We start from the raw sequence: 55,118 nt of genomic DNA, 5'->3' as shown, positions 1-55,118 counted from the left end.
GACAATAAATGCTGAGAATACCCCAAGTAACACTGTACCAAAGCGTATAAGTGCATATTCAACGAAATTATCTCCTGGATTTTCCATGATTGCAATTACTGTCACAAGCGCAAGCCCAATTGTATTATTAATACGTAATTTTAAGTTGACTGCAATGACAACAACAGCGGTAAAACCAATAATGATGGGATGGGTACCAAAAATAAGTCCAAAACAAACTGCAGAAGCAGCTCCAATCACATTCGCCTGTATTTGCTCCAATATTGTTAAATAAGATCTGTAAATAGACGGTTGAATTGCAAAAACTGCCGCAATTGCCGCAAATATTGGAGATGGTAAACTTAGAAATTCACCTAATAACAATGAAAGTGTAATGGCAATTCCCGTTTTTAAGATGCGGGCACCAAGTTTCATGTGCGTTCGTAGTTCCTTTCTGTAAAAAAGTTTTTTCGTTATGAAGAATGTTCCCCAAAACAAATGATAAATTGCAAAAATCAATCCTTCTTTATTACATAACCTGTTGGAAATAATATAAACAATAACATACTATACAAGGTTTAAGAATGGATATCAAGAGAAAACAAGCAGAAAAATAAGGGTATTTCTCGGGATTTTTCGACAGGCTGACAAAAAGGAGATGACGCGTAAGAAATGGTTATGAAAGGTGGGAATGTTCTATAAGAAAACCCGAAGGTAAAACGAAAAAGAGGTCGAGACATAACGAAATAAATCCAATCTAAAGACGAACAAATGAGATACATGAGCTGAACCGCTTGTGACACAGCAGTTGATTTCCGCAGCAGTCTTCGACTTGCCCTTCAATCAACTGCTAGAAAGACCTATACACACGAAACCTGCGTTTACCCTAACAAAAAAAACGAACCACTAATCAAACATCTTGATCAATGGTTCGTTTTTCACTTCGTCTAAAATCCTTTTATCTCAGCCTCTTTAGAATAAGAATTAGCGTTCTTCACTTAATTGTTTAAATGCTTTTTCGACTGCTTCTAACGTGTCGGTAATATCTTGTTCTGTATGAGCTGTAGTAAGGAACCATGCTTCATATTTCGAAGGAGCTAAGTTGACACCTTGGTGGAGCATTAGTTTAAAGAAGCGTGCAAATAATTCGCCGTCTGTATTTTCTGCTTGTTCATAGTTTTTGACCGTTTCTGTTGTAAAGTAGAGAGTAAGAGCGCCTTTCAATCGATTGATAGTGATCGGCATGTTATATGTACGAGCATGTTTTAAAATACCTTCTTCGAGCATCGCCCCTAGCTTATCCAACTGTTCATAAACACCTTCTTGCTTTAGTACTTCTAGGCAAGCAATCCCAGAAAGAATAGAAGCTGGGTTTCCTGCCATTGTACCTGCTTGATAAGCGGGTCCAAGCGGCGCCACTTTTTCCATGATTTCTTTTTTACCGCCGTAAGCTCCGATTGGAAGGCCACCGCCGATGATTTTTCCAAATGCAGTGAGATCAGGTTTTACACCAAGTAAATCTTGAGCTCCACCGTACATAAAGCGAAACGCTGTAATAACTTCATCGTAAATAACAAGTGCTCCAGCTTCGTGAGTTAATTCATTAACTTGTTCTAAAAAGCCAGGTTCCGGCTCAACAATTCCGAAGTTTCCAACGATTGGTTCTACTAAAACAGCTGCAATCTGATCGCCCCATTTTTCTAATGCTTCCTTGTAAGGCTCAATGTCGTTAAAAGGAACTGTGATGACTTCGTTAGCGATACTTTTTGGTACACCAGCAGAGTCAGGAGTGCCGAGTGTAGAAGGACCAGATCCAGCTGCTACTAATACAAGGTCAGAATGGCCGTGGTAGCAACCTGCAAATTTAATAATTTTATCGCGTCCAGTATAAGCGCGTGCTACACGGATCGTTGTCATAACGGCTTCTGTCCCAGAGTTGACGAAGCGCACTTTATCTAATGCGGGCATCGCTTCTTTGAGCATTTTAGCAAATGTGACTTCATGAGCAGTTGGCGTACCGTAAAGAACACCCGTTTCAGCTGCTTTTGTAATAGCTTTCGTGATATGAGGATGAGCGTGTCCCGTAATAATAGGACCGTAAGCTGCTAAATAGTCAATATATTTATTTCCATCAACGTCCCAGAAACAAGCTCCGTTTGCCTTCTCCATTGCAATAGGTGCTCCGCCTCCTACGGCTTTATATGAACGTGAAGGGCTGTTAACGCCGCCTACAATATGCTCGAGCGCTTCAGCGTGTAATTGTTCTGATTTTGTAAATTGCATAGTATGCCTCCTAATGAAAAGTTCAACTTCTCTATTCTATCAAACTTATTTGTTTCTTGAAAAACATTCGAGAACGTGTATGATAGAAATTTGTGAGCTAACTGCTAGAAAATAGTTCCTCGTCTCTTGGAGGAGTTGCTAGCAAGGGCGCCGGAAACAATAAAAGAAACCACTAATACGTCGACGTAACGGAGGGAATACAATGAAAAATGCTATTGAGGTGAATCAACTTCGGAAAGAATTTAAAGCCTATTCTAGCCGCTCTGGCCTTAAAGGGGCATTCCGGGATCTATTTACCCGTAATTATAGAGTCATGAAAGCTGTGAACGATATATCGTTTACCGTAAAACAAGGGGAAATGGTAGGGTATATAGGAGAAAACGGAGCGGGGAAATCGACCACAATCAAAATGCTGACAGGAATCTTAACTCCTACTTCAGGCGACATTACCGTAAATGGAATGAATCCTCATAAGGAAAGAGAAAAGTTTGCCCAAACGATTGGTGTTGTTTTTGGTCAACGCTCTCAGCTATGGTGGGATATTGCCGTACAAGAATCTTTTCGCCTGTTAAAAAAAGTATACAAAGTGTCAGATGAAGATTATAACGCTCATATGGAGCACGTTATTCAAACGTTAGATATTGGACCGCTGCTAGATAAGCCGGTGCGAAAGCTTTCTCTAGGTCAAAGAATGCGCTGTGAGCTGGCTGCTGCTCTTATTCATAATCCGCCGCTTCTATTTTTAGATGAACCGACGATTGGTTTAGATGTACTAGTTAAATTAAAAATCCGCCAATTTTTAAAAGAAATTAATGAAAAATATAATACGACGATTTTGCTTACGACACATGATTTAGCAGATATTGAAGCTTTATGTGAACGCGTTGTAATGCTGGATGAAGGCAGTATTATTTATGACGGATCGCTGCAAAAGCTGCGTTCGAATTGGGGAGACCTTAAACAAGTTACGTTTGAATTTGGAACCGCGCCAAATAACGAGCAGTTGAAGCTATTGACGCAAGGGATGCCTGTTAACTGGATTGAAGGTGATCAAAAATATTTGTGGACAGCGCAGCTTCAAAATAAAGGGGACTTGATGTCACAGCTGATTGCTAAAGTGGTGGCAAAGCATGAAATCAGTGATATTAACATTGAAGAAATTTCAACGGAAGAAATTATCCGCAACATTTATGAAGAAGGTGTTGTGAATGGATAAATATATAGAGATGATACGCATTCGCTTTTTAATGATGCTGGCGTATCGGACGAATTATTACAGCGGAATATTGATTTATGCGATTAATATTGGTGCTTACTACTTTTTATGGTCCGCTATTTATGGAGGAAAAGAGAATATTCAAGGGTTATCCATTACCCAAATGACAACGTATGTAGCCGTTTCATGGATGGCAAGAGCCTTTTATTTTAATAACATTGACCGTGAAATGGCAATGGAAATTAAAGATGGCAAAGTGGCAGTAGAGTTAATTAAGCCTTATAGCTACCTTGGTATGAAAACAATGCAAGGACTGGGAGAAGGGATTTTTCGGCTGCTGTTTTTCTCAGTGCCCGGCATGATTATTGTCGCGTTTTTATTTCCAGTACAGTTCTCAGCAAATGCAGCAACATGGCTTTATTTTGGACTGTCTTTAATTTTTAGTTTCATTATTAATACACAAATTAATTTATTAACGGGTATTACGACTTTCTTTCTCTTTAACAATGATGGACTCATTCGAGCGAAGCGCGTTGTTATTGATTTGTTTTCAGGACTTCTTCTGCCCATCAGCTTCTATCCTTTCTGGGCGCAACATATTATGAGCTATTTCCCTTTTCAAGCCATTAGTTATATTCCGAGCATGATTTTCACAAATGGATTTAAAGGGCAGGAAGTAATAAATGCTCTTATTACACAAGCAGTTTGGTCAGGACTTCTATTTATCCCTATTGCATGTTTGTGGAACATAGCGAAGAAAAAAATGGTTATTCAAGGAGGGTAGTCTATGAAAATGTTTTATTTTTCGATTTTCTTTCAGTACATTAGTCAATATATGAAAACAAGGCTTCAGTACCGCACCGACATGGTAGTTGAAATCATTTCAGACTTATTGTTTCAAACAGTTAATTTGATTTTTATTTTAGTCGTATTTGGACATACTCAGTCGCTGCACGGATGGTCACGAGAGGAAATTATCTTTATTTATGGTTTCTTTTTGGTCCCTTTTGCTATTTTTTCGTCTTTCTTTAACATTTGGGATTTCAACGAGCGGTACATTGTTAAAGGAGAAATGGATCGAATTTTAACAAGGCCGATTCACAGTTTGTTTCAAGTTATTTTAGAGCGAATGGAACTAGAATCATTGTTTGGTGGTATCACAGGGATTGCAGTAATGGCTTACGCTGCTTCTTCTTTACATCTTCATTTCCAGTGGTATGATGTTTTTATTTTTCTATTATTTATTTTAGGAGGAGCGCTTGTATACGCAGGAATTTTCATCGCCTTAGCAAGCATAGGCTTCTGGTCGGATGCCAGAACCTCTATTATGCCTACTATTTATAATATTGGAAACTACGGAAGGTATCCTGTAGATATTTATAATAATGTCATCCGATATGTTTTAACGTGGATTCTTCCTTTTGCATTTGTAGGCGTATATCCAGCTGCTTATTTCTTAGGAAGATCAGAATGGTATGGATATGCATTTTTAACCCCAGTTATGGGAATCGTCTTTTTTGTAATCTCTATTTTCTTATGGAATACAGGGGTCAAAAAATACAGAGGAGCAGGCAATTAAATGCCTGCTCTTTTTCGTGGCTTCGGAGTAGTAATGAATGGACAAGAACGCGCGTATAGTGGTAGTAAGAGTATAAATTAAAGGAGTAGAATGATGGTTATTTTTCTAATCCTCGTTATCATTGTTTTTGTAATTGGTAGTATGAAGTTTCTCTTTGAAAAAGAACTTGGAGAATTTCATTTTTTCTCAATTGGTCATTTCTTTGTCTTGTTTTATTCATATATTACAGTTTTATTGGGATTTAGCCTTATTTATACAGTATGTGAGATGGGGAGTATTCCAGTATTAAGCGGAGGGTTTGAACATGAAGGTCATTATTTCTATACCCTGTTTAACAGTATGTATTTCAGCGCAGCGACGTTATTTTCAGTAGGCTACGGAGATATGTATCCGGTTGGAATTGGGAAATTATTTGCAACTTTTGAAGCGTTTATCGGCTATATTATGCCTGCAATCTTTGTGATGCGGACTGTTACCCGTACTTAAACTTGTCATCTTATCTAATATTGGGTACGCTATTCAAAGAAAATGAAAAGCGTAAAGGAGAAGATAAATATGACAGCTGTAGTTGGAGAAAAAGCACCCGATTTTGTATTGATGTCTACAAATGGAGAGCAAGTATCACTAGCGTCGATGAAAGGCAAAAACGTTGTGCTGTATTTTTATCCGAAAGATATGACGCCAGGCTGCACAACAGAAGCCTGTGATTTCAGAGATCAGCATGAAAATTTTGAAGAGCTAGATGCGGTGATTCTAGGAGTGAGCCCGGATCCAATCGACAAACACCATAAGTTTATTGATAAGCACGGCCTTCCATTCTTACTTTTAGCTGACGAAGATCACAGCGTAGCTGAAGAGTATGGAGTATGGACACTGAAAAAAAACTTTGGAAAAGAATATATGGGCATTGAACGCTCCACTTTTATCATTGATAAAGAAGGAATGCTCGTAAAAGAATATCGCAAGGTTCGAGTGAAAGGGCATGTGGAAGAAGCTTTATCATTTATTAAAGAAAAAATGGCATAAAAACAGGCAGATAACTAGAGCAGTTTTAGTCTTTGAACATACAATATCAGTGTAGGGCATACCTCCTCAGATGTTAATATATTTAAAAGTGTGGATTGAATTCCACACTTCTTTTTTTGAATAAAATATATGAAAAATTTCTACTTGTTACATAAAATAGGAATAGGCATCAAGTTGACAAAACGTGGGTAAAACATGTAGACTAATTATAAGAATTATAAAGTAATAATACTTACAGAAGAGGGGTGCATGACGTGTCAAATCATTTACAAGAAGCCCTTGAAACGTTAAAAGGTACTGGCGTTCGTATTACACCACAACGTCATGCTATTTTAGAGTATTTAATCAATTCAATGACACATCCAACAGCAGATGATATTTATAAAGCGCTGGAAGGTAAGTTTCCAAATATGAGTGTAGCGACCGTTTACAATAATTTAAGAGTATTTCGCGAAGTAGGTATTGTAAAGGAACTAACATACGGTGATGCATCAAGCCGGTTTGATTATGTTACAACAGAGCATTACCATGTGATTTGCGAAAGCTGCGGAAAAATTGTGGATTTTCATTATCCTGGTTTAGACGAAGTAGAAAAGCTGGCTGCTCATATTACTGACTTTGATATTAGTCACCACCGAATGGAAATTTACGGAACGTGTCCTGATTGTACGGCTAAAAAAGCGCATTAATAAGCTGATAGTAGTGATACTATCAGCTTTCTTTTTGTTTTTTTCTATTATACTTTTCGTCGAATTGTTTTCCTTCAAGAGACTGGTCAAGCGTAAGCGGCTCGTTGCAATACATACACATATCTACGCGCCCTAGCATTTTGGTTTGCTTTTGACATGTAGGGCAGGTTACTTGAACCGCTTTTGTAGAAAGCATGCCAATCCAGAAATAAACGCCGGTACTAGCTACGATGCACAGCAAACCCAAAAGCATAAAAATAGTCATTAGCCAGACTGAAGACCGAAAGAAAATTCCCCCATACATAACAATGAAACCAACAAAGATCAGACTGAGTGCAAACGTGCGAATCTTGTTAATTTTATTTGAATACTTTATCCCCATCAGTATCCCCCCTGTTACCAATATATCATAGAGTGAGACAATGAATGATGATAAAAATTGAATCTTCGGAAAATTATCGTTGGTTTTTGAGCTTTCTGAATGATTTCCATAATTCTGAGTGGGATATCCGTTATACATCGTATATAATAAAAAAAGAAATCTTAGTCCATAGCCTTTAAAATTTTGAAAAATATTTGTTTATTACAGTTAGGAGAGCTCAAAATGGAAGATGTTTTACGGCCAATATATCAAGAAAGAGCTAGCAATAAAGACACACTAGGTATTTTACTGATTGAAAAAAAGAAATCAGAATCTCCAGTGACGGATAATTTGGATGCTATCTTATTTATTGTGACCAAAACTACAGAAACTTCTCTTTTTATTAAACAATACGAATATGAAAATGAGCGTGCGGCACTTTATATGGCTTCTGAACAGCAAATGAGTGAATGGATTATGAATGGGACGAACCGCCGTATTATTGATTGGATCTTAAATGGTAAAGTGCTATTTGATCGAAACGAATATATGGAAAACTTAAAGAAACGCTTAATTGATTTTCCTAGAGAAGATCGGACAAAGAGAATAGGTGTCGAGTTTGCTAAGTTGATTCGCCGATTTAAAGAAGGAAAAGACTTTTATGCGTCTAATCATTATTTAGATGCATTCAATCATGTCATTCATGCTCTTCATCATTTAGCACGACTGTCTGTGTTGGAAAATGGATTTCATCCAGAAGTGACAGTGTGGAACCAAGTGAAAAAAATAGAACCTGAAATTCATCGTCTTTACGAAGAGCTAATTATTAGCCAAGAAGAGGTTAGCAAGCGTTTAGAGCTGCTTTTCTTAGCGAGTGAATTTCTAGTAAATAAAAAAACTGAATTAGGTGCCAAGCATCTTGTTCATATTATGAAAAGCGAAAAGCAGGAATGGACGTTTAATGAACTGGTTCATCATCCCGAAATACGCCCTTATGCTATTGATTTAGGAATACTTCTTGAGTTTTTAATTGAAAAAGATATCATTATGGTAAAAAAAGTAGAAACAAAAGGAAAGAGTTTGTACCATAGACACTATGTGGCGAAATGATAGAGAGGATAAAGGGTATCTGATACGGTGCGGTTATGACGTGTAGATACCCTGACATATGACTTTATAGCCTTGATAAAAGGTTTTTCTAAAAAAACACGATTTATTTTAAAAAATCTATTGACGCTTTAAAATATCCGTGGTAAATTTATATACGTCGCCAATGAGCGATACTAAATTTATCAAAAACTTGAAAAAACTTCTTAAAAAAGTTGTTGACAAGAAAGAGATAAACTGGTAAGATTAANGAAACAAAAAACACATGGTTTTTAAAAATGATGCTGCGTCAATTTTTATATACAAAAAATAAGCCGTCTGCTGATCAATTTGAAACATATTTAGAAGGAACGATCAAGCAGCGAAATTTAATTGATATCAATTACGCACTTATGAGATTTAATATTTCAAACGATTTTAATGGTGTTGTGGAAGGGACAGGAGAGGTGGAAAAAATTACGATCCCTACTATGGTTATTCAAGGCGATGAAGATAAGATGGTTTCCACAAGAGATGCATCTGACATCGCGAAAGGAATAGGGGAAAATGCGACGTTAAAAATTATGAAAGGCGTAGGCCACTGCCCGTTGCTGGATGATTTAAGCAGTTTAATGGACTTATACAATGCTAATTTAAGCAGGGCTTAGAAAAAGTGAGATTTTTGCTGCTAACAGAAGTTTTATTATTGCTAGATGCAGCATGTTCTAAATTAACAATGAGAAAAGCCCTCTATTTTTTGAGAAGGCAGACAACTAGTAAGAAAACAATCAAAAAAACGTAAGGTCTTTTGAAGATGCTTACGTTTTTTATTGATGACACTTATCAAATTTAATGCTGTTTTTCAAAATAAAGAAACAGATTGGTAATCCATTTTGATAGCAGTATCACACCCAGATAAAATACAAATAAATAACCGTAAGTAGCCCATTCATGCAGCTGAAAAAAGCCAATCCCTGTTAATAGCGGTTTGAAAATAAAAGCAAAAAACAAACAAAGAACAGTTGCATATACATAGTAATTTTTATGATGGTTAATTGTCCATTGATAAAGAAGCATAAAAGAGACAGGAATAAGCGAAGCATCTAGGCTAAAGCTTACGGGTATGATTGTGTTGATTTGGTAAGGATACGTCCACAGCCCGTTATAAACTCCAGCGGTGTCACTATAGTGAAACCAAACGTGCACGTTAAATCCATAAAACCCTAAGTGAAAGGCTTTTTTTCGATCAATTAAAAAATAGAGAATGACTAAAGGTAAAATGAAAGCCCCCAAGGTAACCCAAAACTGCCAAGAGCCTGGAGTGGAGTATTGCTGCCAGTATTCAGCCCACGTTTTGGCTAGATTTTCTTGTATGCTATGTATTTTTTTAAGGTATTCCTGTTGGTTTGGTGTCAATGTAATCCATCCTTTTTAAGTAAGCAAAATTTCGTTACTTTTAAAATGCCCTTTTCTTAAGTTTTGGATACCTTTCCCTGTTGAGTTGTTTGTATTTTTCTGCACGTAAAACGACGTACGTATTTGGAGTGATCTGCATGTTTACGTGGTTCTTGCTGCTCGGAGAGGCCATTTATCAGCTCATCATCTAAAAATAAAAAGCAGTTACAGCGACTGCTTTTTTCCATTTTTATGAAACTTTTAGCGCAGTTTTTACGTATAAAAGGTATCAATAAAATAGTAGAAAAAAGGAGAGGTTTTTTTGTCTGAAGAAAAGAAAAAGACAGATTATCTAGGACCGGGACTAGGTCTGGGCGTTGCGATGGGGGCTTCTCTTGGGATGCTAATGGATAACATTGGCTTCGGTATTGCGATCGGAACGTCCTTAGGTGTTGCTTTTGGAACGGCAATGAATCAAAAACATAAAAAGGAATAAAATTCTGAAAGAAGAAGTGCAGAATGAAGTATTTTGACGAAGCAAAAGAACTATGGTTAAACTATGTCCCGAGAAATGGGCAGTCGGATATCGTAGAAGGAGAAGTCATTCGAGCTATTGAAAAGCTTCGCTGTGAAGCTCAAGGCAACGGGAATGCCAATTGGGACGGCGGATTTGAGATGCTGGTGCTATATATACTAAACGTATTGAATGATCCGGACGTATTCAGCACAGCTATGTTAGCCGAAATAAAAGCCGATGTTCACACCTTGCTCACTTCGGCAGAAGATCCGTATTTAGAAGACGACGTATACGATCGTTTGACGGACTGCGTCATTGAGTGGCATATAGCCAAAGGCGGACCTATCAAACGAGAAAAAAATCCTCAATTGTATAGATAAACGTGAGAAAGGAGCTGTTTTAAACAAGCTCTTCTTTTTTTGAGTTTCTGAAGCTTTATTTAACAAACATGTATCTAATTGCATTATGTGCTAAATAAATACATATAAAAAAGCAGCGGTTTACATCGCAGCAGTGTAGCATAAGCTTCTTAAAAAATCCATTCATAGATGGTTAAATGTTTGCTGACCTCCATAAAAAGTTCATAACTGACGCTGTTGCAAACACGTATAGTATTATATCTTTTACTAAATAAGAGATAAAGGAGAAGCGCCGATGTATATTCCAAAGTATTTTAAAGTGAATGAGGAACAAATAATGTATGAATTTATTGAAGACAATGGATTTGCCACTTTGTTTTCGTATCATAATGAAAAGCCTTATGCTACCCATTTGCCCCTGATGCTAAACCGGAAAGAAAAAGCTTTATACGGACATTTTGCTCGTCCGAATCTGCAGTGGAAAGATACTGAAAATCAAGAAATTTTAGTTGTGTTTCAAGGGCCTCACTGTTATATTTCACCGTCTTGGTATGAAACGAATCAAGCTGTACCAACATGGAATTATGAAGCTGTTCACGTGTACGGCACCATGAAAATGATTGAAGAACCAACAGAACTGCTTGGACTGCTGAGGAAGATGGTGGAGAAATATGAAAGCCCGAGCAGTACATATACACTAAATGACGTTGATCCTGCTTATATGAATGGTTTAAGCAAAGGAATCATTGGGTTTAAAATCGACATCAGCAAAATGGAAGGCAAACAAAAGCTAAGTCAAAATCATTCAGTCGAAAGACAGCAGTTAGTCATAGAAAAATTAGAGCAGACGTCTCGTGAAAATGAAACAAAAATTGCGGAGCTGATGAAGCAAAATGTGCAGCGCATGCTTAAAAAGTAACCGCTGTTGGAAAAGATCAGCAGTTTGTTAAAGGGAAGATAAAGAGAAACTAACTATGTGTTTAGTTTCTTTTTTATGTTCACAACATTTTCTTGTTATTGACAAACAGGCTGTATATCCTTTAAAATTATCTTTAATTAAAGATAATTAAATTAAAGATAATTTTAGTAGAAGTTAAAAATTTATATATTATGAAAAGAGGCGGAGCAGATGGAATTGTTAGGGTTGCATCATGTATCTATTTTGACGGGGAAAGCTGAGAAAAACTATCAGTTTTTCACCAAAGTTTTAGGTATGCGATTAGTAAAAAAAACGGTGAATCAAGATAACACTCAGTCTTACCACTTGTTTTATGCAGATGGGGAAGGGACGCCAGGAACGGAAGTAACGTTTTTTGATATTCCGGGGCTTGCAAGAACGCATCAAGGTGCATCTGACATTTCGACTGTTTCGCTTCGCGTTAAAAGTACGGATTCTTTACACTTTTGGAAAAATCGCTTTGAGCAGTACGGAGTGGAATATGAAGAAATAGCTAAACGAGCTAATCGTGATACGTTAGCATTTAAAGATTATGAAGGTACACGTTTGCTTCTTGTTGCGGACAACGGTGAAAAAGGGGTAAGAGCAGGTGTGCCTTGGAAGTGCGAAGACATTCCATTAGAACATGCGATTATCGGCTTAGGACCGGTCACGCTAACGGTGGGTACGTCAGAACCAACTGTTGACGTACTGACAAATGTTATGGGATTTTGCTACGCGGGTTCTTATCCATCTCTTGCAGGAGATCATAGAGATATTTTGGTTTATGCAACAGGTGAAGGCGGAAGCGGAGCCGAAGTTCATATTGAAACGAGACCCGATTTGCCGAAAGTTCGCTTAGGGCGCGGTGGCGTTCATCACGTTGCATTCCGTGTTCCAAATGAAGAAGAATACAATAAGTGGGCAGCTCGATTAAATGAAAACAGCCTGCCGAATTCCGGTAAAGTAGAACGATACTATTTCAAAGCACTTTATTTCAGAGAACCAAACGGCATTTTATTTGAATTATCAACGGACACACCTGGATTTGCGACCGATGAACCGCTTGAAACGATGGGCCAAACATTAGCCCTGCCGCCATTTTTAGAGCCGAAGCGCAAAGAAATCGAAGAAAAGCTGAGACCCCTGGATTTGGATGAAACGCTATAGAATTCTGAAGGTGCCTGCCGCCTATTAAGACATGAAAAAACTCCAGTATTTATACTGGAGTTTTTTAGGTTAACACTCATTGTGCCAGAAACCGCAACCACATGCACCAATAATAATGAGTAAAATAAACAGTACGATGATAATGGCAAAACCATTACATCCGTGGTGAGGAACGCCATATCCACATTCAGGAACCATATATCCATAGTCCGGCATTGAATACCCGCAGTGTGGAATCATGTGCTCATAAGCAGGAGCTGTATAGGCGTGGTGAGCCATAGCAGGTGAGAATGGCATATTTTCATTAGAACTAAAAGGTGCGTTTACGTTATTATGCATTTTGATATCTTCCCTTCATTTATAAAACTTTTATAAAGCTTTGATAACTTATTCATATGTTCCAAGGTCCTTATATGAAGCTTATTCACAGCCCAATTATGGTTGATTAACTATATTTTATGGTGAATGGAAATGAAACAGTGAGTTTTACGATGCTTGTGGCCTTATAAGTTATGTCAGAAGGGAAGGGGTTTACCTGTTTTTGATTGTATACTGCTGTTTCTAGAACGGGTTATGAGGAACGTTTTGATTTTCTTAATTCTATATCGTATACGTACCCAAGCTTTCGATGGTTCATAACGTCTTCAGGGGTTGTATTCCAAGGGTACATCGGATCTCTAAAGTTTTGACCAAATGGCCCGTTTTTCATCGGCTGATAGTTTTGATTACGATGAACAATTTGCCATACAGCCCAAATACGATCCACATTTGCGTGGTGTAAAAAGAAGACAGGATCATTCGGAGCAGTAGGCACAACGCCCATCTGTCCGCCAACCCAACGGTGTACGCGATTGTGAAGCTGCGGCCCGTTAATAAATCCTTCAAGCTGATTACGAAAGCTGTTTTGGCTGGTCATATCCCAAGGCGGCGTATCATACTGAGTTATTTTTAAAGCATTGAGAACATCATCTCGAGTAGGGAGTGTAGGTGCCTCTTTCGTTGCTCCAAAATTACGTTTTAGCCCTCCAGAAGGATTTCCTTGTTCATCGATTGTCGTCCAGCGCCCAGCTGCAAATGGCCCGGTGTCGACGAGAAAATCTTTTTTAGGATTTCCGTTTCCTCCCATAAAATCTGCACTCCAAATTTGTGATTGTGAGGGATCCTGCATCTGTGCGTCCGTTTCCCATTCCCAATAAGGAAGGGTTACTTCTGGATTGATTGACTGAAGGTCACGTTCGAATCGTAAAAGGTATTCACGATGCCATGGCAAAAAAGCAGAACTCATATGTGCTGCATTTCGATCGCTGCCCGGAGGCGTATGAAATTTACCTGCTGCGCCATGCCAGGCTATATAGCGGTCGTATATTCCTTTTTCCTTTAGTATTAGCACGGTACGAACAAAATCTCTTTTTTCCGTGTCGGTAAGATGCAATACGTTTTTTCTAACTTTATACTTGTTACTCATTTTTTAACCTCTTTCTTAAAAAAGAAGCAAGCGATTGTTTCTTTTTATATTCAGAATATGTCCAAGAGGTAAAAGTGCTACTGTAAATTTACAGAGACTTTTTTAAAGGTGTAAATCATAAATAGAGGTAAAATAAAAAAAGCAGGCATGCGCCTGCTTTTTTTCACTGCATTATTATTAATGACCAATTGGATACATGGTCGTTACGCTGTAGTCGTAGTCTTTGCCTCTGTAGTCAGTATATACAACTCTAACTTCTTGGTTTAAAGAATTAATATACTTTTCTTTAACGTAGTTGCCAGATTTATTGTTGGTGCCGTCTTCACCTTCGTTGATGACTTCTTCAGCAACAGACATCGCTTGTTTTTCATTTAAATACTTGCTGAATTGGCTTTTACCTTGATAATTGTTAACGCCTGGTTTTTGCATATGCGCGACAATATGGCAATATCCATATTTATCATTTCCTTCTTGTAAGACAAGTTCTTTGCCGGTAAATAATCTGTCGCTTTGAGTCTCTGCAGAGCATTGGTTGCTTGATGTAGTGTCCGATGTGCTACTCGATGTACTGCTTGAATTTTCATGCTGCTGAATGAGGGAAATGGGCGAATTGTTGGTAAATACAGCGATGAGGGCAATAACAAGTGCCACAATAGTGTATAGTATTTTGCTGTTTTTAAAAAAATCCATTCCTTTATGCGTCTCCTTTTTGAATCAACGTTAAAATCAAATCGACTTTCTTTTCTAGCTGATCAATTAAGTTTTGTTTTACTTGTTCTGATTGTAATAAAGCGCTTCTTAGTTCGTCCATATCTTTTTGCATATACGCACGGTTTTCTTTTTCTTGCTGCAGTTCTTTTTGAAGAGCGTGTATCGTGGACAGCAATTCTTTATCTTGGTTCATTTATGCGTTCACCGCCTCTGTGTTGATAAAAAGCAACTTATGCCCACTATATAAAATACCACTATCTCCGCTGTAAATCGACTATTTGGATAGGAAATGAGTCCTCCCGGGTAGGGTTTTAGCAGGATATTGCTAGTTGAGAGGAGAATAGTATGGTTTACCGTAGATAGATAAGCTGCGCAGAAAAGAGGGAAGAAAATGTTTCCGGAATTAGAGACAAAACGTCTGATATTAAGAAAAATTGTAGAAGATGATGCCAGTGAGATTTTAGAATGCTTTTCTGATGAAGAGGTGCTGCGCTATTATGGGCAAAAACCTTTAGAATCGATCAACCAAGTGAAGGAGATCATTAAGAATTTTTCCAAAGGCTACGAAGAAAAACAATTAATTAAATGGGGGATTCAGCTAAAAGGAAAAGAGAAGCTGATTGGAACAATAGGGTTTCAAGAGTGGTCTCCTGGGCATAAGAAAGCAAACGTAAGCTATGCTCTTTTTCCGGAGTATTGGAACAAAGGATACGCAACAGAAGCTGTTCATGAAGCGATTTCTTATGGCTTCAACGAACTTCAATACAATCGTATAGGAGCAATTGTATTTACGCAAAATAGCGGATCTGTCGCCTTGTTGAGCAAATTAGGATTTAAAAAGGAAGGGACGCTAAGAGAGTACCTGTTCCAAAACGGAATCCCGTTTGATACATATGTTTATTCGCTGCTGCGCGAGGAAGCAAAGATATAATTGCAAGCATAAAAAAAGGAACACGGGGAGATGTTCCTTTTTTTGTGCTTATATTTGTTATTAGAACGTACGTGCAGCTTCTTTAGCGCGAGCAATGCCGTCTTCTTTAATTTCTTGTGCTTTATCTGGCATTGCAGCCTGTCCTTCTACAAATAGGCTTCCGATAGAAGGAACGCCGAAGAAATTCATCATAATGCGCATATAACGGTGACCCATTTCTAATTCACCAGCAGGGCCGCGAGAGTAGATACCGCCGTTTGCTTGAATATGATACGCTTTTTTATCTGTTAATAGACCTACAGAACCTTCTGCTGTATATTTAAATGATTTTCCAGCTACTGCTACAGCATCTAAGTATGCTTTCATCACTGGTGGGAATGAGAAGTTCCACATTGGTGTAACAAATACATATTTGTCCGCTTGAGCAAATTGGTCACTTAACTCGTTTAAACGAGCAACTTTGCGCTGTTCTTCAGGAGTAAGCGCGTCAAATTCTGCGCCGCTTCCAAGTTTGCCCCATCCGCTGAATACATCGCCGTCGATGTGAGGGATATGTTCTTGGTATAAATTAACGTGAACAATCTCATCCGTTGGGTTTACTTCTTTATACTCATTAATAAATGCATCTCCCGCAGCCATACTGAATGATTGCGTAGCATCGTTAGGGTTTGCTGTAATATATAATACTTTTGCCATAATTCTGTTCACCTTTCTGTCTTCAATATATAAATGTTGTTTCATGAATTAAAGATAATATGTTCGAAAACATCTACTACGTTATTAATAGTAACTTACGTAACAAATTTAGTCAAAGGTTTTTTATTGGATTTTATCATATTCACAAACGGTTTTAAGAGTATTACGCTTTTGGATTTTGTGGCTAAACCCTTTAAAAATAAAGGTTTATTTCTGTTTTAAAACATGATTTTAAACGTTATTCATTTAGAAGAACTATCTTTTTTGAAGGTAGATAATTAAAAAATAAAAAAGAAAAATCGTGTATTTTTGTTTCGTGCGTTATTAATAGTAACAAAAAATAACAGCGTTTCATCTTTCCTTTAAATCTATTTTCAGCGTGAAGTGAGCAGAAAGGTGATCATTATTTCAAGGGAAATATAAGGGAGGGAAGAGAAAAGAAAAAGACCTCGATCTGCTTCGAGGTCTTTTTCTTTTCTATTGAATTTAAAACGTTTTGGCCATTGAATGGGCTTTTTGGAGTGCGTTTTCTTTAATTTGCGGAATTTGATCCGGGAATTTTACTTGCCCTTCGATAATAATGCTTTCAAACGCTTCGATTCCAAAGAAGTCCATCATGATTTCTAAATAGCGGTGGCCCATTTCTCTCGCCATTTCAGGGCCTTCTGAATACACGTCTCCGCGGGATTGAATGTGAAGCGCTTTTTTTCCTTTAAGCAATCCCTGAGCGCCTTCTTTTGTATATGTAAAGGTTTTACCTGACACGGTAATCGCATCAATGTACGTTTTCATAATCGCAGGAACAGAGAAATTCCACATTGGCGTGACAAAAATATATTTGTCAGCGAGTACGAACTGTCCTCCTAGTTCGGCTAATCGTCCCACTTTTAATCGTTCATCCGTTGATAAATCCTGGATGGAAGAGTGAGAACGAAGCTTTTTCCAGCCGTTAAATACGTCTGCATCTAAGTATGGAATATCTGCTTGATATAAATCTAAATGAACCACATCATCTTCTGGATGTGTTTGCTTATATACGTCGATAAATTCTTTCCCCACAGCCATGCTAAGTGATTCGTCTTCAGCTAAAGGGTGTGCAGTAATATAGAGAACATTTGCCATGATGCTCATCCTTTCTATGGAGTAGTTTTATTAATCTTGGACCCAGCTTTCTGCCCACTGGCTAATCGGCCCTAATATTTTACCTAACTCCGTTCCTTTTTGAGTCAGCGAATATTCAGAACGAATAGGGCGGTCTGGAATGACATTTCGGACAACAATTCCGTGGTCTTCAAGCTCTTTAATTCGTTCTGTCAAAAGCCTTCTGCTTAAGGCTGGTATACTTTCATTTAATTCACTAAAGCGTTTAGGACCGCTCATAAGTACATAAATGATTAATCCTGTCCACTTCTTGCCAATCAGTTCGAAACTTTTTTCTACTTTAGGTTGAATATCTTTTGGTTCGTCCATATTACGTATCCTCCTTCAAACAATATGGATGAAAAATAACTTATGCATTTATTGTAACAGAAAAAGCATAAAAACATGTGGAAACTTTGGGTGAAGCAGGGTGAAATGAACAATTTCACTAGTATTTGTACCTTGCTTTTCACTTCTTGAAAACTTTTCACACATAGGCTTGTCACAGCATACGATGTACGAATTCATTTTAAGAAAAGGTGGTATGGTCATGGCAGGAGTTATTAACATCTGTAACACGAGAATTAATGGTATGGCGAGAAACGGATCGATGAATTTTGGAGAAGTTCTTCACAACGGACACACAGCGGATGTTAAATCTGTTGGAATCAACTCAACATATGGAGACATTTCAGCTGCTTGTGCGCGAATGAAAAATACAAATATGGATGCAGATATATTTGATCAAACGGCTGTTGCGAATATTGATGGAGTATATGGAAATCAGCTATAAAAGGGAGCTGCTTATGACGTATGAAGTTGTAAGCAGCTTTTTTATACTGAGAAGTAGAACACTTATTTATGATAAGAGAATGTGTTTCTACTTCAATAGAACGATCTACCAAAGTTCCCGAATCTATTATATACGCCTTTTCTAAAAAAAATTATATATTGTACAAGCACCCGATCATTTATTGAATAGTATATAGAGGAAAAACAAAGAAAGGATGATTAAAATAGAATTATATGATTCCTATTACAACCGTTCCGATGGAAAATACTATATTAAAAAGAAAGAAAAGAATCTTAAACCCTTAAAAGAGCCTAAAAACAAAAGGAGTAAAATAGACAATTCATTATATAAAATGAGCATAAAAAATAATCACAAACATCCTATTAAAGTTAGTATCATTATGCCTACGTATAATAAGTATCATCAAACCTCTCTTTCGCTTTATAGTTTATCAAAACAAACGTTTCCTCAAGCTGAGTATGAAGTCATTTTAGTGGATGACGCTTCTTCTGATAATACGCCCGACATTTTAAAAGAAGCGGATCTCCCGTTCAAATTTAAGTATATCCGTATGAAACAAAATAAAGGGCGTTCCTCAGTACGTAATATAGGAATTAATCATGCTGAAGGAGATCTTTTAATCTTTTTAGACGGAGAAATGCTGGCTCCTCCTCCTTTTATTGAAAATCACTATAAACATCATGTGCATGAATCCAATCTTGTGGTTACCGGAGCTATGCATTATGAAGGAGTCTACACGTTTATTATGCCAGACTATAATGAAGATCAAATGGCGCACTTAAAAGAACTGGTCGGCAGGGATCCTGAGTATAGAAGATTGTATGAAAACTATGAACAGACGAAGCAGCATTCAAATGTTCCTTGTCCTCTTGTAACAAAAGAAGATATTGATACAAACCGTTTTCAACGTTTATCATTTCCCAATCGTTATTTTCTTAACAGCGGGCTAAAACATTTCGGAGAGCGACTTGAAGGATTTACGCTACCGTATATCGCATTTTTAAGTGGAAATGTATCCGTAAGAAAAGCGCAATTAAAGAAATCCGGCTATTTTGATGAGACTTTTGTCGGCTACGGGGCAGAAGACTGGGAGCTTGGATATCGTTTATATAAGAATGGTGCACAATTTGTTTTAGATTCCTCTACGGTTGCTTATCACCAAGAACACGGTATGTCTAAGCGAAAAGTAAAAGAACAATGGGGAAATCACTATCGTTTCGTTAAAAAACATCCTAATATAGACGTTCTTATCCTCTCTCTTGAATGGAAAGAGCTTCCGTTTATGCATATGCATAAAACATTAGTTGAATATAAAGCGCTGGAGAAGCGTTTTCCTGATGAATATAAGGAATTTAAACATGCTTTTCGCGTCATGCTGTTTAGAATCATTGAATATTTAAATAGTGGACAGCCCGTGACGAAACTTTACGATCTCCCAGGAGGATCAGAGGAAAGAATAAAAATTATTCAGCAGTTCGAAACACTGCGCCCTCGTGGATTTGACTACTTGGCGAGTTCTTTTGAACAAATCTATTACCTATAGCGCTATTACATGCAGAAAAAGATATAACATCATCTCTTAAAAATTGTCTCGTCGTAAAAGCCCCTCAGCTTACACCCACAAATTGAGGGGTTTATTTCTTCTATTTTATATAAGGGGAGAAAACATGAATCAAAATTCACCAAAGTACGTTGCATTAACGTTTGATGATGGCCCCTCAGCTTACACGGCTTCTATTTTAAAAATTCTAAAGAGATATAATGTACGTGCGACCTTTTTTGTCGTTGGTTCGGAAGTAGAAAGATTTCCAAAGCTGATCCGACGTATTCATAGAGAAAAGCACGTAATTGGAAATCATACGTGGAGTCATCCTGATATTACAACTCTTTCTAAGCATGAATTGTGGAAAGAAATCACTTCTACAAATGCTCAAATAGAGAAAATCATCGGTTATTCTCCCAAGCTGTTTCGTCCACCTTACAGTTCGATAAATGATACAGCTCTTGCTGCTATTAAAGAATTGGGAATGACGTCTGTTCTATGGAATGTAGATAGCCAGGATTGGCGTGAAGAAGATCCATTGGCCATATGCAAACATACGATTAAAAATCTACAAAAAAAGAATCTTATTGTCATGCACGATGGGGATCGATACGGCAGCGGAGCGCGGGATCAAATTGTTGCTTCATTGCCAAAACTTATTAAGTATTTAATAAAAAACGACTATCAATTTGTAACGGTTCCTGAATTTCATCGAGTCGCATACAAAATTGAAGGATGGTCTTAAGCCAAAAAAGGAATAGCCAAGAGGTATTCCTTTTTTTCTATTATGAAACAAGATAAAATCGAGAAGGTTACATGTGCTAATTGATAGAAAGACTAGGTAGAGAACAGCATCTCACCTTATAGAGGGATTGATTGTTAGGAGATGTCTTACTTATACGTTCTATAAATAAAATTGGTAAAAAATGAATCTTTTTAGAGCGTGATTCGTACTAGTAAGTAGATACATAATTTTGATGAAGAAAAGAGGTAGTATATTGAAGAACAAAGGCTTGATCGCTACGCTCATTGGGATAGCGATTGTTGTGATTTTAGGGTTAGGAATTGTTGTGATTTACGGAGTGAGCTCTTACAATAGTCTCGTTAGCGCACAGGAAGATGTAGATAATAAATTTTCCCAAATAGATAATCAACTAAAAAGAAGATCTGATTTAATTCCGAACTTAGTGGAAACGGTTAAAGGCTATGCTAAGCATGAGCAGGAAGCAATTGATTCGGTCACTCAGGCAAGAGCGCAGCTAGCGGGAGCTAAAACTCCTGAAGACAAAGCTGATGCTAATCAACAGTTAAGCGGCGCATTAAACCGCCTGCTCGTAGTGGTTGAAAAATACCCGGATTTAAAAGCGAATGAAAACTTCAGAAGCTTAATGGACAGTTTAGAAGGAACGGAAAATCGACTCGCTGTAGCGCGTAAAGACTATAACGATGAAGTTGCAAAATACAATAAATCAGTTAAGAGATTTCCTAAAAGCATGTTAGCGGGTACGTTCGGCTTTGAAAAAAAGCCATATTTTGAAGTAACAAATGAAGAAAAAGAAGCGCCGAAAGTTGATTTTGGGAGCGATAAGTGATGAAATTTCTTGCTTCGTTTGCTTTATTATTGTCTCTTTTATGTAATACGGTAAGCGTTGCTTTTGCTGCACCTGATATTCCAAATCCGGTAGGCGATATTTACGCTCAAGATTTTGCTCATCTATTAAACGATCAGGAAAAAGCTGAAATAAATCAAATGGGCAGAAAATTGGATGATGAAACGAAAGCTCAAGTAGCGATTCTTACCGTGAATTCATTAGGTGATGCGGATGTAGAAGAGTACGCGAATGAAGCGTTTCGAAAGTACAAACTCGGTGATAAAAAGCTGAACAATGGCGTTCTTATTTTACTCGCTAAAAAAGAACGAAAAATTCGAATCGAAGTAGGATACGGGTTAGAAGGAGCTATCACCGATATCAAATCGGGAGAAATTTTAGATTCTTATGCTATTCCTAACTTAAAAAATGGCAAATACGATACGGCGCTAGAAAGCACATACAAAGCTGTTTATAACCAAGTCGTGAAAGAGTATGATTTAGGAACAGATTTTGAACAAAAAGTGCCAAAAGCATCTCCGCCTTCCGATAGCGGTGTTCATTTCTCAACCCTTCAAACGCTGCTGATTGCAGCTGTTATTGTGGGCTTTCTTATTCTCGACTTCGTCTTTTTTAAAGGAGCCATTACACAATTTCTGCTAAACTTCCTTGTGATGTTTGGAGGAAGAGGCGGTGGCGGTGGCAACGGCGGCAGCGGTCCTCGCGGAGGGGGAGGCGGCAGCTCTGGAGGCGGTGGAGCGAGCCGAGGCTGGTAAAACGATAAGAGTAAAAAGAGGCTGGGATAAAAGTAGGTTAGTTGAAGGAAGATCCGAACGAGATGGATTCTTAGTTGAGAATCCATCTCGTTCGGATTTTTTATTTGTATGGTGAACATAGCTTTTATATATTCATTCAACTCATGTATCCTATTTGTGCATCTTTAGATTAAATTAATGAGGTATGTGTCAATTTCATTTTTGCTTTGTGTACCTATATTTTAAAAAATAGATTTTTTTCCATTGTATAAGCATAACCAAAAAAAATTAGGGAACTAAGAAAAAAGTTAGAGATTTACAAATAAAAAGGAGAGTTTTGTATGAATACATTTAGATGGATAGCGGCAAGGAAACAGCTCTCTCCTCGTGCTTTTAAAGATGAGCTAAATAGCCAAATATGGTTTAGTCCCTTAATTTATGCTCTTTTTTCTGTCCTTTTAGCTGCATTGACGCTGTTTCTGGACTATTATTGCAAAGTAGGAGAGAAGGTTCCTTCATTTTTTTCAATCAACATGGATTTAACCAATACGTTAGTGAGTACGATTATGCCCGGAATTCTATCGATTACGACGTTTACCTTTAATTTAATGCTTGTTGTGTTTACATCATTTGCAGCTCAGTTTTCTCCTCGCGTGTTAAAAAACTTTGCTTCTTCGAAATCGACTCAGCGAATTCTCGGGATTTTTATGGGGAGTTTCTTATATACACTTTTTGTCTTTCTCTTTTTAAACAGTTCACAAGTAGATGGCTACTTTGCTATCCCATTTGCGACCACGGCGCTATCAGTTTTTAGTGCAGGCACGTTTGTCTACTTTATTAATCATTCCGTTAAATGGCTGCAAGTTAATCATATGACTCAATCGATGAAAACGGAATCTATAAAAGCTATTGAAACGACGATACGTGAAGAGCTAGAGGTTCATCGAACGCAATCTGCTCATAACGAACCATTTTCCTTTCCTGAAGGAGATAAAAACCCAGTATATATTCAAACATCCGGCTATATTCAGACCGTTAATTACAGCCGATTAATTCACTATGCCAAAGAGCATAACTTAGTGATCAAAATGGAGAGGGAAGTAGGGGACTACGTCCTCGACGGAACGATATTGTTTTATTATTGGAACCGAGATTTTACAGAGCAGGATGAAATTGATCAAACTATTTTTCATCGATATGTTCATATAGGAAAATCTCAAACCGATATTCAAGACACAACTCATATTATTACCAAGTTTGTCGAGATGGCGATTAAATCATTAGGAAGTGATGACTTCAAAACGGCCATTAACTCCATTCACCAAATTAGCGATATTCTTCGGAAAATTTGTGATGTTAGTCAGTTTTCTTCGTATTTAGTTGATGACAGCGGCGTTGTACGAATGGTCATTCCTGATAAAAAATTTGAAGACTTTTTGTATGATGGATTTGCTAATATCCGGCACTATGCTAGACGTAATATTATCATTACAATGGAGCTGCTTAAAACGCTTGGAAATCTCGCCGAGGCCATTGGGCCAGCTTATTACGACGACATTTGGGAGTTTGCCGTCTACACGTCTCAAGGCTTTGAAGAAGAATATTTATTTGTTCAAGATAAAAAATATTTTTTGCATATTCTTTATGATTTAGCTATTTCTACAGAAAAGGAAGAGCAATATGAACAGATAACTAAACAAATGAAGAAGTAAAAAAGCCGAAGTCAACGCGTGACTTCGGCTTTTCTTTTTAATTATTTATTTGAACGTTTTAAGATGCTTTTAGCGTGTGAAAATGTATCAAAGCTTGCTTTTCCATGATATGCACCCATTCCGCTGTCACCAACGCCGCCAAATGGAAGGTAGTGAGACGTCATATGATTAATCGTATCATTGATAGAACCGCCGCCGAATGACACGCTGTTTAAGATGTGATCTTGGACTGCTTCATCTTCAGAGAAAAGATAAAGTGCTAATGGTTTTGGACGTTTTACGATTGCTTCAATTACTTCTGAGATTTCATCGTATACGATGACTGGAAGAATTGGCCCAAAGATTTCATCTTGCATCACATTGTCTTCCCATGAGATGTTGTCAAGAACAGTTGGCTCAATAAACAGACGAGAACGATCCGTTTTGCCTCCAAAAACAATATCTCCGTTTGTTAAGAAGCTGCTAAGGCGATCAAAATGCTTTTCGCTCACTACGTGAGGGAAGTCTAGGTTTTGTGAAACATCTTCGCCGTACGTGTTTGTTACGACTTGTTTTAGGTTAGCTAGCAGCTCGTCTTTTACATTTCGCTGAACAAGAATGTAGTCTGGCGCTACGCAAGTTTGGCCAGCATTTGCAAATTTACCGCGCGCAATGCGTTTTGCTGCTTCTTCAATATTTGCATCTTCGTGTACAATTGTAGGACTTTTTCCGCCTAGCTCTAGCGTAACAGGTGTTAAATGTTTAGCAGCAGCTTCTGCCACAATTTTTCCGACCATTGTACTTCCTGTAAAGAAGATGTAATCAAAGTTTTCTTTTAGTAAAGCTGTGCTTGTTTCCACTTCACCTTCGACTACCGTCAAGTATTCTTCAGGGAAGTTTTCATTAAACATCTTAGCAAGAAGGCTTGACGTATGAGGTGTTAATTCAGAAGGCTTTAACACCACGCAGTTACCTGCAGCAATCGCGCCTACTACTGGTGATACAGCAAGTTGGAACGGATAGTTCCAAGGTGCAATCACTAGAGCTAAACCGTATGGATCTTGATAAATGTAGCTTTTTGCTCCAGCATGAGTAGATGGTGTTTCTACTTCTTTTGGCGCTGCCCATTCTGCAAGATTTTCAACTGCAAAGTCGATTTCGCTTAGCACAAGACCAACTTCTGCACGTTTTGCTTCAAATTCTGGTTTGTTAAGGTCAGCTTTTACTGCTTTTAAAATGTCGTCTTCATGACGTACAACAAGTTCTCTTAATTTCTTTAGCGTTTCGATACGGAACGCAACGTCTTTTGTTTTACCGCTATTAAAGAATGAAAGCTGTTTTTCTGTAAGTTCTTGATAGTTATTCATCAGAAAATCTCCTTTTACTTCACATTTTTAACTCTTTATTCAATGAACAGAAATAGCTGCTGCTTATTTCCAAGTTGTAACCGTATTGACCGGTAAACGGTAAGAAGCATGGCCTTCGCTCGCTGCTTTACCGATTGAGATAAGCATAATTGGAAGATAACGTTCTTTATCTAAACCGAATTCTTCTGCGATTAAGTGTTTTTCGTATCCGCCGATTGGATTTGTATCATATCCGTGAGCGCGAGCAACAAGCATAAGCTGCATAGATACAAGACCTGAATCAATTAGCACGATGTCTTTCATATCTGCTTTTGGCATGTTTTCGTAAATCGGCTTAAAGAAATTTAGCTGCTGTTCTTTAATGTCCTGAGGCATATAGCCAAGCTCTACTGCTTTTCCGAAAATTTCGTCTGCATATTCGACGTTGTTCATGTCACCAAACACGGCAATAACAGCTGAAGATGTATGAACTTGTTCACTGTTAAATTTCGCAAGTTTAGCTAATTTTTCTTTGCCTTCCGGCGTTTCAATTACAACAAAGCGCCACGGCTGCATATTAACAGAAGAAGGAGCACGCATAGCTTCTGTAAGAATTTCTTCCATTTCCTCACGGCTGATTTTTACTGAAGGATCATATTTTTTAATTGAACGGCGTTTTAAAGCAATTTCGTTAAAATCTTTTATAGTCATAGTCATTATTCCTTTCTTTCTAGGCGTTAAACTTATTTATTGTCATTCCCATATTTTTGATTGTGGACAATTGTTTGACATATCAATAATTGATACATCAACAATATAATACATTGATTTAAGAATTGCAAGGGAAAAAGTTTAAACTTTTGAAGTGGGGTTAGTTGGAAGTGTGAAGTTATATTCTACTGGGAACAAATATGAAGAAAGTGAGAGATAAAAATAAATTATAAAAGTGATCAAACAAAAAGTTTGACTACTTTATTTCTCTTAGTTACGATAAGTAACGAAAAGAGACAAAAGTGAATTTGTTACTTTTTAAATGAATGACAGTTTGAGAAAGAAGAGATAGAGAAATGTTTATTCTCTTTTTAAAACCTAAACTGTATTTGTAATTAGTACAGTATAACAAGACATATCACGCAGGAAAAGTAGGAGGACTTCAAGATGTATACAGATTTAAAAGATAAAGTAGTAGTTGTAACAGGCGGATCAAAAGGATTGGGGCGCGCAATGGCCGTTCGTTTTGGTCAAGAGCAGTCAAAAGTGGTTGTAAACTACCGCAGCAATGAAGATGAAGCGCTAGAAGTAAAAAAAGAAATTGAACAAGCTGGCGGTCAAGCAATTATTGTTCGAGGCGACGTAACAAAAGAAGAAGACGTTGTGAACCTTGTAGAGACAGCTGTTAAAGAGTTTGGCACATTAGACGTTATGGTTAATAATGCTGGTGTTGAAAACCCGGTTCCTTCACATGAATTATCATTAGAAAACTGGAATCAAGTAATCGATACAAACTTAACAGGCGCGTTTTTAGGAAGCCGCGAAGCGATTAAATATTTTGTTGAAAATGACATTAAAGGAAACGTTATTAACATGTCCAGCGTTCACGAAATGATTCCTTGGCCACTATTTGTTCACTATGCAGCAAGTAAAGGCGGTATGAAGCTAATGACGGAAACATTGGCTCTTGAATATGCGCCAAAAGGTATCCGCGTAAATAACATTGGACCAGGCGCGATCGATACGCCAATCAACGCTGAAAAATTCGCAGATCCGGAACAGCGTGCAGACGTAGAAAGCATGATTCCAATGGGCTACATCGGCAATCCGGAAGAAATTGCATCAGTTGCAGCATTCTTAGCATCGTCACAAGCAAGCTACGTAACAGGTATTACACTATTTGCTGATGGCGGTATGACAAAATATCCTTCTTTCCAAGCGGGAAGAGGTTAATAGGTAGAACTGAATGAAAAAGACCTCGGAATATTCCGGGGTCTTTTTCGTATTGTCATAAATGTACGGCGTATTTACCAAATATTGAAACTTTTATTGAAGTGTTACGTATATAAGCTAACGACGAATAAAGGACGTGTTGATATGCTACCGGAAACGATTCAACAAAAAGTAGATCAGTATAGAGGTTTTTATATCAGCTTAAAAAATGAACTCAAATGGAAAGTGGCAGATCCGAAGCAGTTTATGGCTATCGCTTCTATGTATGCAGTGAAAGGCAAATCGCTTCAGCTTCAGCCTTATATTGAGTTAAGTGACTATATTAAAAATCAAGTAGGAATGTTTTCTACATTAAAATCATCGCAGCGGTTTACGATTGCAGCCATGCTGGATACCCGCTATGAGAATCCAAAAGAAACGTTTTATGAATTTCTGGATGTATATGATCAATTGGTACAGGGCGGGTTTACTAGAGGCGCATTTACGTATATCGCGGCTTCCGCTATGCTGTCGAATGAGTCAAGTCGAAGCCATAAAGAAATGGTTCGAAGGTCAGTAGAAATTTATCAAGGCATGAAAAAAAAGCATCTCTTCCTTACATCAAATGGTGATGTACCTCTTGCCGTTTTATTAGCTGAAACGAGCGAGTCTGTTGATGATTTGATGCATGAAATTGAACACTTCTATACCACATTGGGGCAGCATGGATTTAAAAGAGGGAATGACCTTCAATTTTTAAGTCATATTCTCGCAATCGATAAAAACTTACATGGGGATACACTTATTGAAAGATGCCTAGCAGTAAAAGAAATCTGTGAATCGGCAGGTATGAAAGTAAAAGCAATGCATTACCCGGTTCTTGGCTTATTAGCACTGTTTGAAAAACCGGAAGCTGAAATTGAAATTATTTATGACGTGGTGAAACAGTTAAATACAGACAAACTTTTCAAGTGGCAGAAAGACATCAATGTTATGCTGGCAGTTAATCTGGTTATCAGTGAAAAGCTAAAGGATTCTAGACTAGTCGAAACAGGTATCTATACAACGATTGAAACGATTATTCAAGCCCAGCAAGCCGCTATGCTAGCGGTTATTGCGAGCACTTCAGCGGTTGCTACTACGACTACTACTTGATAAATGAAACGACTATTAAAAGAGGCTGGGACATAACTACATGAATCTAACCTAAAGATGAACCAATGGAATAAATGAGCTGAACCGCTTATAATACCGCGGTTGATTTCCGTGCAAGGCTTCGCTTTCCGCCGGCGGCCGCTGAGCCTCCTTGTCACTTACGCTCCTGCGGGGTCTCACCTGTTCCGCTTTTCCCGCAGGAGTCTTCGCCTTGCTCTCCAATCAACCGCTAGAAGTACCCATATACATGAAACCTATGTTCACCATACCGATGAAAAAATCCGAACGGAGTTGATTCTCCATCAAGAATCTTGATTCCTCGTTCGGATTTACATTCAACTAGAATACTTTTATCTCAGCTTTTCTCTTAAAAAGTATAAAACTCGCCATCATCTGGAACAAAGACGTGAGATGTCATGTCTTTTTCTTTGATAAAGCCTTTTAATTCTTCTCTTGATAGCGTCCAGTGATTTACAGCTTCCATATGGACAGAAATAATCGTAGCACGAGGGGCCGCTTTAAAAACTTCGTAAATATCTTCTTTCCCCATCACAAGAGAACCGCCTTCTGAAAATTGATTATCTCCGCCGTTTACGACAATGACATCCGGTTGATATGTGTTGATTTCTTCTCCAACAGCGGAATACCATACCGTATCTCCAGCTATATAAAGCGTTTTTTCATTCTTATATTTAAAAACAACACCGCATACTAAACCAGTACGCTTTAAAATTTCTCCTCTTCCGTGCTCGCCTTTTGTTTTGATTAATTCAACGCCTTCAAAAACCGTGTTTTGCGTAAGTACTTCTACATTTTTAAAACCAGCTTCTTTTACTGCTGCGGCATCTTCTTCATTTTGAACGAACATTTTGATATTGTTTGGCAACGCCTGTTTAGCGGCATCGTCAAAATGGTCTAAATGGAGGTGAGTGACAATAACCGCATCTACATCAGCAATAATTTCTTCAACGGATATCGGTAAGTTCACTAAAGGGTTGTTTTGATCTTGTCTGATCGAATTTGGGAAAGGAGGGTACGTACCTTTTTCTGCTAACATAGGATCAATTAAAAACGTTTTTCCTCCGTATTCAACAATTAGAGTAGCGTTACGAATATGTGTAATCTTCATCTGTATCTCTCCTTTTTTTGATCTACATATAGTTTATAGGATGCTCTAGTTGCAAATACATAGATAAAATCAAGTCTTTTACCACTTTCACTTGATAAATGAAAGAATAGTAATCAAAAGCAAAAAGAACCGAAACAGTGCTGTTTAGGTTCTTTTTAGGGTTTCTTTTATCTCTTTATATATACGTACTTGGTTGCGGCCATGTTGTTTGGCAGCGTACAGGGCGATATCTGCTTTATTCAACAGCTCATCTAACGTTTCATTTTCTTGTTTTTTCGCTTGTGCTACTCCAAGACTCAGCGTAACAGAAATGGTTTTTTCATTAATCAGTAAGGGCTGAGTCTCGACGTGACGGCGAATTTGGTTGGCGAGCGTTTCGCCTTCGGATATAGTATAGCCCTTTAGCGCGAGTACAAATTCTTCACCGCCGTACCGAGCAAAAAGGGCTCCTTGCGGTAATACGGACTGGCAGGCTTTTACGACATGTACAAGCACCTGATCGCCGGTATAATGACCATACGTATCGTTCACTTTTTTAAAATAATCAATATCAAGTAAAAGAAGCGTAAAAGAAGATGCAGACTTTTTTGCTTCATCGAATGCTTGCTTGCTGTGTTGAAAAAATGCTCTGCGATTATAAATTTGCGTCAGCTCATCGTAATAAGCTTGATTTTCAAGCTTTAGCTGAAGTCTTTTTAGCTCTGTGATATCTGTAAAAATAAGCAGCAAGCCGTGACTGTTGTTAGCATACTGCAAAGGAGAGGTGCGAACTTGATACGTATACTGAGATTGATCCCCAGAAAAAAGCTGCAGCTCTTGACTGCTGTTTTTATTTTCGAATGTAAAAGGAAATGAACTGCCCGATAGAGTGAACCAAATATCAGCAAACCGTTTTCCAAACATCGCTTTTTTCAGCTGCGGAAACATGTTCTTCGACGCTAAGTTAAATTCAATTAATCTGTAAGCTTCATCAAGCACGATAACACCGTCATTGATGCTGTTAAATATCGCATCTTTCGCAACGGGCATGACTGTAAACATACGCGATGAGTTAATGGACCATAAATATAAAAAAGAAGAAACCCATAAAACCATCGGAACTGGATCAATTCCCTGCGGCGTAAAGCCCATTAAATAGACAAAAGCTGTGACAATAGGAACTAATTGCCCGACCATTAATGCAATTAACTGCAGGCGGTAAGCTTTGGCTGTTTCTTTCCAGCGGTAAACGGCAAGCAAAAAAGCAACGAACATAGACGAAAAGATGAACATGCCGTGAATCGTGTACCATGGTCCAATTTCTTGATGAATGTAAGGAGCACCCAAAACTGGGTCAATTTCAAACACTCGGTAATGAAGGTGATGCCAGTCATTTGTTGCGACCATGATCAAACTAATAAAAGGAATGACAAAAAGCGCAAAAATATGTTTTTTCCTTACCTTTATGCCGACATACTGCATAACAAACAGCAGTCCTGCAGGAGGTGAAAAAGGCATGCCCACGTATTGAATAACGGTCCAAAATTTCATTTCCTCAAGGTTAACGGATAGTAAGCTAAAGGCCGCACCCATACAATAAATAGCGGTGAAACCTGTATGAAGAATAAATAAATGCGCAATATTGCTGTAGTGGTGACGCTTAATAAATACGTAAAAACACAAGTATAAATTAAGAACACCAGACGTACAGATAAGCGTTATATAAGCGGTTAAATCTAAATTCACAATTGTATCCCTCATTAAGAAAGCATTTTTAGTTAAATGTAGCACAGTTGAAATAAAATGTGGATGTTTTATTAGGGATTTAGTAGCAGCGAAGGAAGTAGATGGATAGTCTATAAGAATTATTTCTCTTTCACTAGTAAATTATTAAAAATTCAGTATTTTATATATTGACATCGCTTTCATAGTAGAATATAATTTCAGTAATAACTTAAAACTGGATTGTTACTGATTCGATCAGGCATTACCTGTGTTAAAAATACGTGATGTGTTCATGTGTTTTTAAGATGGGATTTTTACGTTTGTTCTGATGTGGGGGAAGCATCTATGAAATTTGTTAAAGTATTTAATAATAACGTAGCATTGGTCAAAGACTCCTCTAATGTAGAATGGGTCATCATGGGAACAGGCGTCGGTTTCCAAAAGAAAAAAGGTGATCCAGTTGATAAGGCTGTCATTCGACGAAAGTTTGTGGCGGAGTCGTCCAATATTCGTAGACCGCTGGCTCAAATTCTAGAGAGCATCAAACCAGAAATTCTCGAGGTTTCTGTAGAGTTAATCAAGCAAGCAGAAAAAGAAATAGGTGAGCCTTTTCGCACCAATATTCACTTGACTCTTGCGGATCACTTGAATTTTGCGATTGAGCGAAGCCATAATGGCCTTGAATACGCGCAGCCAAGCCGCTGGGAAGTCAAGAAGCTTTATCCGAAAGAGTATAATGCTGCGGTTAACGCGATTCGACTAGTGTATGACCGGCTTGATGTGCTGCTTCCTAAAAGTGAAGAAACGTTTCTCACCTATCATTTTGTAAACGCACAGAATGTACAAGCAAAAGTGGAAGAAACGATGAAGATGACTGAAGTGATTAATCGAATTATCGATGTTGTTCAATATCATTTTCAGCTCAAACTTGACGAAGAATCCATGAACTATTCTCGCTTTGTCACGCATCTACGATTTTTTGTTTTACGTCAGCTGGATCAGAACCCACATGTTTCTCCGGAAGTTGATGCTACGCTGCTGGATGTTGTAAAAACAAAGTATGAAAAAGCATATAAAGCTGTTGAAAAAGTGGCTAATTTACTTCATAAACAGCATGGTTGGTCTTTAACTTCAGATGAAAAGCTTTACTTAACGCTACACATTTGGCGAGTGACGAATCTAGTAGAAACTGAATAATTGTTCTTCTTTGGAGGATTGTTACTGACTCGATCAGGCATTACCCAAGCAGACATTTGCATGTTACAAACATGCGGTGATCTGTTTGGGTTTTTTTATTGAAAAAAGGAGGGATATAAATGACTTCATATAAAGAAACGGCTAAACAAGTAGTAGATAAAATCGGTGGAGCACAAAATGTTAACCAGGCTTGGCACTGCGTGACAAGACTTCGCTTTAATCTTCATAACAAGAATAAGGTGCAGGTGGAGGAAATTAAGCAAATAAAAGGAGTGATGGGCGCTCAATTTTCCGGGGATCAGTTTCAAGTCATTATTGGAAACAGAGTTGCTGAAGTTTTTGAAGAAGTTGAACCATTGCTGGGCAGTGGAAGAGCTACCGAGGAGAAAAGCAGCCAAAAACAAGGCGTTGTTTCACTTCTAATGGATAGTATTTCAGGAATTTTCACTCCTATCTTACCAGCTCTTATTGGTGCGGGTATGCTAAAAGCTTTTATCGCTTTATTTGCTACGCTAGGATGGCTGAGCATAGAAAGTGATACGTACGCAGTGCTGAATGCAATTGGGGACGGAGTCTTTTACTTTCTGCCATTTTTCTTAGCCGTTTCAGCAGCTCGCAAGTTTAAAACAAATGAATACTTAGCCCTTGCTTTAGCAGCTGCCATGCTGTATCCGACCTTTGTAGACGCAGCGAGAGGCATTACGAAAATAAAAGAATTCACGTTATTTGGAATCGATTTTATATCCATTCCAGTCGTGAACTACACGTCTAGTGTAATACCGATTATTTTAGGTGTACTTTTATTGAAATATATATACAAATTTGTTCGTTCATGGATGCCGGCTACCGTTACGGTCATGTTTTCACCACTCCTTGCACTTCTAATCGCTGCACCTATTACGCTATGGTTAATCGGTCCGCTTGGAACGTATATGGGAGACGGATTAGCAAGTATATTCTCATGGATGTTTGAAACAGCGGGTCCGCTGGCAGGGCTTTTACTGGCAGGGCTTATGCCTCTTATTATTATGACAGGTATGCACTATGCAATAGGCCCAATTGCGATACAAAACCTAAAAGTGTATGGGTTTGACAATGTTTTGATGCCGATGATGTATATCAGCAACCTTGCTCAAGGAGGAGCGGCTTTTGGAGTAGCGTTGAAGACAAAAAATAAAGATTTAAAACAAGTTGCGTTTTCATCAGCTATTTCAGCTGTTATCGGAATTACAGAGCCTGCCATGTACGGAGTAAACATGAAGTTGAAAAAGCCTTTTTATTACGCTATTGCCTCTAGTGCACTGCTCGGTGGCTTTGCCGGGTGGTATGGGTTTAAAGCATTTACATTAGGAGGATTAGTCGGAATCTTTGCTATTCCTACGTTTGCAGATCCAAGCGGAGCAGCAGGCAATTTGATTGTCGCTGTGGCGCTGCTGGCAGGGGCCGTTATTTTACCAGCCGTCTTGGTCCTTACTCTTGGGTTTAAAGATATTGCTTCAGAAAAAACAGAAAAAAATACAATCAAACTTGAAGAACATCCTGTCAAAGAAGAAGCACCACTGCAAAATGTTTCTCTAGCAGTAGAGGATAAAAAAAGTGGTAAAACAAAAAGCGTATTCTCTCCGTTGCACGGTGAACTTGTACCGCTGCATCAAGTGTCAGATCCAACATTTGCTCAAGAAATTATGGGCAAAGGAATTGCGATTAAACCTAGTGAAAACCGCGTAGTCTCGCCTATCGCTGGAACGATTATGGTGCTGCCTGATTCTCAACACGCAATCGGCATTAAAGGAGAGGACGGAGCCGAAATTTTAATTCATATTGGAATTGATACCGTTTCTTTAAAAGGAAAGCATTTTAAAGCACTTGTAAAAGAAAAAGATTATGTAAATGCAGGGCAGCCGCTCATTGAATTTGACCGACATGCGATTGCAGAAGCTGGATTTGAAACTGTTACGATGGTTATCATCACAAACACAACGGAGTATTTAGATGTGCTGTCTGTCAATGAAATAGGTCCAATTTTTGAAGGGGAACAGCTACTTTCTGTAGTGAAATAAATGCTATTTTTAATAAAAATATGAGAAAAGGACGTGGGGACTATGTTAACAAATGATACTGTATTTAAAAAGGGATTTTTATGGGGAGGAGCAACAGCTGCTAATCAAATTGAAGGAGCTTATGACGTTGATGGAAAAGGGCTGTCTACTGCAGATATGATTCGATTTGTCCCAAAAGACGAGCGAACTGGTTATTCAATGGATGTAAAAGCAGATTATATTGAAGATGTGCTTAACAACAAAGTAAACGATCGTTTTCCAAAGCGTACGGCCATCGACTTTTATCATCGCTATAAAGAAGATATCGCACTGTTCGCAGAAATGGGGTTTAAAACGCTTCGCATTTCGATCAACTGGGCGAGAATTTTTCCAAATGGAGATGATGTGAATCCAAACGAAGCAGGGTTGCAATTTTACGATAACCTATTTGATGAAATGTTAAAGTACGGAATTGAGCCGCTAGTGACCCTTTCGCATTATGAAACGCCGCTTGAGCTTACCCGTAAATACAACGGCTGGTACAGCCGCAAGCTAATTGGCTTTTATACACGCTACGCGGAAACGGTATTTACACGCTATAAAAATAAAGTCAAATATTGGCTCACGTTTAACGAAATCAATGTGATTACGCATAGCCCTTATACAGGCGGCGGTATTTTAGTTGAAAATGTTCCAAATCAGTCAGCGGAGCAAATTGCGTATCAAGGGGCGCATCATCAGTTTGTTGCGAGTGCACTTGCCACTAAGTTAGCTCACGAGATTATTCCTGATGTAAAAGTAGGATGTATGCTTGCGCGTATGACAACGTATCCTGTGACGAATCATCCGGATGATATTTTACTAGCTCAGCATAAAAATGACTTGAACTTATTTTTTACAGATGTTCAAGTTCGCGGAGAATATCCAAAGGTAATGGAACGTTACTTTAAAGAAAACAACATTCAAATCGTAAAAGAAGTAGGGGATGACGAGATTATCAAACAATATCCCGTTGACTTTATTTCATTTAGCTACTATATGTCTCTTTCTGTCACAACTCAAAGTGAAGAAGAAAATGTCCTAGGAAATATGATTGCAGGAAGTGTAAAAAACCCTCATCTTCAAACGTCTGATTGGGGATGGCAAATCGATCCGAAAGGACTGCGCTATACGTTACAAGATTTTCATAACCGCTACGGCAAACCGCTGTTTATCGTTGAAAATGGGTTAGGAGCTCATGACAAAGTAGAAGAAGATGGCTCAATTCATGATCCGTATCGTGTAGATTACTTAAGACAGCATATTGAACAGATGAAAGAAGCGGTCAAAGATGGTGTAGACTTAATGGGTTATACCGCGTGGGGACCTATTGATTTAATCAGTGTATCAACAAACGAAATGTCAAAACGATACGGCTTTATTTACGTAGATCAAGATGATGAAGGAAATGGTACGCTTGAACGATCTAAAAAAGATTCTTTTTACTGGTATAAGCAAGTGATCCAGACAAATGGAGAAGATTTATCTTCAACTACAAAAGTCAAAGTTTCTCAGTAAAAAACACATGCCTGAAAACACGCGATGTTCCTTCATCTGCGTGTCTTCAGGCATATTTGTATTTACAGTCTATTTAAGTTTACCGTTTTACAAAGAAGCTACCTGCATTTTTTTCTGTCTAAAAAAGACCCAATCCTTAAAGCCGATTTCTTTAAGGCGCTTTTTTACTAGTTCAAAGTCGTCGCCAATGCGCTCCGGGTCATGGGCATCGGAACCAAAGGTAATGCGTACCCCGTAGTGCAGGGCTCTTTCCAAAATATCATCTGCAGGATACCAGCCTCCGCAGTCTTTGGTTTTGCCTGATGTATTCACTTCTATGGCAATGTCATGTGCTGAAATCACTTTTAGCGTTTGATCAATAACAGCTGTCTGAATAGAAGAAAAAGAAGGATAGAATCCTTTCATGGCATCAATATGTCCAAGAATCTGAAACATTCTGCTCCGGGCAGATTCTTCGATCAATTGATAATACGTTTCTTTCGTGCGCTGCTTTTCTTGCTGAGAAAGGCCTTCCCAGCGCGTTTTATGAAAGATGCTGACTTCCTCAACTTGATGGACAGAGCCGATTATGTAGTCAAACGGATATTTTTCATAGTAGCTACGATATATCTCCGCATGCTCGGGAAAGAAATCAGACTCTACGCCTAACAGCACTTCAATTTTTTCTTTATAGTCTTCTTTTAGTTTCAAAATCTCAGCTACATATCCGGAGAATGCGCTTTTTCCCATCGCAATGTGAGGATGCGGCTGGTCTTCTTCGCTCGCAAAATAAGGAGAATGATCCGAAATCCCAATGATATCAAGGCCTTTATCAATAGATGCCTCTATATAATCTCGAATCGTTCCGCGAGCATGTCCGCATCGGTCGTGATGGGTATGAAAATCAAATTTTAAATCAGCGTTCATTTTTCATCACCTCTGTTACCTTTTTATGTAGTGTATAAAATATTCTACAAAGAAACAAAGTATCCCCCGTAGAAATGGATGAAGAGAATATTTCTTGGCTTGCTGGTGAGTCATCTACTAAAAAGATTGTACAGAAAGAGGTTATTTTATTTAATTTGCTGCAAAAATTGAAATGGAATCCATACCAAAAGTTACATTTGATTCGGCAAGCTAAAACGCATATACTACTCATACACGATCTGAAATAACGTTCAGGTAATCGCTGCATCATTTGATGTAGAGGAAAGTCCATGCTCGCACGGTGCTGAGATGTCCGTAGTGTTCGTGCCTAGTGAAAAAATAAGCTAGGGCAGCTTGGCTTATAGCTTAGCTGACGGCGGGAAAAACCACCTAAGTCTTCGGATATGGTCGAGTATCCCTGAAAGTGCCACAGTGACGAAGCTTTGCTGGAAACAGCAAAGGTGGAACGCGGTAAACCCCACGAGCGAGAAACCCAAACAATGGTAGGGGAACTGTCTCTAAGGAATCAAACGGAGAGACGGACGGTTACATGTGTAATCGTAGATAGATGATTACCGCCTGAGTACGAGAGTAAAATCGTTTGCAGTACAAAGGTACAAAACATGGCTTATCGAACGTTGTTGAAACAGAGACTGATTATAAAATACGTAACCAAAACAAACCAATGAGGTTTGTTTTTTTATTTGTTATTTTTCAAATCATAGCCGATTCATTGATAGAGTGCTTGAATTTTCCTAACTATAGTATGAGAATTCAAGGTATATGGAAATACATATTGTCTAAATTGCGCTATAGTTTACTTGTACTTACTAAATACGGGGAAAGAGAGAATATTCATGATTAAAAAAATGGAGCATACAGCAATTATTGTTGGAAATATGGATGAGACGATTCACTACTACGGAGATATGTTTGGCTTTAAAGTTCGCCTTCAAGGATCTAACGAGAAAAGAGAGATGGCTTTTTTGTATCTTGAAGAACAGCCGGGTATGGAAATTGAGCTCATTCGAGATATTGATCCGATTGGCGAGTATAACAAAAGCGGGATTGTTAACCACCTTGCCTTTACGGTAGAGGATATAAATAAGGCGATTCAACATTATAAGAGCAAAGGAATTGAATTTTTATCATCTGAGCCTCAGCCAACGCTTGAAGGCGGCCGTATGATTTTATTTCACGGACCTAATGATGAGTTGCTGCAGTTAGTAGAACGGGTTAAACTTTAAAAAGTTTACTTTAAGAGGTACATACAAGAAAAAATGTGTGTTAGATTCTCAAAAAAGACCTTTCTTTTATGGTGAGAGAAAGGTCTTTTTGATGTGTAGTTACTATGATATCTTAGTTAGCTTTTTAATAACTTTCCTTACGTTTCATACCAAATCCTTCTTTCTGCTAGAAAATGATGAGTATAAAATTTTAATAAGTGCCGTATACAGCAATCGTCAAGATGAACTAAAAACATTCTCGAGTATGTTTCCATTTTTTATAGTAACACCCTCTATTTATAATGTATAATTCATTATAATCATATTTTTCATACATCTGTGTAATGAATAGAATGGTTTGATAAGGAGATGGTACGGAGTGGAGTGGCAGCAGTTTAAATATTTTCAAACGCTAGCACGTACGCAGCATATGACGCGAGCAGCAGAAGAACTGTTAATTACGCAGCCTGCGCTCAGTCGTTCAATTGCTCGTTTTGAAGAAGAAGTAGGAGCGCCTCTATTTGACCGGCAAGGACGTTCCATTCAATTAAACCAATATGGCAAAGTTTTTTTAAAGCGTGTAGATAACATAATGAAAGAATTTGATAAAGGACAAGAGGAAATTCAAGCGCTGCTAGATCCTGAAAAAGGGCAGGTGTCACTTGGGTTTTTACATACGCTCAGCACAGATTTGATTCCAGATTTAATCGCGTCGTTTCGCAGCTTATATCCTAAGGTGAATTTTCAGCTGAGGCAAAGTCCTTCTCACGTTCTTCTTGAGCAGCTGCAGCTCGGTGAACTGGATCTTTGTTTGATTGCGCCTATGGAAGAGAAATCGGTCATTAAGTGGCAGCATCTTTGGAATGAAGAGCTGTTTGTGATCGTACCGAAAAATCATCAGTATGCTGATCGTGAAAGTATCCCACTAGAAGAAATTGCTGAAGAATCATTTATTCACTTAAAAGAAGGTTTTTCTCTTCGTCTTACGTTTGAGCAGTTATTTGAAGAGACAGGGGTAAAGCCTCACATCATGTTTGAAGGAGAGGAAGCTGATACCGTAGCGGGACTTGTAGGAGCCGGCTTAGGAATTTCTATCCTTCCAGATTTACACGGAATCGATCAAAGTAAAATAGTGAAAATCCCATTAGCTAAAGCCAACTGCCACCGAGTAATTGGACTAGCATGGATTGAAGGAAGATATCTATCACCGGCTGTTAAACAGTTTAGAAACTTTGTTTTACATAAATTTAATGACCACAAATAAAGGTGTTTCTTAGCCTAGATTTGTTTACAAACTTAGTCCTTTTTTCGTTGGAATAATCGTTTTAAAATCGATCTCTTTTTACCTACTACGCTGCTTTCTTTTGAAGCTTCTACTAATTCTGAAATGGCCTGCTGTTCACGCAAGCTTTTACGCAAAGATTGAATGAGCTGCTTATCTTTTTCCTGAAGAATTTGTTTTGTATCAGGCTCTTGTTGGGGTGAAGGCTGTACCGGCTGTTCGGGAGGTGTCGGCTGCTGGTCGTCGGCCTCGGGCTGGTCAGCTGCTTCTGCTGTGTTCTTTGTGTCCTCTTTGTCTTCGGCTTCTTCTAGAGACACGGCAGCTTGATCCTCGCTTGTAGTCAAAGAGAATTCTTTTTGCAGCGCTTCATGGATTTCTTCTGCTTGACAGCCCTCATCATAAAGCTGCTTAATTTTCAGTAAAACGGTCGCAGCCGCAGCTTCATATTGTTTTGGTCGATGATCCTCTTTTTGTATAAAGAAATATTGGAATTTATCTATATATCTTCTGATGGTTGAAGTAGGAATACTCGTTTCTTCAGATAATTCTTTTACACTAAGCCATTTTGTCATTTTCTCACCACTTTTTAAATGATTACTTATTCGTCAGCATCAATTTGAAATTGTACTAGTATCTACTGTTTATCTTATCATGTAACGCTTCTACGTACCTTGCTGTGTTGGTTTCTGTAACGTTTTTATAATCACAGTGTCATAAATGAGGTATAAGCTGCCACTCGCACAAAGATTTGTTAGTTGAAGAATAGGAAATAATCAGTAAGCATTTGTTTGGAGTATGTTGAACAATGATGAGCGTACTTCTTATTATTATCTTATAATGTTGCTGAAGAAAAATCGAGTGATTCCTTCACTGTTTATTTAATATGGTAATGTTGTACTAAAGAAGAAACGAAAGGAGGAGCGACTTGAGTTTTACAGAACGAGCAGTAGCACTTATTAAACAAATACCATCTGGGAAAGTAATGACATACGGACAAATCGCCCGCCTGGCTGGTAGTCCGCGAGGTGCAAGGCAGGTTGTACGAGTCCTGCATTCGATGAGTAAGAAACATAATCTCCCCTGGCACAGAGTCATTAATTCTAAAGGAGAAATTGGGTTTAAAGACGAAGAAATGTACGTTGTTCAAAAACTTTCACTCGAAGCGGAAGGAATACTCGTTTCTTCGGATGGAAAGCTTGATCTTAAAGTCCATCTCTATGAACCTGACGTGTATAAATAATAAAAGAAATTGAGACATAGCGAAATTAATTCCAGCTAAAGATGAACAAACGAGATAGAGGAACTGAACCGCTTGTGACACCGCCATTAATTTCCGTGCAAGACTTCGCTTTCCGCGGGCGGGCGGTGAGCCTCCTCGTCGCGTATGCTCCTGCGGGGTCTCACCATTCCCGCTTTTCCCACAGGAGTCTTCGTCTTGCCCTCCAATCAATAGCTAGAAGCACCTGATTAGACCTACGTTCACTATCACAATAAAAAAATCCAAATGAGTTTAATTCTCCATCAAGAATCAAACTCGTTTGGAACTTTCTTCAACTAACATACTTTTGTTATTTATGTTTTTCAAAAGCAAGCTTTAATCCAAACCCAATTAACACGACGCCCGTTGCTTTATCCATAAAGCGCTGAACGCTAGGTGTTGTGAGCCATTTTCGTAAATAGTTAATAAAAAAGACGAATACGAAAAACCACGTGATAGCAAGGATCGTATAGGTTATTCCCATCAGAAGTAATTGAAGCGTTACGTTTTGATCACTTTGAACAAATTGAGGTAAAAAAGTTAAGAAAAACACCGCCACTTTTGGATTAAGGACGTTTGAGACAAGACCTTGACGAAAAGCGGATGTTTCCTTTGACTTCTCCTCTTTTATAGGAGAAACTGTATCGGTTTTTTTAGAAAGAAAAGCAGAGATTCCTAAGTACATTAAGTACAGGGCTCCTGCATATTTTACGATTTCAAATGCCAGAGCTGACTGAAGAAGAAGAGCTGATAAACCAAACGTAGCGGCGAGTGTATGAACTAAAGAGCCGCTCGCTAATCCTAATGCCATTTTATAGCCGCCCGTTTGTCCACCTGACATCGTTCGTTTGGTAATAAGAGCAGTATCAATACCAGGACTCATAATAACAAATAGTGTGAGAATCAAAAAGGTGAAGATGTCGTTCATTTTTTTCTTCCTCCTTACTGTGATAGTATTAAACTGTATTTTATTTATTAAATATAATTTAACATAAGTAACGCTATTTATTAAGTTTAATTTAATAAAATTAAATGTAATTAAACGTTTTTTTATGGAGGAATCATCATGGAAAACATAGATATTGGAAAAAAAGTAGAGAAATTTCGAAAAGCAAAGGGGCTAAGCAGTCGAGAATTAGCCAAATTAGCGGAGATTACGCCGTCTATGTTAAGTCAAATTGAGCGAGGATTAGCTAATCCGTCCATTTCCACGCTTAAAATTTTAGCTAAATGCCTCGATGTTCCTACTTTCAGTTTTTTACTTGAAGAAATAAATACCTCTCATTTAGTCGTACGGTCGAACGAGCGTACAACGATGAAAGTAAAAGAGTTAACGTATTCGCTAGTATCACCAGACTTTACGGGAAATCTAGCTACGGCGATTATGGAAATACCGCCGATGAAGTCTTCATCAGAATCTCCTTTAGCGCATAAAGGAGAGGAAGTGGCATATGTCTTAGAAGGAAAAATTAAGGTGTATTTGGAAGAGGAAGTATACGTGCTAGAAAAAGGAGACAGCGTCAAAATCCCTTCGCACCTGAAACACAAATGGGACAATCCGTTTGAGGAGAAAGCCGTGATTTTATTCTCAGTCACACCGCCTGTTTTTTAAAATACTTACGATTTTTATACTGCTCATCTTCAGTGTGAGCCACTTTTATTATACAAATGTGATAAAGCTATCATGTTTGTAAGGGTAAACAATTGATAAAATAGAATTGTTGGTAATCTCTACCTAAGAGAATACATACTAAATACTTTTTGGAAAGGTGTTGAAGGGTAATGAAGACATGGAAAGAGATGTTTCGTACTTCAAAGCTAAAAAAAATGATGCCTGTACTCGCTCTGTCGTGCGCGGCGGCTGTAAGCTTTTCGAGCAGCGAGGTACATGCTGAAACGGTAAATTGTCAAAGGCAAGAAACTAAGAGTGATCTAGAGTTTGCTAAGCTTGAAGAAAAATATGATGCGAATCTGGGCGTTTTTGCATTAGATACGGGTACAAATAAAACGGTAACGTATCATCCGGATGAGCGTTTTGCTTATGCGTCTACTCATAAAGCTCTCGCTGTCGGTGCACTTTTACAGCAGAAGTCAATCGAAGATCTCAACGAGCGAATCTTTTATACGCGCGATGACCTTGTGAACTACAATCCAATTACAGAAAAACACGTGGATACAGGTATGACTCTTCGAGAACTCGCGGATGCATCGCTTCGCTACAGCGATAATACGGCAGGGAACTTAATTCTGCAGCAGCTGGGCGGACCGGATGGATTTAAAGAAGCTTTAGAAAACATAGGAGACGATGTGACGCTGCCTGAGCGCTTTGAACCGGATTTAAATGAAGTGAATCCAGGAGAAACCCACGATACAAGTACACCAAGAGCACTCGCTGCAAGTCTTCAAAAATATGTACTTGGACAGGCACTTCCTGAAGACAAACGTGCACTTTTAACAGATTGGATGAAGCGAAACACAACAGGGGATGCGTTAATACGAGCGGGCGTGCCGAAAAGCTGGGAAGTAGCCGACAAGACAGGCGCAGGCTCATACGCGACGCGAAATGATATTGCTATCCTTTGGCCGCCAAAAGGAGATCCAATTGTTCTTGCGATCCTTTCCAATCGTGCGGAAAAAGATGCGGAGTATAATGATAAACTAATTGCAGAAGCGGCTAAACAAGCGGTGAAGACTCTTAAAGTTACTCGTAAATAAAATTGGATAGTAGTAGTTTAAATGTAAAAAAAAGATTGAAAAGATCGATAGAACATTCTATTATTAATTAGAAAAAATATAGGAAGGAAGTATCTCTTATGAAAAAGATTTTTCCAATTGTTCTATCTTTCGGTTTATTAACGAGCGTATCTTTTAGCACAGTTTCAAACGTAGATGCGGCAGCTAAATCTTACAAAAACTGTACGGAATTAAACAAAGACTACAAAGGCGGCGTAGCTCGTGCGGCTAATGTAACAAATAAAGGCGGCAAAACAAAGCACAAACCGTATGTGTCAAAATCACTGTATGATGCCAATACAAAGCTAGATCGAGATAAAGACTACATTGCCTGTGAAAAATAAATACTAGCTGATTCATCCAAGCGCTTATTGTAAGCGCTTGGATTTTTTATTATCATCAACTCCTGTATGTTGTGAGTTGAGGTCAAAAATTAGTCAAACCGCACAAAATAATATCAGAAAATTCACAAAAATAATAATGAACTTGCGTTGGAATTCGTATACACTATGTACATGTTAAGTTAACTTACATCTAATGTTAGAAATTAGGGTGGAAACATCACACAAAAGGAGTTGAGTGTATAGTGTCTACAAATGCAACAAGTTCCGTTATAGAAGAGGTGCATTCTCATCAAGATGCAGGTCTTGATCCGTCACTGAAGCCAAAAGCGGAAAGTGATCGAAAGCTAACTCCGATGTCTTATATGTTTATGTGGATTGGAGACGGCGTTAATTTAGGAAATATGACGCTTGGCGCAAGCTTAGTAGTAGCAGGTACTGCGGTATTAAATCTTTTTCAAACGTTTGTGGCAGCGATTATTGCCATTGGTATTATTTCTACTTTTTTTGTGTTAAACGATCGAATTGGCTATAAGACGGGCATACCGTATGTGATGCAGCTTCGAATGTCTTTTGGAATAAAAGGATCCGTCATATCGTCTCTTTTACGAGGTATTCCAGCTATCATTTGGTATGGTTTCCAAAGCTGGACAGGCGGTACCGCTTTAAACGAAATCGGGAAAATTGTGAGTAAAGGGTCTTTTGACAATCTTGTTCTTTGCTTTATTATCCTTCAGCTGCTGCAAATCGTGCTTTCCCTGTACAGCTTCCACGCGGTTAAATGGGTAGAGATGCTTGCTTCAATCATCATATTGCTTGGCCTTGTTTACGTATTTGGTGTTCTTTTAACTTCTCATAGTGAGGTAGTAGGGGAGAAGTGGGTACATACAAAAGGTTCATGGGGACTTCCGTTCTTTTCTTTCATTATGATGTTCATGGGGAATTATGCAGCGATTTTTCTAAGCGCAGCCGATTACTCTAGAGAACTGAAGCCAGGAATTAGCGACACAAAGCGTGGGTTCTTATACTTTACACCAATTCTAGTAGCCTATGGATTCGTTCTTACAATCGGGGCAATGCTTGCTTCTGCTACGGGTATTTCCAATCCAGTTAAAGCGTTCGCGGTTGTAGTGGATAATTCGTATATCACCGTCGCTGTATCGGCTTTTATTGTGATTGGCGTTATTGCCGTAAACATGGTGGCGAACATTATTCCACCTACGTATGTGATTACGCTGCTGACAAAAGCAAATTATAAAGTGGCGGTGACCATTACTGGACTCCTTGCCTTTTGCTCGTTCCCTTGGGTGCTTGTTCAAGATTCGTCAGCTGCAGGTCTTGGGCTGTTCATTTTGATTTACTCTGCTTTTTTAGGTCCAATTGTTTCTATTTTACTGGTTGATTACTATATTTTACGAAAACAAAGAGTAAACGTAGAAGAATTGTATCAAGAAAAAGGGCCGTTTTCCGGCTACAATCCATGCGCCATGCTTGCGATGCTCATCGGCGCAGGTGCTGCATTTATCGAAGTCGATTTAGGCTGGATTATAGGAGTGGTAGTTGCAGGAGTTGCGTATATTCTTTTAACGAAATTTGCTTTTAAACATTCAAAATTTAAAAAAGGAACCATCTTTGAATACTAACATTCCATCGATAAAAGCCTTTGCTTGCTGCAAAGGCTTTTATCGCGTCAGATTAAATCTCTTTGTCTAGTTTCCTAAAAAGTGGGTAAAGTAAAGAAGAGAAAAAAGTTACCTCTATTGTGAGTTGCTTTTACAGGAGCGCATCTAATGTATCGCATCAATCATAGCTTAAAGGAGAGGGTAGAGTATGTATGAATTTAGAGTGTATACTCTTCGGGATGGAAGCGAAAAGGTCATCAAAACGCTGAAACATGAATCGTTTGCTGATGAAATTCAACGAGCGGGAATTAAGCAAACGGAAATTGCGCAAACACAGCTAGTAGATAAACCGAGATAACGTATTTGCCTTTATTTTTACACGTTTTAAAAAAGCCGGATTCCTATGTTTTTACGCAGGAGTCCGGCTTTTTCTAATTTCTTATAGTTCTTCACCATTTGTTTCAATTACATGTTTGTACCAGTTAAAGGAATCTTTTTTGTAGCGCTTCATTGATCCGTTTCCTTCGTTGTCACGGTCGACATAAATCATGCCGTATCGCTTTTTCATTTCGCCTGTTGTAAAGGAAACAATATCAATAATTCCCCATGGCGTATAGCCCATTAAATCAACACCATCGTACATCACAGCTTTTTCTAACGCTTCGATGTGCGATTTTAAATATTCAATTCGTGATGCGTCATGAATGGATCCGTCTTCTTCAACCGTATCAATGGCACCAAATCCGTTTTCTACGATGAACAGCGGAATTTGATAGCGGTCGTAGAAGCGGTTTAACGTATAGCGCAAGCCCGTTGGATCAATTGACCAGCCCCAATCGCTTGATTTGATATAAGGATTTGCTACGCCGTTTGGCAATCCGCCGTTTACGATATCGCCCGTGTTATCAGCTTCAACGTCGCTTTTAACCGTTGTGGACATGTAATAGCTGAAGCCTAAATAATCAACTTTTCCGTTTCGTAAAATTTCTTCGTCGCCTTCTTCAAACGGAATATGATAGCCTTCTCGTTCGAATTCTTTTAACGCATAGCTTGGGTAATAGCCGCGAACTTGAACGTCAGGGAAGAAGTAGCGCTGTCTCATTGTTTCTTCTGCTAACATCACATCTTCAGGATTTGAAGAATAAGGATAGATTGGCACATGTGAAACCATCGCTCCGATTTGGAAATTCGGATTAATTTCTTTTCCTTTTGATACGGCAAGAGCGCTTGCAAGCAGTTCATGATGTCCTGCTTGATACATCACTTCTTTTGCGTTTTCACCCGGCTTTACAGAAACACCTGAGTTCGTCCATAAGAATAGCGGGTTGTGTACGTCCATTTTGTTGTTAATTTCATTAAACGTCATCCAGTACGTGACTTTGTCTTTATAGCGGTCGAAACAAACTTCAGCGAACTTCACAAAGCAGTCCACCGTTTTTCGACTTCTAAATCCGCCGTATTCTCGAGCTAAATGCAGGGGCATTTCAAAGTGAGACAGCGTAATAACCGGTTCAATTCCATGCTTTAACAGTTCATCAAATACATCGTCGTAGAATTTTAGTCCTTCTTCGTTTGGCTCAGCTTCATCGCCCTTAGGGAAAATACGGCTCCAGCCAATCGACGTACGCAAACATTTTAAGCCCATTTCTGCAAACAGCGCGATATCTTCTTTGTAGCGGTGGTAAAAATCAATCGCTTCGTGATTCGGATAAAATTTATCTTCTTCCACTGTTTCAGTGATTTGTCGCGCTACACCGTGCGCTCCTGCAGTCATAACGTCTACTACGCTCGGTCCTTTTCCGCCTTGGTTCCATCCACCTTCAAATTGATGAGCTGCTAATGCGCCGCCCCATAAAAAATTCTTTGGCATCTTTGTCATTGTTAGTTCCTCCTTATTTCACTACGGAAAATAATGTTTGATTCAGCCCGCTATTTTCAATATCTTCAACAATCACTTCTCGATAAGCGCTTAAATTGGTGATAATAACCGGCGTGATTGTTAACCTCTTTGTTGATTATACGCTTTCAGTATAATTGTACCGGTACAATTTATCAATACCCTAATAAAATAATAATTAATGAATAATTAAAGTTTATGGTATGGAGTTAGATTATGGTATAATCGTGTTATTCTTGAGACAAATTCAGTAAAGAGGTATAGCTATGATCAAATACCAACAAATTGCAATTGAAATTGAAACCTATATTGAAGACCATAAGCTTCAGCAAGGAGATAAGCTGCCGGTATTAGAAACGCTGATGGCGCAGTTTAAGGCAAGCAAAAGTACGGTAACAAAAGCTCTAGATCTGCTGGAGAAAAAAGGCGTGGTTTTTCAAGTAAGAGGAAGCGGCATTTTTGTCCGTCGCCATAAACGAACAGGCTATATTGGCTTGCTTTCCAATCAAGGATTTACGAGTGAACTTGAAGATTTTCAGCTAACGTCGGAAGTGATTGAGTTAGATGTACGAAAGCCGACGCAAGAAGCCGCGTTAAATTTAAACATAGAAGAAAATAGTGATGTCTATTATGTAAAAAGAGTACGGTATATCAACGGCCAGACGCTTTGTCTAGAAGAATCGTTTTATAATAAATCCATCGTTACGTACTTGAATAACGAAATTGTTTCTCAGTCTATTTTTCATTACATTAAAGAAGGACTTGGCTTAAAAATCGGGTTTTCTGATCTGTATCTTCACGTTGGCAAGCTGAACAAAGAAGAAGCCACGTACTTAGGGTTAAAAGAAGGGGATCCTAAATTGTTTATTGAAACGCTTTTTCACTTAGCCAACGGCCAGCCGTTTGACTTTTCAAAAGTAACGTACAACTACGAACAATCTCAGTTCTTTTTACAAGCAACTAGTCATGTTTTATAAAAAAAGTGTCTGTCTCTCAATTAGTAAGGAACGAGAGGCAGGCACTTTATTTCATTTTTTCGATAAAAATATGAAATAAGATAATGATTGTAATAAATAGGAAATTACTATACGATAAAATGGTTACAGGGTTTATAAAGATAAGGAAATGAGGTGCGAAGTTGAAAAAGATGCTGAGTTATCTTATTCCCATGCTTTTTATGTTTGGTTTGCTTTCCATGAATTTATTTCAGCCGACTAAAGGCAATTTTATCGCTGTAGGTGTGATATCGATTCTTGCAGGTGCTGTGATTGGTTTTATAATGAACATAGGCTGTGCAGTATTAAAAACAGTCAAAAGTAAGATGGAGTAAACTGATTAGAGGCGGTGGAGGTTTTGAGTGAAAGTATCATTATTGAGCCATATGCTAGCAAGTATCAACAGCAAGTAGTGGATTTAATTCTTCATATTCAGCAGCAAGAATACCAAATTCCAATAACGGAAAAAGATCAGCCTGATTTGTTTGAAATCGAAAGCTTTTATCAACAGGGAAACGGAAACTTCTGGGTTGCTGTTTGCAACGAAAGAGTAGTAGGAAGCGTAGCTTTAATAGACATTGGCAGCCGTCAAGTAGCGCTGCGGAAAATGTTTGTAGCAAAGTCTTATAGAGGAGCAACCTTGAAAACAGCTCACCGGTTATTGCATACAGCCATCGCGTGGGCAAAAGAGAGAGAAGTGGAAAGAATATATTTAGGAACCACGTTACAATATAGAGCTGCTCATCGATTTTATGAGAAAAATGGGTTTCAACATATAGAGAAAGAAAAGCTGCCTGAGAATTTCCCGGTGATGAACGTAGATAAGAAGTTTTATACATATAAGGTATAAAGTGAGCCGCTAGATTCATAAATCTAGCGGCTTTTACTTTGGCAATGTCTCTTGATAATGAACTCTTTTTTTAAGTAGCAAATTGTCTAACTGAGCAATTAAAATCCCCGCAACCACAATAACAGAACCAATCAGTTCTTTAAGCGTAAACAGCTCATGCAAAAAAAGAACGGCAAACAGCGCAGCAAAAATAGGCTCCGTTGCAAAAATAAGTCCTGTGTGAGTAGGAGTTGTGTAGCGCTGGGCAATGGCTTGACAAATGAATCCAATCGCGCTGCAAAAAACGCCAAGACCTAATATTGCAATCCATGATGATAAAGTAGTTGGGATGCTAGGGTGTTCAAATAAAAAGCTGCAAATCAGTGCAAATAATCCAGCAAAGCCCAGCTGTAAAATGCCGAGAGCAATTGGATTTTCATTCTTTGTAAACGTGCCAGTTAACGTAATATGAATGGCATAACATAGTGCGGTCCCGATGCAAAGTAAATCACCAGCATTCATATGAAAGGAGTGCTTTAAAGTTAAAACACCTATACCGGTTAGGGTAGTGATAACACCAAGCCCAATCGGCCAAGAAGGAAGCTTCTTCACTAACAAGCAGTGGAGCAACGGAACAAAAATGACCGTTAAACTGACAAGAAATCCGGCGTTTGAAGCAGACGTCATGCTGACGCCAAACGTGACAAATGCAAAAACGGAAAACAGTAAAAAGCCTAAAATAGCGGATGATAAAATCGTTTTGCGCGTGATTTGCCGTAAAGGCTTATGAAAAAACAGCCCGGCAATGAAAAAAGCAATCAAACATCTAAGCGCAATAATGGTAAATGATCCGAGTGAACTCAGCCCCATTTTCATAAACACGTACGACATACCCCAAAATACGTTTACCCCAATCATCATCATATTTGCTCGTGTGCGGTAACTCACGTTCAACCCTCCATTGTTTATCATGTACTCACAGTATACAAAGGAATTTGATATTAATAAAATGAATCTTTATAATGATGAGCATGAATTAAATTCATGTTGAGGCGGGGTAAAATGAGCTTAGTAAAATACGAAATTTTAAACAAAGTAGCGGAATTGCAAAGCTTTACAAAAGCGGCAGATGCGATGGCGCTCACGCAGTCAGCGGTCAGTCATGCCATTACAAATCTTGAATCGGAATTTGGCTTTCCGCTTGTAAATCGAAACAGGGCGGGGATTACCTTAACAACAGAAGGCGAAACGATGCTGCTTGCTATTCGGAAAGTGCTGCAAGAAAATGAAAAAGTTCATCAAGAAGCAGCCAGCCTATTGGGTCTTGCAAAAGGAATGATTAAAATCGGTATTTTTAAAAGCGTGTCAACCAAATGGCTTCCTGAAATTATTCGGCTGATGGAGAAAAACTACCCTGACATTCAAATTCAGCTCAAGGAAGGCGACTACCTTGAAATTGAACAGTGGCTGCTGAGCGGAGAAATAGACTGCGGCTTTATCAACATTACGCATTCAAGTCAATTTCATATTATTTCTTTAAAAAAAGACCGGCTGCTGTGCGTCGTATCGAATCAAAGTGCTCTATACCATCAGAAAACCGTTTCTTTTGAAGATCTAGAGAAAGAACCGTTTATTATGCCGACATACGGCGGTTATCATGATATTAAGCAACTGTTTGAGGAACGTGGCATTCAGCCTGACATTCGTTTTGAATTAATGGATGAAAGTGCTATTTTATCGATGGTTACGCATCACTTAGGAATTAGCATTTTACCTGAAATGCTTTTGGATTCGATCCCGCAAGAGCTGCGTGCGATTCCGTTTCAAGTAGACAGCTACCGTTCAATTGGTCTAGCTACTCGTTATCATCTTTCACCTGCAGCCAAAAAATTTGCTGAAACAACACAAGCATGGCTGCAGGATTCGGATAAGTAGGAGATTATTTATAGAGCAAAATCGGTTAATTCATAAGACTCTTAGGAACTAAGCGCATCTTTGTGCTATAATAAAGCTATACAATTACCTATTAGTCATCATTGATGACTAATTTTTTTTGGAGGATAATATGGAAGATTTATTACAATTAAAGAACAAGAACATTGTGATCATGGGAGTTGCCAACGACAGAAGTATTGCTTGGGGTGTTGCAAAAGCCCTTCACCAAGTAGGAGCAAACTTAATTTTTACATACCGTAAAGAACGTTCACTAGGAAAATTGAACAAGCTGCTAGAAAAAAATGAAATTCAAGCATCACTAATTGCTGAATGTGACGTGAACAGCGATGAAAGCATTGAAGCAGCGTTCAAGAAAATCGGAGAAGAAGCAGGCACAGTTCACGGAGTGATTCACTCTGTTGCGTTTGCTCACTCAGAGGATTTAAACGGTGAGTTCATCAATACATCAAGAAGCGGATATGCATTTGCTCAAGATACAAGCGCTTATTCATTTATCGCGGTAGCAAAAGCAGCAAAACCTCTTATGACAGAAGGCGGTTCTCTTGTAGCGATGAGCTATCTTGGTGCAGAGCGCGCAGTTGAAGGCTATAACGTAATGGGCGTAGCGAAAGCAGCGCTTGAGTCTTCAGTAAAATACTTAGCATTAGACTTAGGAAAAGACAATATCCGCGTAAATGCTATTTCAGCAGGTCCAATTCGTACGCTTGCAGCAAAAGGCATTTCTGACTTTAACCAAATTCTTCACAAAGTTGAAGAAAAAGCACCTCTTAAGCGTAACGTAACGCAAGCAGAAGTTGGCGACATGACGGTTGTATTATTGAGCCATCTTTCACGCGGCGTAACGGGAGAAATCGTACACGTAGACGCTGGTTACAATATTGTAGGTTAATTCTTAAACACCTTCTCGAATGAGAAGGTGTTTTTTTCATGGGAAGACAAATGCATCCCAAAAAACATAGACCCCTGAAAGAAATATTATTAGCAATAAGGTGAATCATAAGAAATATTCATTCTATACTTCTACATAAATACGTGCTTCCACTTATAAAACAAGAGCTCATGCCTATAAGTAAAGAGAAGAAATACGTAATTTAATTCATAATTAATCAAACGCCTATATTTTAAAATAGATAAGCTCTAAATTCTAAAAAGAACATATGATGTGGCAAAGGAAAAGGAGTTGACGAAATATGCATCAAGGACAGCAACATTATATTCCATGGGAACAATGGCATCATCAGCATCCTCAAGGCACGTGGAATCAATGGCATCAGCAACATCCTCATGTACCGTGGGAGCAGTGGCATAAACAGTATCCGCACGGCACATGGAATCAATGGCATCAACAACATCCATACACACCTTGGAATCAGTGGCATCATCAGTATCCGCACGGTACGTGGAATCAATGGCATCAGCAAAATCCATATGTGCCATGGAATCAGTGGCACCAGCAGCATCCACACAGTTCGTGGAATCAATGGCATAATATTTATCATCAAAGCTAATCAGCTTTTTACCATAAAAGGTCCGGTTCTCCTTGGGAACTGGATCTTTTGTGTGTAGACGTGAATGATGCAGTAAGCTTGATTTTCAGCGCTGTATACGAGCGACGATGATGAAAAATATGTTTGGTCAATAGGGTAGGGGGTACATATATAAAGCGAGTTAAAGACCAACATTCATAATGCCTAAGCTGTATAAAATGGACTAGTTCGAGGTAAAGCAACTATGTAAATGAGCAAAATTAAATATAATTTTCTCGCTTGACAATATACCTGTAGGGGTATAATATAGAGCGTGTAAACAACATTAATTCAATAGCAAGGCGGTGATTGTTATGCTCTATATAGCAGTGTTGTTGCTTGCTATTTTATTTATTGCATACAGACGTTATTATCCCGTTAAAGGAATACAGTGCATACGTGAATCTGAAGCAAAAGAACTTGGGCGAACGGTTGTAGATATTCGTCATTACCATGAAGTTCGCGATTCTATTGGTATAGTTATTCCGTATGCGTATCTAAAACGCTTTTATTCAGAAATTCCACAGGGCAGTGTTCATCTGATTGCCGGAGATAGAGTGGAGTTAAATTTGGGCGTAAGGTTCTTACGAAAAAAAGGTTTTGAAGTACGCAGCTATGAGTTAGCAGCATGTAAGTGTAAAAGTAAAGGAAAGAAAGGGGTATTTGATTATGGAGTATAACCAACAGGTGAAAAATCGCCTGCGCCGAATTGAAGGGCAGCTAAAAGGCGTGCTTAGCATGATGGAGCAAGGAAAAGACTGCCGAGACGTCGTGACTCAATTATCTGCTGCAAGAAGTGCCATTGATCGCACAATGGGAGTTATTGTGAGCAGCAATCTTGAACAGTGCGTCAGAGAAAGCCTGGAGCAAGGAGAGCCAACGGAAGGTTTAGTGAAAGAAGCTGTACAGCTGTTAGTGAAAAGTCGTTAATCATTGTCACCTTGTTGACGAATATCATTATTTAGTATAATATACCCTTACAGGTATACGTATATAAAAAGGAGAGAGAAATACGATGAAAATTGATCATGTCTTAGATGCAAAAGGATTAGCTTGTCCAATGCCAATCGTAAAAACAAAAAAAGCAATGGATACTTTAACAACAGGCCAAGTATTAGAAGTGCAAACGACAGATAAAGGTGCTAAAAGTGATTTAACAGCGTGGGCAAAATCAACAGGACACGAACTTATTGATTTTAAAGAAGAAGGCAGTACATTTATCTTTTACATTCAAAAAGCCTAATTTTTTTTAAAAACAAATATACCCCATAGGGTAGTAGGAGGAACAACATGACTGAACAAAAGAAACGAACAACAATTGTATTATTTAGCGGTGATTATGACAAAGCGATGGCAGCTTATATTATTGCCAACGGAGCGGCTGCTTATGACCATGAAGTGACGATATTCCATACGTTTTGGGGATTGAATGCGCTTCGTAAAGAAGAAATGGTGCCGGTGAAAAAAGGATTTTTAGAAAAGATGTTTGGCAAAATGATGCCGCGCGGTGCGGATAAAATGGGCTTATCTAAAATGAACTTTGCAGGTATGGGACCTAAAATGATTAAAAACGTAATGAAAAAGCATAATGCTCTAACGCTGCCGCAGCTTATCGAAATGGCACAAGAACAAGATGTGAAGCTAGTGGCTTGTACGATGACGATGGATCTTCTAGGATTACAGGAAAAAGAACTGCTAGATAATATTGAATATGCGGGCGTAGCGGCGTATTTAGCCGACGCAGAAGACGGAAACGTAAACTTATTCATCTAAAAGATAACTCAATGAAGCGAGGGTTAATATGATTATCAATGCGCTTATTATCGTCTTTCTTTTGTGGTTTTTGTATCAGCGTTTTGCACCAGTAAAAGGAATACAGCAAATATCGACGATGGAATTAAAAGCAGAGTTAAAAAATAAACATAAACAGTTTATCGATGTGCGAACACCGCATGAATTTCGGACTGAACACATTAAAGGATTTCGAAACATTCCTTTACCAGAACTGCCTGCGCAAACAGGCCAGCTTTCAAAAGACAGAGAAGTAGTCGTTATTTGTCAAAGCGGAATGAGAAGTATGAAAGCAAGTAAGCTTTTGAAAAAGCAAGGTTTTACATCTATCACCAACATTAAAGGCGGCATGAATACGTGGAGATAAATCAAGAAGGAGGAGACGTAGCGTGAAGACAATAGCGGCACAAGAAGTAGAACAATTAGTAAAAAAACAAGAACAAATTCACATTTTAGATGTGCGTGAAGTAGAGGAAGTAAAAATAGGTAAAATTCCAAACGCGTTAAATATCCCGCTTCCTTTATTAGAATTCCGTATGCATGAGTTAGACAAAACAAACCACTACATTGTTGTCTGTCGTTCTGGAGGCAGAAGCGGAATGGCAGCTCGTTTTCTTGAGCAGCAAGGCTACAATGTAACGAATATGACAGGCGGAATGATGGAATGGAAAGGGGAAACGGTCTAATTTTTTTAGATAAAAATATACCCCTACTAGTATTTAAACCAAGGAGGAAAAAGAAATGATGCAAGCAAACTTCGTATTAGATGCAAAA

The 55,118-nt window shown here is 38.4% G+C and carries 65 protein-coding genes and 1 other RNA gene (2 of these 66 cut by a window edge); 46 read left to right on the top strand and 20 right to left on the bottom strand.

Translation table 11 applies throughout. The annotated features are described in order from the left end of the window. Nucleotides 1–414 carry the 5' portion of an FUSC family protein gene (locus ACFX4W_RS07120; protein WP_013081550.1) on the bottom strand. 675 nt of this gene lie to the left of the window's left edge, so only the first 414 of its 1,089 coding nucleotides appear in the window; it begins with the start codon at nt 412–414; its stop codon lies off the left edge, out of view. Between the two features lie 549 nt (nt 415–963). Continuing rightward, nucleotides 964–2,262: a glutamate-1-semialdehyde 2,1-aminomutase gene (locus tag ACFX4W_RS07115; protein WP_043977881.1), complete on the bottom strand. Its 1,299-nt coding sequence runs from the start codon at nt 2,260–2,262 to the stop codon at nt 964–966. Nucleotides 2,263–2,464: 202 nt separating this feature from the next. On the opposite strand from ACFX4W_RS07115, the gene ACFX4W_RS07110 reads away from it, so the two are divergent. The 6 genes from ACFX4W_RS07110 (at nt 2,465) to perR (ending at nt 6,772) form a co-directional block, all read left to right on the top strand. After that, a complete protein-coding gene (locus tag ACFX4W_RS07110; RefSeq protein ID WP_043977883.1) occupies nt 2,465–3,478 on the top strand; it encodes an ABC transporter ATP-binding protein in 1,014 nt (337 codons plus the stop codon). Continuing rightward, nucleotides 3,471–4,262, top strand: coding sequence for an ABC transporter permease (locus ACFX4W_RS07105; RefSeq protein ID WP_043977886.1), 792 nt, complete (start codon nt 3,471–3,473; stop codon nt 4,260–4,262). Before ACFX4W_RS07110 ends, ACFX4W_RS07105 begins: the two co-directional genes overlap by 8 nt. A gap of 9 nt (nt 4,263–4,271) precedes the next feature. Further along, nucleotides 4,272–5,057, top strand: a complete 786-nt coding sequence (locus tag ACFX4W_RS07100; RefSeq protein WP_013055169.1) for an ABC transporter permease — start codon at nt 4,272–4,274, stop codon at nt 5,055–5,057. 93 nt (nt 5,058–5,150) lie between these two features. Continuing rightward, nucleotides 5,151–5,543, top strand: coding sequence for an ion channel (locus ACFX4W_RS07095; RefSeq protein WP_013081554.1), 393 nt, complete (start codon nt 5,151–5,153; stop codon nt 5,541–5,543). Between the two features lie 69 nt (nt 5,544–5,612). Next, nucleotides 5,613–6,083 (top strand): thioredoxin-dependent thiol peroxidase, encoded by a 471-nt coding sequence (gene bcp / locus ACFX4W_RS07090; RefSeq protein ID WP_043977888.1) that lies wholly within the window; start codon nt 5,613–5,615, stop codon nt 6,081–6,083. 254 nt (nt 6,084–6,337) lie between these two features. Next, nucleotides 6,338–6,772, top strand: a complete 435-nt coding sequence (gene perR, locus ACFX4W_RS07085; protein ID WP_013055172.1) for a peroxide-responsive transcriptional repressor PerR — start codon at nt 6,338–6,340, stop codon at nt 6,770–6,772. Between the two features lie 22 nt (nt 6,773–6,794). Here the strand turns inward: perR and ACFX4W_RS07080 are convergent, their stop codons facing one another. Then, the gene (locus ACFX4W_RS07080) at nt 6,795–7,154 is read right to left on the bottom strand and encodes a YgzB family protein (protein ID WP_013055173.1); all 360 of its coding nucleotides are present in this window, start codon (nt 7,152–7,154) and stop codon (nt 6,795–6,797) included. A 222-nt stretch (nt 7,155–7,376) separates the two neighbouring features. On the opposite strand from ACFX4W_RS07080, the gene ACFX4W_RS07075 reads away from it, so the two are divergent. Further along, nucleotides 7,377–8,243: a nucleotidyltransferase-like protein gene (locus tag ACFX4W_RS07075; protein WP_013055174.1), complete on the top strand. Its 867-nt coding sequence runs from the start codon at nt 7,377–7,379 to the stop codon at nt 8,241–8,243. Between the two features lie 275 nt (nt 8,244–8,518). After that, nucleotides 8,519–8,887, top strand: a complete 369-nt coding sequence (locus ACFX4W_RS07070) for an alpha/beta fold hydrolase (protein ID WP_377559331.1) — start codon at nt 8,519–8,521, stop codon at nt 8,885–8,887. A 181-nt stretch (nt 8,888–9,068) separates the two neighbouring features. Here ACFX4W_RS07070 and ACFX4W_RS07065 read toward each other — a convergent pair whose 3' ends face one another. Beyond that, nucleotides 9,069–9,635 (bottom strand): CBO0543 family protein, encoded by a 567-nt coding sequence (locus ACFX4W_RS07065; protein ID WP_013084105.1) that lies wholly within the window; start codon nt 9,633–9,635, stop codon nt 9,069–9,071. Nucleotides 9,636–9,936: 301 nt separating this feature from the next. Here ACFX4W_RS07065 and ACFX4W_RS07060 point away from each other — a divergent pair, with 301 nt between their 5' ends. From ACFX4W_RS07060 to ACFX4W_RS07045, 4 genes are all read left to right on the top strand, one after another. After that, complete coding sequence (locus ACFX4W_RS07060) at nt 9,937–10,110, top strand: glycine zipper domain-containing protein (protein ID WP_198530646.1); 174 nt, start codon at nt 9,937–9,939, stop codon at nt 10,108–10,110. Nucleotides 10,111–10,133: 23 nt separating this feature from the next. Then, nucleotides 10,134–10,511, top strand: a complete 378-nt coding sequence (locus ACFX4W_RS07055; protein WP_043981289.1) for a hypothetical protein — start codon at nt 10,134–10,136, stop codon at nt 10,509–10,511. 274 nt (nt 10,512–10,785) lie between these two features. Next, a complete protein-coding gene (locus ACFX4W_RS07050; RefSeq protein ID WP_043981290.1) occupies nt 10,786–11,409 on the top strand; it encodes an FMN-binding negative transcriptional regulator in 624 nt (207 codons plus the stop codon). Nucleotides 11,410–11,619: 210 nt separating this feature from the next. Next, complete coding sequence (locus ACFX4W_RS07045; RefSeq protein ID WP_280560015.1) at nt 11,620–12,597, top strand: ring-cleaving dioxygenase; 978 nt, start codon at nt 11,620–11,622, stop codon at nt 12,595–12,597. Nucleotides 12,598–12,666: 69 nt separating this feature from the next. Here ACFX4W_RS07045 and ACFX4W_RS07040 read toward each other — a convergent pair whose 3' ends face one another. The 4 genes from ACFX4W_RS07040 to ACFX4W_RS07025 form a co-directional block, all read right to left on the bottom strand. Then, entirely contained in the window at nt 12,667–12,936 is a 270-nt protein-coding gene (locus ACFX4W_RS07040) for a YjcZ family sporulation protein (RefSeq protein ID WP_043981292.1), read from the bottom strand. Between the two features lie 232 nt (nt 12,937–13,168). Beyond that, complete coding sequence (locus tag ACFX4W_RS07035; RefSeq protein ID WP_043981293.1) at nt 13,169–14,062, bottom strand: tyrosinase family protein; 894 nt, start codon at nt 14,060–14,062, stop codon at nt 13,169–13,171. Between the two features lie 177 nt (nt 14,063–14,239). Further along, nucleotides 14,240–14,752, bottom strand: a complete 513-nt coding sequence (locus tag ACFX4W_RS07030) for a hypothetical protein (RefSeq protein WP_162214639.1) — start codon at nt 14,750–14,752, stop codon at nt 14,240–14,242. 4 nt (nt 14,753–14,756) lie between these two features. After that, a complete protein-coding gene (locus ACFX4W_RS07025) occupies nt 14,757–14,966 on the bottom strand; it encodes a hypothetical protein (RefSeq protein WP_014459119.1) in 210 nt (69 codons plus the stop codon). Nucleotides 14,967–15,164: 198 nt separating this feature from the next. On the opposite strand from ACFX4W_RS07025, the gene ACFX4W_RS07020 reads away from it, so the two are divergent. Next, on the top strand, nt 15,165–15,704 hold the full coding sequence (locus tag ACFX4W_RS07020) for a GNAT family N-acetyltransferase (RefSeq protein ID WP_043981295.1): 540 nt from the start codon (nt 15,165–15,167) through the stop codon (nt 15,702–15,704). Between the two features lie 60 nt (nt 15,705–15,764). Here the strand turns inward: ACFX4W_RS07020 and ACFX4W_RS07015 are convergent, their stop codons facing one another. The 3 genes from ACFX4W_RS07015 to ACFX4W_RS07005 all read right to left on the bottom strand — a co-directional run bounded on the left by ACFX4W_RS07015 (nt 15,765) and on the right by ACFX4W_RS07005 (nt 17,870). Beyond that, nucleotides 15,765–16,400, bottom strand: coding sequence for an FMN-dependent NADH-azoreductase (locus tag ACFX4W_RS07015; RefSeq protein WP_013058078.1), 636 nt, complete (start codon nt 16,398–16,400; stop codon nt 15,765–15,767). 486 nt (nt 16,401–16,886) lie between these two features. Then, nucleotides 16,887–17,522, bottom strand: a complete 636-nt coding sequence (locus tag ACFX4W_RS07010; protein ID WP_043981296.1) for an FMN-dependent NADH-azoreductase — start codon at nt 17,520–17,522, stop codon at nt 16,887–16,889. 30 nt (nt 17,523–17,552) lie between these two features. Continuing rightward, nucleotides 17,553–17,870, bottom strand: coding sequence for a winged helix-turn-helix transcriptional regulator (locus ACFX4W_RS07005; RefSeq protein WP_013058076.1), 318 nt, complete (start codon nt 17,868–17,870; stop codon nt 17,553–17,555). Between the two features lie 220 nt (nt 17,871–18,090). Here ACFX4W_RS07005 and ACFX4W_RS07000 point away from each other — a divergent pair, with 220 nt between their 5' ends. The 6 genes from ACFX4W_RS07000 to ACFX4W_RS06975 all read left to right on the top strand — a co-directional run bounded on the left by ACFX4W_RS07000 (nt 18,091) and on the right by ACFX4W_RS06975 (nt 23,953). Then, nucleotides 18,091–18,333: a spore germination protein gene (locus ACFX4W_RS07000; RefSeq protein ID WP_013084095.1), complete on the top strand. Its 243-nt coding sequence runs from the start codon at nt 18,091–18,093 to the stop codon at nt 18,331–18,333. 214 nt (nt 18,334–18,547) lie between these two features. Then, the gene (locus ACFX4W_RS06995) at nt 18,548–19,897 is read left to right on the top strand and encodes a glycosyltransferase family 2 protein (protein WP_043981297.1); all 1,350 of its coding nucleotides are present in this window, start codon (nt 18,548–18,550) and stop codon (nt 19,895–19,897) included. A gap of 124 nt (nt 19,898–20,021) precedes the next feature. Continuing rightward, the gene (locus ACFX4W_RS06990) at nt 20,022–20,642 is read left to right on the top strand and encodes a polysaccharide deacetylase family protein (protein WP_280560014.1); all 621 of its coding nucleotides are present in this window, start codon (nt 20,022–20,024) and stop codon (nt 20,640–20,642) included. Between the two features lie 253 nt (nt 20,643–20,895). Next, nucleotides 20,896–21,489 carry a LemA family protein gene (locus tag ACFX4W_RS06985; RefSeq protein ID WP_025750938.1) on the top strand — a complete coding sequence of 198 codons (594 nt, stop codon included), beginning with the start codon at nt 20,896–20,898 and terminating at the stop codon, nt 21,487–21,489. Then, a complete protein-coding gene (locus tag ACFX4W_RS06980; RefSeq protein WP_043981299.1) occupies nt 21,489–22,262 on the top strand; it encodes a TPM domain-containing protein in 774 nt (257 codons plus the stop codon). The genes ACFX4W_RS06985 and ACFX4W_RS06980 overlap by 1 nt, the downstream gene beginning before the upstream one ends. Nucleotides 22,263–22,582: 320 nt before the next feature. Continuing rightward, complete coding sequence (locus ACFX4W_RS06975; protein ID WP_043981300.1) at nt 22,583–23,953, top strand: DUF2254 domain-containing protein; 1,371 nt, start codon at nt 22,583–22,585, stop codon at nt 23,951–23,953. 41 nt (nt 23,954–23,994) lie between these two features. On the opposite strand, the gene ACFX4W_RS06970 is transcribed toward ACFX4W_RS06975, so the two are convergent. Then, nucleotides 23,995–25,299 (bottom strand): aldehyde dehydrogenase, encoded by a 1,305-nt coding sequence (locus tag ACFX4W_RS06970; protein ID WP_043981301.1) that lies wholly within the window; start codon nt 25,297–25,299, stop codon nt 23,995–23,997. Nucleotides 25,300–25,362: 63 nt separating this feature from the next. Continuing rightward, nucleotides 25,363–25,989 (bottom strand): nitroreductase family protein, encoded by a 627-nt coding sequence (locus ACFX4W_RS06965; protein WP_080781659.1) that lies wholly within the window; start codon nt 25,987–25,989, stop codon nt 25,363–25,365. A 447-nt stretch (nt 25,990–26,436) separates the two neighbouring features. Here ACFX4W_RS06965 and gdh point away from each other — a divergent pair, with 447 nt between their 5' ends. Both gdh and ACFX4W_RS06955 read left to right on the top strand, forming a co-directional pair. Beyond that, nucleotides 26,437–27,222, top strand: coding sequence for a glucose 1-dehydrogenase (gene gdh, locus ACFX4W_RS06960; protein ID WP_025750943.1), 786 nt, complete (start codon nt 26,437–26,439; stop codon nt 27,220–27,222). Nucleotides 27,223–27,366: 144 nt separating this feature from the next. Continuing rightward, nucleotides 27,367–28,356, top strand: coding sequence for a DUF4003 family protein (locus tag ACFX4W_RS06955; RefSeq protein ID WP_280560012.1), 990 nt, complete (start codon nt 27,367–27,369; stop codon nt 28,354–28,356). A 367-nt stretch (nt 28,357–28,723) separates the two neighbouring features. On the opposite strand, the gene ACFX4W_RS06950 is transcribed toward ACFX4W_RS06955, so the two are convergent. Beyond that, nucleotides 28,724–29,485 carry an MBL fold metallo-hydrolase gene (locus ACFX4W_RS06950; protein ID WP_043981303.1) on the bottom strand — a complete coding sequence of 254 codons (762 nt, stop codon included), beginning with the start codon at nt 29,483–29,485 and terminating at the stop codon, nt 28,724–28,726. Between the two features lie 144 nt (nt 29,486–29,629). Then, nucleotides 29,630–31,210 (bottom strand): histidine kinase N-terminal 7TM domain-containing diguanylate cyclase, encoded by a 1,581-nt coding sequence (locus ACFX4W_RS06945; RefSeq protein ID WP_043981304.1) that lies wholly within the window; start codon nt 31,208–31,210, stop codon nt 29,630–29,632. A 324-nt stretch (nt 31,211–31,534) separates the two neighbouring features. On the opposite strand from ACFX4W_RS06945, the gene ACFX4W_RS06940 reads away from it, so the two are divergent. From ACFX4W_RS06940 to ACFX4W_RS06930, 3 genes are all read left to right on the top strand, one after another. Further along, nucleotides 31,535–32,386 (top strand): PRD domain-containing protein, encoded by an 852-nt coding sequence (locus ACFX4W_RS06940; protein ID WP_025750947.1) that lies wholly within the window; start codon nt 31,535–31,537, stop codon nt 32,384–32,386. A gap of 119 nt (nt 32,387–32,505) precedes the next feature. Continuing rightward, complete coding sequence (locus tag ACFX4W_RS06935) at nt 32,506–34,446, top strand: beta-glucoside-specific PTS transporter subunit IIABC (RefSeq protein ID WP_280560011.1); 1,941 nt, start codon at nt 32,506–32,508, stop codon at nt 34,444–34,446. 42 nt (nt 34,447–34,488) lie between these two features. After that, nucleotides 34,489–35,982: a glycoside hydrolase family 1 protein gene (locus ACFX4W_RS06930; protein ID WP_097822852.1), complete on the top strand. Its 1,494-nt coding sequence runs from the start codon at nt 34,489–34,491 to the stop codon at nt 35,980–35,982. Nucleotides 35,983–36,069: 87 nt separating this feature from the next. Here the strand turns inward: ACFX4W_RS06930 and ACFX4W_RS06925 are convergent, their stop codons facing one another. Beyond that, nucleotides 36,070–36,888 carry a histidinol-phosphatase gene (locus ACFX4W_RS06925; protein ID WP_043981307.1) on the bottom strand — a complete coding sequence of 273 codons (819 nt, stop codon included), beginning with the start codon at nt 36,886–36,888 and terminating at the stop codon, nt 36,070–36,072. A 247-nt stretch (nt 36,889–37,135) separates the two neighbouring features. Here ACFX4W_RS06925 and rnpB point away from each other — a divergent pair. The 3 genes from rnpB (at nt 37,136) to ACFX4W_RS06910 (ending at nt 39,378) form a co-directional block, all read left to right on the top strand. Beyond that, an RNA gene (gene rnpB / locus ACFX4W_RS06920) (RNase P RNA component class B) lies at nt 37,136–37,524 on the top strand. A gap of 221 nt (nt 37,525–37,745) precedes the next feature. Then, the gene (locus tag ACFX4W_RS06915; RefSeq protein WP_043981309.1) at nt 37,746–38,135 is read left to right on the top strand and encodes a VOC family protein; all 390 of its coding nucleotides are present in this window, start codon (nt 37,746–37,748) and stop codon (nt 38,133–38,135) included. 358 nt (nt 38,136–38,493) lie between these two features. Next, entirely contained in the window at nt 38,494–39,378 is an 885-nt protein-coding gene (locus ACFX4W_RS06910; RefSeq protein WP_043981310.1) for a LysR family transcriptional regulator, read from the top strand. Nucleotides 39,379–39,410: 32 nt separating this feature from the next. Here ACFX4W_RS06910 and ACFX4W_RS06905 read toward each other — a convergent pair whose 3' ends face one another. Beyond that, nucleotides 39,411–39,968 carry a MerR family transcriptional regulator gene (locus tag ACFX4W_RS06905; RefSeq protein WP_043981311.1) on the bottom strand — a complete coding sequence of 186 codons (558 nt, stop codon included), beginning with the start codon at nt 39,966–39,968 and terminating at the stop codon, nt 39,411–39,413. Nucleotides 39,969–40,321: 353 nt separating this feature from the next. Here ACFX4W_RS06905 and ACFX4W_RS06900 point away from each other — a divergent pair, with 353 nt between their 5' ends. Beyond that, complete coding sequence (locus tag ACFX4W_RS06900; protein ID WP_043981312.1) at nt 40,322–40,636, top strand: MGMT family protein; 315 nt, start codon at nt 40,322–40,324, stop codon at nt 40,634–40,636. A gap of 328 nt (nt 40,637–40,964) precedes the next feature. On the opposite strand, the gene ACFX4W_RS06895 is transcribed toward ACFX4W_RS06900, so the two are convergent. Then, on the bottom strand, nt 40,965–41,582 hold the full coding sequence (locus tag ACFX4W_RS06895) for a LysE family translocator (RefSeq protein WP_043981313.1): 618 nt from the start codon (nt 41,580–41,582) through the stop codon (nt 40,965–40,967). 138 nt (nt 41,583–41,720) lie between these two features. On the opposite strand from ACFX4W_RS06895, the gene ACFX4W_RS06890 reads away from it, so the two are divergent. The 5 genes from ACFX4W_RS06890 (at nt 41,721) to ACFX4W_RS06870 (ending at nt 45,708) form a co-directional block, all read left to right on the top strand. Then, nucleotides 41,721–42,266: a cupin domain-containing protein gene (locus tag ACFX4W_RS06890; protein ID WP_043981314.1), complete on the top strand. Its 546-nt coding sequence runs from the start codon at nt 41,721–41,723 to the stop codon at nt 42,264–42,266. Nucleotides 42,267–42,436: 170 nt separating this feature from the next. Continuing rightward, nucleotides 42,437–43,369, top strand: a complete 933-nt coding sequence (bla, locus tag ACFX4W_RS06885; RefSeq protein WP_280560010.1) for a class A beta-lactamase — start codon at nt 42,437–42,439, stop codon at nt 43,367–43,369. A gap of 98 nt (nt 43,370–43,467) precedes the next feature. Then, a complete protein-coding gene (locus ACFX4W_RS06880) occupies nt 43,468–43,731 on the top strand; it encodes an excalibur calcium-binding domain-containing protein (RefSeq protein ID WP_043981316.1) in 264 nt (87 codons plus the stop codon). A gap of 242 nt (nt 43,732–43,973) precedes the next feature. Beyond that, the gene (locus tag ACFX4W_RS06875) at nt 43,974–45,371 is read left to right on the top strand and encodes an NCS1 family transporter (RefSeq protein WP_043981317.1); all 1,398 of its coding nucleotides are present in this window, start codon (nt 43,974–43,976) and stop codon (nt 45,369–45,371) included. A gap of 187 nt (nt 45,372–45,558) precedes the next feature. Then, complete coding sequence (locus tag ACFX4W_RS06870) at nt 45,559–45,708, top strand: hypothetical protein (protein ID WP_013058052.1); 150 nt, start codon at nt 45,559–45,561, stop codon at nt 45,706–45,708. Between the two features lie 81 nt (nt 45,709–45,789). On the opposite strand, the gene bglA is transcribed toward ACFX4W_RS06870, so the two are convergent. Continuing rightward, nucleotides 45,790–47,229, bottom strand: a complete 1,440-nt coding sequence (gene bglA / locus ACFX4W_RS06865) for a 6-phospho-beta-glucosidase BglA (RefSeq protein WP_043981318.1) — start codon at nt 47,227–47,229, stop codon at nt 45,790–45,792. Nucleotides 47,230–47,513: 284 nt separating this feature from the next. On the opposite strand from bglA, the gene ACFX4W_RS06860 reads away from it, so the two are divergent. The 3 genes from ACFX4W_RS06860 (at nt 47,514) to ACFX4W_RS06850 (ending at nt 49,092) form a co-directional block, all read left to right on the top strand. Further along, complete coding sequence (locus tag ACFX4W_RS06860; RefSeq protein ID WP_043981319.1) at nt 47,514–48,224, top strand: GntR family transcriptional regulator; 711 nt, start codon at nt 47,514–47,516, stop codon at nt 48,222–48,224. 170 nt (nt 48,225–48,394) lie between these two features. Beyond that, entirely contained in the window at nt 48,395–48,577 is a 183-nt protein-coding gene (locus ACFX4W_RS06855; RefSeq protein WP_280560729.1) for a hypothetical protein, read from the top strand. Between the two features lie 23 nt (nt 48,578–48,600). Beyond that, nucleotides 48,601–49,092, top strand: a complete 492-nt coding sequence (locus tag ACFX4W_RS06850; RefSeq protein WP_280560009.1) for a GNAT family N-acetyltransferase — start codon at nt 48,601–48,603, stop codon at nt 49,090–49,092. 33 nt (nt 49,093–49,125) lie between these two features. Here the strand turns inward: ACFX4W_RS06850 and ACFX4W_RS06845 are convergent, their stop codons facing one another. After that, nucleotides 49,126–50,019, bottom strand: a complete 894-nt coding sequence (locus ACFX4W_RS06845) for a DMT family transporter (protein WP_043981321.1) — start codon at nt 50,017–50,019, stop codon at nt 49,126–49,128. Nucleotides 50,020–50,133: 114 nt separating this feature from the next. Here ACFX4W_RS06845 and ACFX4W_RS06840 point away from each other — a divergent pair, with 114 nt between their 5' ends. The 10 genes from ACFX4W_RS06840 to ACFX4W_RS06795 all read left to right on the top strand — a co-directional run. After that, complete coding sequence (locus tag ACFX4W_RS06840) at nt 50,134–51,006, top strand: LysR family transcriptional regulator (protein WP_280560008.1); 873 nt, start codon at nt 50,134–50,136, stop codon at nt 51,004–51,006. 130 nt (nt 51,007–51,136) lie between these two features. Further along, complete coding sequence (gene fabI / locus ACFX4W_RS06835; RefSeq protein ID WP_014459159.1) at nt 51,137–51,916, top strand: enoyl-ACP reductase FabI; 780 nt, start codon at nt 51,137–51,139, stop codon at nt 51,914–51,916. 301 nt (nt 51,917–52,217) lie between these two features. After that, nucleotides 52,218–52,535, top strand: coding sequence for a hypothetical protein (locus tag ACFX4W_RS06830; RefSeq protein WP_025750968.1), 318 nt, complete (start codon nt 52,218–52,220; stop codon nt 52,533–52,535). Between the two features lie 332 nt (nt 52,536–52,867). Then, nucleotides 52,868–53,233 (top strand): hypothetical protein, encoded by a 366-nt coding sequence (locus ACFX4W_RS06825; RefSeq protein WP_057234884.1) that lies wholly within the window; start codon nt 52,868–52,870, stop codon nt 53,231–53,233. After that, complete coding sequence (locus ACFX4W_RS06820; protein WP_028409367.1) at nt 53,223–53,483, top strand: metal-sensitive transcriptional regulator; 261 nt, start codon at nt 53,223–53,225, stop codon at nt 53,481–53,483. The genes ACFX4W_RS06825 and ACFX4W_RS06820 overlap by 11 nt, the downstream gene beginning before the upstream one ends. A gap of 85 nt (nt 53,484–53,568) precedes the next feature. Then, nucleotides 53,569–53,796 carry a sulfurtransferase TusA family protein gene (locus tag ACFX4W_RS06815; RefSeq protein ID WP_237074349.1) on the top strand — a complete coding sequence of 76 codons (228 nt, stop codon included), beginning with the start codon at nt 53,569–53,571 and terminating at the stop codon, nt 53,794–53,796. 47 nt (nt 53,797–53,843) lie between these two features. Further along, complete coding sequence (locus ACFX4W_RS06810; RefSeq protein WP_013058040.1) at nt 53,844–54,326, top strand: DsrE/DsrF/DrsH-like family protein; 483 nt, start codon at nt 53,844–53,846, stop codon at nt 54,324–54,326. Nucleotides 54,327–54,354: 28 nt separating this feature from the next. After that, the gene (locus ACFX4W_RS06805; protein WP_237074350.1) at nt 54,355–54,711 is read left to right on the top strand and encodes a rhodanese-like domain-containing protein; all 357 of its coding nucleotides are present in this window, start codon (nt 54,355–54,357) and stop codon (nt 54,709–54,711) included. Nucleotides 54,712–54,733: 22 nt separating this feature from the next. Then, a complete protein-coding gene (locus tag ACFX4W_RS06800; protein ID WP_043981327.1) occupies nt 54,734–55,030 on the top strand; it encodes a rhodanese-like domain-containing protein in 297 nt (98 codons plus the stop codon). A 55-nt stretch (nt 55,031–55,085) separates the two neighbouring features. Further along, nucleotides 55,086–55,118, top strand: the start of a protein-coding gene (locus ACFX4W_RS06795; protein ID WP_043981328.1) for a sulfurtransferase TusA family protein. The gene runs 519 nt beyond the window's last position; the window shows 33 of its 552 coding nt (coding positions 1–33); the start codon lies at nt 55,086–55,088; the stop codon falls past the right edge of the window.

Origin of the sequence: Priestia sp. YIM B13489, assembly GCF_042787645.1 — a bacterium.
Taxonomy (GTDB): Bacteria; Bacillota; Bacilli; order Bacillales; family Bacillaceae_H; genus Priestia; species Priestia megaterium.
This window is presented reverse-complemented; position numbering and strand designations above follow the sequence as displayed.

What these genes read in the sequence shown, in the direction of transcription:
- ACFX4W_RS06990 (WP_280560014.1), top strand. Translation starts at nt 20,022, where the DNA reads ATGAATCAAAATTCACCAAAGTACGTTGCATTAACGTTTGATGATGGC.
- ACFX4W_RS06805 (WP_237074350.1), top strand. Translation starts at nt 54,355, where the DNA reads ATGATTATCAATGCGCTTATTATCGTCTTTCTTTTGTGGTTTTTGTAT.
- ACFX4W_RS07075 (WP_013055174.1), top strand. Translation starts at nt 7,377, where the DNA reads ATGGAAGATGTTTTACGGCCAATATATCAAGAAAGAGCTAGCAATAAA.
- ACFX4W_RS07055 (WP_043981289.1), top strand. Translation starts at nt 10,134, where the DNA reads ATGAAGTATTTTGACGAAGCAAAAGAACTATGGTTAAACTATGTCCCG.
- ACFX4W_RS06995 (WP_043981297.1), top strand. Translation starts at nt 18,548, where the DNA reads ATGATTAAAATAGAATTATATGATTCCTATTACAACCGTTCCGATGGA.
- ACFX4W_RS06970 (WP_043981301.1), bottom strand. Translation starts at nt 25,299, where the DNA reads ATGAATAACTATCAAGAACTTACAGAAAAACAGCTTTCATTCTTTAAT.
- ACFX4W_RS06870 (WP_013058052.1), top strand. Translation starts at nt 45,559, where the DNA reads ATGTATGAATTTAGAGTGTATACTCTTCGGGATGGAAGCGAAAAGGTC.
- ACFX4W_RS06925 (WP_043981307.1), bottom strand. Translation starts at nt 36,888, where the DNA reads ATGAACGCTGATTTAAAATTTGATTTTCATACCCATCACGACCGATGC.
- ACFX4W_RS07000 (WP_013084095.1), top strand. Translation starts at nt 18,091, where the DNA reads ATGGCAGGAGTTATTAACATCTGTAACACGAGAATTAATGGTATGGCG.
- ACFX4W_RS07025 (WP_014459119.1), bottom strand. Translation starts at nt 14,966, where the DNA reads ATGAACCAAGATAAAGAATTGCTGTCCACGATACACGCTCTTCAAAAA.
- ACFX4W_RS07005 (WP_013058076.1), bottom strand. Translation starts at nt 17,870, where the DNA reads ATGGACGAACCAAAAGATATTCAACCTAAAGTAGAAAAAAGTTTCGAA.
- ACFX4W_RS07015 (WP_013058078.1), bottom strand. Translation starts at nt 16,400, where the DNA reads ATGGCAAAAGTATTATATATTACAGCAAACCCTAACGATGCTACGCAA.
- ACFX4W_RS07105 (WP_043977886.1), top strand. Translation starts at nt 3,471, where the DNA reads ATGGATAAATATATAGAGATGATACGCATTCGCTTTTTAATGATGCTG.
- ACFX4W_RS07095 (WP_013081554.1), top strand. Translation starts at nt 5,151, where the DNA reads ATGGTTATTTTTCTAATCCTCGTTATCATTGTTTTTGTAATTGGTAGT.
- ACFX4W_RS06820 (WP_028409367.1), top strand. Translation starts at nt 53,223, where the DNA reads ATGGAGTATAACCAACAGGTGAAAAATCGCCTGCGCCGAATTGAAGGG.
- ACFX4W_RS06915 (WP_043981309.1), top strand. Translation starts at nt 37,746, where the DNA reads ATGATTAAAAAAATGGAGCATACAGCAATTATTGTTGGAAATATGGAT.
- ACFX4W_RS06975 (WP_043981300.1), top strand. Translation starts at nt 22,583, where the DNA reads ATGAATACATTTAGATGGATAGCGGCAAGGAAACAGCTCTCTCCTCGT.
- ACFX4W_RS06810 (WP_013058040.1), top strand. Translation starts at nt 53,844, where the DNA reads ATGACTGAACAAAAGAAACGAACAACAATTGTATTATTTAGCGGTGAT.
- ACFX4W_RS07040 (WP_043981292.1), bottom strand. Translation starts at nt 12,936, where the DNA reads ATGCATAATAACGTAAACGCACCTTTTAGTTCTAATGAAAATATGCCA.
- ACFX4W_RS07100 (WP_013055169.1), top strand. Translation starts at nt 4,272, where the DNA reads ATGTTTTATTTTTCGATTTTCTTTCAGTACATTAGTCAATATATGAAA.
- ACFX4W_RS06860 (WP_043981319.1), top strand. Translation starts at nt 47,514, where the DNA reads ATGATCAAATACCAACAAATTGCAATTGAAATTGAAACCTATATTGAA.
- bcp (WP_043977888.1), top strand. Translation starts at nt 5,613, where the DNA reads ATGACAGCTGTAGTTGGAGAAAAAGCACCCGATTTTGTATTGATGTCT.
- ACFX4W_RS07030 (WP_162214639.1), bottom strand. Translation starts at nt 14,752, where the DNA reads ATGGATTTTTTTAAAAACAGCAAAATACTATACACTATTGTGGCACTT.
- ACFX4W_RS06825 (WP_057234884.1), top strand. Translation starts at nt 52,868, where the DNA reads ATGCTCTATATAGCAGTGTTGTTGCTTGCTATTTTATTTATTGCATAC.
- ACFX4W_RS07035 (WP_043981293.1), bottom strand. Translation starts at nt 14,062, where the DNA reads ATGAGTAACAAGTATAAAGTTAGAAAAAACGTATTGCATCTTACCGAC.
- ACFX4W_RS06935 (WP_280560011.1), top strand. Translation starts at nt 32,506, where the DNA reads ATGACTTCATATAAAGAAACGGCTAAACAAGTAGTAGATAAAATCGGT.
- ACFX4W_RS06895 (WP_043981313.1), bottom strand. Translation starts at nt 41,582, where the DNA reads ATGAACGACATCTTCACCTTTTTGATTCTCACACTATTTGTTATTATG.
- ACFX4W_RS06905 (WP_043981311.1), bottom strand. Translation starts at nt 39,968, where the DNA reads ATGACAAAATGGCTTAGTGTAAAAGAATTATCTGAAGAAACGAGTATT.
- fabI (WP_014459159.1), top strand. Translation starts at nt 51,137, where the DNA reads ATGGAAGATTTATTACAATTAAAGAACAAGAACATTGTGATCATGGGA.
- ACFX4W_RS06855 (WP_280560729.1), top strand. Translation starts at nt 48,395, where the DNA reads ATGCTGAGTTATCTTATTCCCATGCTTTTTATGTTTGGTTTGCTTTCC.
- ACFX4W_RS07020 (WP_043981295.1), top strand. Translation starts at nt 15,165, where the DNA reads ATGTTTCCGGAATTAGAGACAAAACGTCTGATATTAAGAAAAATTGTA.
- ACFX4W_RS06955 (WP_280560012.1), top strand. Translation starts at nt 27,367, where the DNA reads ATGCTACCGGAAACGATTCAACAAAAAGTAGATCAGTATAGAGGTTTT.
- ACFX4W_RS06890 (WP_043981314.1), top strand. Translation starts at nt 41,721, where the DNA reads ATGGAAAACATAGATATTGGAAAAAAAGTAGAGAAATTTCGAAAAGCA.
- ACFX4W_RS06965 (WP_080781659.1), bottom strand. Translation starts at nt 25,989, where the DNA reads ATGACTATAAAAGATTTTAACGAAATTGCTTTAAAACGCCGTTCAATT.
- ACFX4W_RS06930 (WP_097822852.1), top strand. Translation starts at nt 34,489, where the DNA reads ATGTTAACAAATGATACTGTATTTAAAAAGGGATTTTTATGGGGAGGA.
- bglA (WP_043981318.1), bottom strand. Translation starts at nt 47,229, where the DNA reads ATGACAAAGATGCCAAAGAATTTTTTATGGGGCGGCGCATTAGCAGCT.
- ACFX4W_RS07070 (WP_377559331.1), top strand. Translation starts at nt 8,519, where the DNA reads ATGATGCTGCGTCAATTTTTATATACAAAAAATAAGCCGTCTGCTGAT.
- ACFX4W_RS06830 (WP_025750968.1), top strand. Translation starts at nt 52,218, where the DNA reads ATGCATCAAGGACAGCAACATTATATTCCATGGGAACAATGGCATCAT.
- ACFX4W_RS06950 (WP_043981303.1), bottom strand. Translation starts at nt 29,485, where the DNA reads ATGAAGATTACACATATTCGTAACGCTACTCTAATTGTTGAATACGGA.
- ACFX4W_RS07115 (WP_043977881.1), bottom strand. Translation starts at nt 2,262, where the DNA reads ATGCAATTTACAAAATCAGAACAATTACACGCTGAAGCGCTCGAGCAT.
- gdh (WP_025750943.1), top strand. Translation starts at nt 26,437, where the DNA reads ATGTATACAGATTTAAAAGATAAAGTAGTAGTTGTAACAGGCGGATCA.
- ACFX4W_RS06880 (WP_043981316.1), top strand. Translation starts at nt 43,468, where the DNA reads ATGAAAAAGATTTTTCCAATTGTTCTATCTTTCGGTTTATTAACGAGC.
- ACFX4W_RS06815 (WP_237074349.1), top strand. Translation starts at nt 53,569, where the DNA reads ATGAAAATTGATCATGTCTTAGATGCAAAAGGATTAGCTTGTCCAATG.
- ACFX4W_RS07010 (WP_043981296.1), bottom strand. Translation starts at nt 17,522, where the DNA reads ATGGCAAATGTTCTCTATATTACTGCACACCCTTTAGCTGAAGACGAA.
- ACFX4W_RS07045 (WP_280560015.1), top strand. Translation starts at nt 11,620, where the DNA reads ATGGAATTGTTAGGGTTGCATCATGTATCTATTTTGACGGGGAAAGCT.
- ACFX4W_RS06980 (WP_043981299.1), top strand. Translation starts at nt 21,489, where the DNA reads ATGAAATTTCTTGCTTCGTTTGCTTTATTATTGTCTCTTTTATGTAAT.
- ACFX4W_RS07050 (WP_043981290.1), top strand. Translation starts at nt 10,786, where the DNA reads ATGTATATTCCAAAGTATTTTAAAGTGAATGAGGAACAAATAATGTAT.
- ACFX4W_RS07110 (WP_043977883.1), top strand. Translation starts at nt 2,465, where the DNA reads ATGAAAAATGCTATTGAGGTGAATCAACTTCGGAAAGAATTTAAAGCC.
- ACFX4W_RS06940 (WP_025750947.1), top strand. Translation starts at nt 31,535, where the DNA reads ATGAAATTTGTTAAAGTATTTAATAATAACGTAGCATTGGTCAAAGAC.
- ACFX4W_RS06840 (WP_280560008.1), top strand. Translation starts at nt 50,134, where the DNA reads ATGAGCTTAGTAAAATACGAAATTTTAAACAAAGTAGCGGAATTGCAA.
- bla (WP_280560010.1), top strand. Translation starts at nt 42,437, where the DNA reads ATGAAGACATGGAAAGAGATGTTTCGTACTTCAAAGCTAAAAAAAATG.
- ACFX4W_RS07080 (WP_013055173.1), bottom strand. Translation starts at nt 7,154, where the DNA reads ATGGGGATAAAGTATTCAAATAAAATTAACAAGATTCGCACGTTTGCA.